At 67.7% G+C, this 57005-nt stretch carries 52 protein-coding genes (1 of these 52 only partly in view); 31 read left to right on the top strand and 21 right to left on the bottom strand.

What is annotated here, in order from left to right; translation table 11 throughout:
* The 6 genes from ASE28_RS04860 to ugpB form a co-directional block, all read right to left on the bottom strand.
* Positions 1-1019: the start of a DUF3772 domain-containing protein gene (locus ASE28_RS04860; RefSeq protein ID WP_057265291.1), read on the bottom strand. 1516 nt of this gene lie to the left of the window's left edge; only the first 1019 of its 2535 coding nucleotides appear in the window; the start codon lies at positions 1017-1019; its stop codon lies off the left edge, out of view.
* Between the two features lie 75 nt (positions 1020-1094).
* On the bottom strand, positions 1095-1862 hold the full coding sequence (ugpQ, locus tag ASE28_RS04855; protein WP_057265123.1) for a glycerophosphodiester phosphodiesterase: 768 nt from the start codon (positions 1860-1862) through the stop codon (positions 1095-1097).
* Between the two features lie 5 nt (positions 1863-1867).
* A complete protein-coding gene (gene ugpC / locus ASE28_RS04850; RefSeq protein WP_057265121.1) occupies positions 1868-2878 on the bottom strand; it encodes a sn-glycerol-3-phosphate ABC transporter ATP-binding protein UgpC in 1011 nt (336 codons plus the stop codon).
* Positions 2879-2955: 77 nt separating this feature from the next.
* Complete coding sequence (ugpE, locus tag ASE28_RS04845; RefSeq protein WP_057265119.1) at positions 2956-3807, bottom strand: sn-glycerol-3-phosphate ABC transporter permease UgpE; 852 nt, start codon at positions 3805-3807, stop codon at positions 2956-2958.
* Position 3808: 1 nt separating this feature from the next.
* Complete coding sequence (gene ugpA, locus ASE28_RS04840; RefSeq protein ID WP_057265118.1) at positions 3809-4690, bottom strand: sn-glycerol-3-phosphate ABC transporter permease UgpA; 882 nt, start codon at positions 4688-4690, stop codon at positions 3809-3811.
* A 123-nt stretch (positions 4691-4813) separates the two neighbouring features.
* On the bottom strand, positions 4814-6124 hold the full coding sequence (ugpB, locus tag ASE28_RS04835; RefSeq protein WP_057265116.1) for a sn-glycerol-3-phosphate ABC transporter substrate-binding protein UgpB: 1311 nt from the start codon (positions 6122-6124) through the stop codon (positions 4814-4816).
* 301 nt (positions 6125-6425) lie between these two features.
* Here ugpB and serA point away from each other — a divergent pair, with 301 nt between their 5' ends.
* The 15 genes from serA (at position 6426) to nudB (ending at position 25733) form a co-directional block, all read left to right on the top strand.
* Positions 6426-7655 carry a phosphoglycerate dehydrogenase gene (gene serA, locus ASE28_RS04830; RefSeq protein ID WP_057204923.1) on the top strand — a complete coding sequence of 410 codons (1230 nt, stop codon included), beginning with the start codon at positions 6426-6428 and terminating at the stop codon, positions 7653-7655.
* 121 nt (positions 7656-7776) lie between these two features.
* Positions 7777-11691, top strand: a complete 3915-nt coding sequence (locus ASE28_RS04825; RefSeq protein WP_057265114.1) for an FAD/FMN-binding oxidoreductase — start codon at positions 7777-7779, stop codon at positions 11689-11691.
* Positions 11688-12122, top strand: coding sequence for an HIT family protein (locus ASE28_RS04820; RefSeq protein WP_057265112.1), 435 nt, complete (start codon positions 11688-11690; stop codon positions 12120-12122). The genes ASE28_RS04825 and ASE28_RS04820 overlap by 4 nt, the downstream gene beginning before the upstream one ends.
* A 101-nt stretch (positions 12123-12223) precedes the next feature.
* Positions 12224-12649 (top strand): gamma-butyrobetaine hydroxylase-like domain-containing protein, encoded by a 426-nt coding sequence (locus tag ASE28_RS04815; protein WP_057265289.1) that lies wholly within the window; start codon positions 12224-12226, stop codon positions 12647-12649.
* Positions 12650-12864: 215 nt separating this feature from the next.
* Positions 12865-13596 (top strand): bifunctional demethylmenaquinone methyltransferase/2-methoxy-6-polyprenyl-1,4-benzoquinol methylase UbiE, encoded by a 732-nt coding sequence (ubiE, locus tag ASE28_RS04810; RefSeq protein ID WP_057265110.1) that lies wholly within the window; start codon positions 12865-12867, stop codon positions 13594-13596.
* Positions 13597-13632: 36 nt separating this feature from the next.
* On the top strand, positions 13633-14679 hold the full coding sequence (locus tag ASE28_RS04805; protein WP_057265108.1) for a Tim44 domain-containing protein: 1047 nt from the start codon (positions 13633-13635) through the stop codon (positions 14677-14679).
* A gap of 75 nt (positions 14680-14754) precedes the next feature.
* Positions 14755-15384 carry an SCP2 domain-containing protein gene (locus ASE28_RS04800; RefSeq protein WP_057265106.1) on the top strand — a complete coding sequence of 210 codons (630 nt, stop codon included), beginning with the start codon at positions 14755-14757 and terminating at the stop codon, positions 15382-15384.
* Positions 15381-16964 carry a ubiquinone biosynthesis regulatory protein kinase UbiB gene (gene ubiB / locus ASE28_RS04795; RefSeq protein WP_057204907.1) on the top strand — a complete coding sequence of 528 codons (1584 nt, stop codon included), beginning with the start codon at positions 15381-15383 and terminating at the stop codon, positions 16962-16964. The genes ASE28_RS04800 and ubiB overlap by 4 nt, the downstream gene beginning before the upstream one ends.
* A gap of 42 nt (positions 16965-17006) precedes the next feature.
* On the top strand, positions 17007-18452 hold the full coding sequence (locus tag ASE28_RS04790) for a sodium:solute symporter family protein (protein WP_057265104.1): 1446 nt from the start codon (positions 17007-17009) through the stop codon (positions 18450-18452).
* Positions 18453-18571: 119 nt separating this feature from the next.
* Positions 18572-18919 carry an FmdB family zinc ribbon protein gene (locus ASE28_RS04785; RefSeq protein WP_057265287.1) on the top strand — a complete coding sequence of 116 codons (348 nt, stop codon included), beginning with the start codon at positions 18572-18574 and terminating at the stop codon, positions 18917-18919.
* Between the two features lie 10 nt (positions 18920-18929).
* Positions 18930-19553 carry a DUF502 domain-containing protein gene (locus tag ASE28_RS04780; RefSeq protein ID WP_057204902.1) on the top strand — a complete coding sequence of 208 codons (624 nt, stop codon included), beginning with the start codon at positions 18930-18932 and terminating at the stop codon, positions 19551-19553.
* Between the two features lie 44 nt (positions 19554-19597).
* On the top strand, positions 19598-21412 hold the full coding sequence (gene aspS, locus ASE28_RS04775) for an aspartate--tRNA ligase (protein ID WP_057265103.1): 1815 nt from the start codon (positions 19598-19600) through the stop codon (positions 21410-21412).
* A 134-nt stretch (positions 21413-21546) separates the two neighbouring features.
* Entirely contained in the window at positions 21547-22353 is an 807-nt protein-coding gene (locus ASE28_RS04770) for a CsgG/HfaB family protein (protein ID WP_057265101.1), read from the top strand.
* Positions 22354-22578: 225 nt separating this feature from the next.
* Positions 22579-25248 (top strand): chemotaxis protein CheW, encoded by a 2670-nt coding sequence (locus ASE28_RS04765; protein WP_235516043.1) that lies wholly within the window; start codon positions 22579-22581, stop codon positions 25246-25248.
* Positions 25245-25733: a dihydroneopterin triphosphate diphosphatase gene (gene nudB, locus ASE28_RS04760; protein WP_057265099.1), complete on the top strand. Its 489-nt coding sequence runs from the start codon at positions 25245-25247 to the stop codon at positions 25731-25733. Before ASE28_RS04765 ends, nudB begins: the two co-directional genes overlap by 4 nt.
* Here nudB and ASE28_RS04755 read toward each other — a convergent pair.
* On the bottom strand, positions 25708-26613 hold the full coding sequence (locus ASE28_RS04755; RefSeq protein ID WP_057265283.1) for a LysR family transcriptional regulator: 906 nt from the start codon (positions 26611-26613) through the stop codon (positions 25708-25710). The two genes, nudB and ASE28_RS04755, sit on opposite strands and share 26 nt — an antisense overlap.
* Before the next feature lie 126 nt (positions 26614-26739).
* Here ASE28_RS04755 and ASE28_RS04750 point away from each other — a divergent pair, with 126 nt between their 5' ends.
* From ASE28_RS04750 to ASE28_RS04720, 7 genes are read left to right on the top strand one after another with little or no spacing between them, the layout of a single operon-like run.
* Entirely contained in the window at positions 26740-28218 is a 1479-nt protein-coding gene (locus ASE28_RS04750; protein WP_057265097.1) for an FAD-binding oxidoreductase, read from the top strand.
* 31 nt (positions 28219-28249) lie between these two features.
* Positions 28250-29725 (top strand): aldehyde dehydrogenase family protein, encoded by a 1476-nt coding sequence (locus ASE28_RS04745; protein ID WP_057265095.1) that lies wholly within the window; start codon positions 28250-28252, stop codon positions 29723-29725.
* Between the two features lie 29 nt (positions 29726-29754).
* Entirely contained in the window at positions 29755-30648 is an 894-nt protein-coding gene (locus ASE28_RS04740; protein ID WP_057204886.1) for an extradiol ring-cleavage dioxygenase, read from the top strand.
* Positions 30645-31589: a fumarylacetoacetate hydrolase family protein gene (locus tag ASE28_RS04735; protein WP_057204883.1), complete on the top strand. Its 945-nt coding sequence runs from the start codon at positions 30645-30647 to the stop codon at positions 31587-31589. Before ASE28_RS04740 ends, ASE28_RS04735 begins: the two co-directional genes overlap by 4 nt.
* Positions 31590-31615: 26 nt before the next feature.
* Positions 31616-32614 carry a Bug family tripartite tricarboxylate transporter substrate binding protein gene (locus ASE28_RS04730; protein WP_057265093.1) on the top strand — a complete coding sequence of 333 codons (999 nt, stop codon included), beginning with the start codon at positions 31616-31618 and terminating at the stop codon, positions 32612-32614.
* 9 nt (positions 32615-32623) lie between these two features.
* Positions 32624-33439 (top strand): 2-oxo-hept-4-ene-1,7-dioate hydratase, encoded by an 816-nt coding sequence (gene hpaH, locus ASE28_RS04725; RefSeq protein WP_057265090.1) that lies wholly within the window; start codon positions 32624-32626, stop codon positions 33437-33439.
* A 10-nt stretch (positions 33440-33449) separates the two neighbouring features.
* Entirely contained in the window at positions 33450-34301 is an 852-nt protein-coding gene (locus ASE28_RS04720; RefSeq protein ID WP_057265089.1) for an aldolase/citrate lyase family protein, read from the top strand.
* 9 nt (positions 34302-34310) lie between these two features.
* Here the strand turns inward: ASE28_RS04720 and ASE28_RS04715 are convergent, their stop codons facing one another.
* Positions 34311-36122, bottom strand: coding sequence for a response regulator (locus ASE28_RS04715; protein WP_057265087.1), 1812 nt, complete (start codon positions 36120-36122; stop codon positions 34311-34313).
* 132 nt (positions 36123-36254) lie between these two features.
* Between ASE28_RS04715 and ASE28_RS04710 the strand changes: the two genes are divergently transcribed.
* From ASE28_RS04710 to ASE28_RS04680, 8 genes are all read left to right on the top strand, one after another.
* Complete coding sequence (locus tag ASE28_RS04710; protein ID WP_057204869.1) at positions 36255-36992, top strand: endonuclease/exonuclease/phosphatase family protein; 738 nt, start codon at positions 36255-36257, stop codon at positions 36990-36992.
* Positions 36993-36994: 2 nt separating this feature from the next.
* Entirely contained in the window at positions 36995-38212 is a 1218-nt protein-coding gene (gene clsB, locus ASE28_RS04705) for a cardiolipin synthase ClsB (protein WP_057265085.1), read from the top strand.
* Positions 38213-38330: 118 nt separating this feature from the next.
* Positions 38331-39059 carry a GTP cyclohydrolase I gene (gene folE, locus ASE28_RS04700; protein WP_057265281.1) on the top strand — a complete coding sequence of 243 codons (729 nt, stop codon included), beginning with the start codon at positions 38331-38333 and terminating at the stop codon, positions 39057-39059.
* 2 nt (positions 39060-39061) lie between these two features.
* Positions 39062-39484, top strand: a complete 423-nt coding sequence (locus tag ASE28_RS04695; protein ID WP_057265083.1) for a BLUF domain-containing protein — start codon at positions 39062-39064, stop codon at positions 39482-39484.
* Between the two features lie 104 nt (positions 39485-39588).
* A complete protein-coding gene (locus ASE28_RS04690; protein WP_057265279.1) occupies positions 39589-40470 on the top strand; it encodes a DMT family transporter in 882 nt (293 codons plus the stop codon).
* A gap of 3 nt (positions 40471-40473) precedes the next feature.
* Positions 40474-41328: a DUF429 domain-containing protein gene (locus tag ASE28_RS04685; protein WP_057265081.1), complete on the top strand. Its 855-nt coding sequence runs from the start codon at positions 40474-40476 to the stop codon at positions 41326-41328.
* A gap of 7 nt (positions 41329-41335) precedes the next feature.
* Positions 41336-41575, top strand: coding sequence for a hypothetical protein (locus ASE28_RS31145; RefSeq protein WP_164470693.1), 240 nt, complete (start codon positions 41336-41338; stop codon positions 41573-41575).
* A gap of 120 nt (positions 41576-41695) precedes the next feature.
* Positions 41696-42385, top strand: coding sequence for a histidine phosphatase family protein (locus ASE28_RS04680; protein WP_157421874.1), 690 nt, complete (start codon positions 41696-41698; stop codon positions 42383-42385).
* 47 nt (positions 42386-42432) lie between these two features.
* On the opposite strand, the gene ASE28_RS04675 is transcribed toward ASE28_RS04680, so the two are convergent.
* The 12 genes from ASE28_RS04675 to ASE28_RS04620 form a co-directional block, all read right to left on the bottom strand.
* Entirely contained in the window at positions 42433-43128 is a 696-nt protein-coding gene (locus tag ASE28_RS04675; protein WP_057265077.1) for a hypothetical protein, read from the bottom strand.
* A gap of 30 nt (positions 43129-43158) precedes the next feature.
* Positions 43159-43560, bottom strand: coding sequence for a response regulator (locus tag ASE28_RS04670; protein WP_057265076.1), 402 nt, complete (start codon positions 43558-43560; stop codon positions 43159-43161).
* A 24-nt stretch (positions 43561-43584) separates the two neighbouring features.
* On the bottom strand, positions 43585-45816 hold the full coding sequence (locus tag ASE28_RS04665; protein ID WP_057265074.1) for an ATP-binding protein: 2232 nt from the start codon (positions 45814-45816) through the stop codon (positions 43585-43587).
* Positions 45813-46430, bottom strand: coding sequence for a biliverdin-producing heme oxygenase (locus tag ASE28_RS04660; protein WP_057265072.1), 618 nt, complete (start codon positions 46428-46430; stop codon positions 45813-45815). Before ASE28_RS04660 ends, ASE28_RS04665 begins: the two co-directional genes overlap by 4 nt.
* 209 nt (positions 46431-46639) lie before the next feature.
* On the bottom strand, positions 46640-47983 hold the full coding sequence (locus tag ASE28_RS04655; RefSeq protein WP_057204832.1) for a tetratricopeptide repeat protein: 1344 nt from the start codon (positions 47981-47983) through the stop codon (positions 46640-46642).
* A gap of 44 nt (positions 47984-48027) precedes the next feature.
* Positions 48028-48636, bottom strand: coding sequence for a hypothetical protein (locus ASE28_RS04650; RefSeq protein ID WP_057204830.1), 609 nt, complete (start codon positions 48634-48636; stop codon positions 48028-48030).
* Between the two features lie 6 nt (positions 48637-48642).
* A complete protein-coding gene (locus ASE28_RS04645; RefSeq protein WP_057265071.1) occupies positions 48643-50046 on the bottom strand; it encodes an amidase in 1404 nt (467 codons plus the stop codon).
* A 189-nt stretch (positions 50047-50235) separates the two neighbouring features.
* Positions 50236-51726, bottom strand: a complete 1491-nt coding sequence (locus tag ASE28_RS04640; RefSeq protein WP_057265070.1) for an ABC transporter substrate-binding protein — start codon at positions 51724-51726, stop codon at positions 50236-50238.
* Between the two features lie 95 nt (positions 51727-51821).
* Positions 51822-52700, bottom strand: coding sequence for an ATP-binding cassette domain-containing protein (locus tag ASE28_RS04635; protein ID WP_057265069.1), 879 nt, complete (start codon positions 52698-52700; stop codon positions 51822-51824).
* Positions 52697-53737 carry an ABC transporter ATP-binding protein gene (locus ASE28_RS04630; RefSeq protein WP_057265067.1) on the bottom strand — a complete coding sequence of 347 codons (1041 nt, stop codon included), beginning with the start codon at positions 53735-53737 and terminating at the stop codon, positions 52697-52699. Before ASE28_RS04630 ends, ASE28_RS04635 begins: the two co-directional genes overlap by 4 nt.
* Before the next feature lie 15 nt (positions 53738-53752).
* On the bottom strand, positions 53753-54637 hold the full coding sequence (locus tag ASE28_RS04625) for an ABC transporter permease (protein ID WP_057204821.1): 885 nt from the start codon (positions 54635-54637) through the stop codon (positions 53753-53755).
* 17 nt (positions 54638-54654) lie between these two features.
* The gene (locus ASE28_RS04620) at positions 54655-55617 is read right to left on the bottom strand and encodes an ABC transporter permease (RefSeq protein ID WP_057265065.1); all 963 of its coding nucleotides are present in this window, start codon (positions 55615-55617) and stop codon (positions 54655-54657) included.
* A gap of 230 nt (positions 55618-55847) precedes the next feature.
* Between ASE28_RS04620 and ASE28_RS04615 the strand changes: the two genes are divergently transcribed.
* Positions 55848-56105 (top strand): YfhL family 4Fe-4S dicluster ferredoxin, encoded by a 258-nt coding sequence (locus tag ASE28_RS04615; RefSeq protein ID WP_057204818.1) that lies wholly within the window; start codon positions 55848-55850, stop codon positions 56103-56105.
* A gap of 6 nt (positions 56106-56111) precedes the next feature.
* On the opposite strand, the gene pth is transcribed toward ASE28_RS04615, so the two are convergent.
* A complete protein-coding gene (gene pth, locus ASE28_RS04610) occupies positions 56112-56774 on the bottom strand; it encodes an aminoacyl-tRNA hydrolase (protein WP_057265063.1) in 663 nt (220 codons plus the stop codon).
* Positions 56775-57005 lie beyond the last annotated feature (231 nt).

Genomic DNA, 57005 nt, shown 5'->3' with positions numbered 1-57005 from the left:
GAGATCAGTGCATGGCCCAGCGCGATCATGAAGGCGGCAAACACCACCAGTTGCATGGTGGCCCGCTCAAGCGCCTGCAGGCGCGGGCCCAGGTCGCCGTCTACCGTGAGGCTGCTCCACGCCAGTTGTGCCGCCAGCCCGAGCAGCAGGGTGTGCACCACCACCGAGGCAAAGGCCAGCAGCGAGCGGCGCAGCCGGCCCTGCGGCAGGCGCGCCGGGGCCAGGCGCAGCAGCAGGCGTTCTGCCAGCCAGGTGCCGGCTATGGCCACGAAGAGCGCCATGGCCAGGCTCACAGCAAAACCTGTGCGGTGCCGGGGCTCCCAGGCTTTTTCCACCGCCTCCTGCATTTCGTAGCCCAGGGACTGCAGGCGCATCCAGTCGCTGGGGAACGAGCTGCGCACATTGCGCCAGAAGGTGCCGGTCAGCGGCGAGTCGATGCGTGTCGTCAGCGCCGTCTGGAACAGCTCGCGCCGCTGGCGGATGATGTCGGCGCTGCGCTGCTCGGCATCCACCGCGATCAGGCGCGCCAGCTTGAGCTCGGAGTCGATGCCGCTGCGCTCCTTGGTCAGCGCGCTGCGCTGCTGCGCCACGTCCGGCGCCTCGGCCGATGCGCCCTTGTCCGGCGCGGGGCCCAGGCCCGCGAGCCGGGAGTCCACATCCGCCAGCGCCTCGGCGCGCCGCGCGGCCACCTGGTTCGCGGCCGTACCGATGGCCGAGACATCGCTGAGCCATTGGCGGTAGTCGTCGTCCTCGCCGATCTTGGCGGGGATGGCATCGAAGCGCTCGCGCAGCGCGTCCACGCTGGGCAGTTCGGGTTTTTCGCCGGCGGCGCTGCTGGCCGCGGCGGCGGGCGCGGTGGCTCCGCGGCCCTGGGCCAACGCGGACGGCAGGGCGAATGGACCGATCAGAAGTGCCAGGAGGGCGGCCTGTAGCAGGTCGGTCAGTTGGCGGGAATACCTGGGCGCAGGAAGGAGGGCCGTGCTGGCCGCAAGGCGGTCACGGAAGCGGTGCAATGTCATGCGTGCATTGTGGCGCGCCCACTGCACCGCTTGTGAGAGAGTGTGTTCCAGCCCCAGCAAGGCCGGAACACCTGTTCAGCCCGCGGGGCTGAACAGATCGACCCGGTCGGTGATGATGCCGTCCGTGCCCAGAGCGATCAGGCGCTGCGCAGCCCAGGGGTCGTTCACGGTGTAGCTCAGCGTGCGCATACCCTGGCCATGCACGGTGGCCACCAGCGCGGCATCCCACAGCGCGTGGTTGCAGACGATGGCCACGCAGCCCAGGCCGTGGGCTTCGTCTACGAAGCCCTGGCGGTGCACGTCGACCAGCAGTGCGCGCGGCAGATGCGGTGCCGTGGCACGTGCGCCCGCCAGCGCGGCCGGCTGAAAGGACGATAGCAGCGGCGGCACGGCCTGGCCCTGCCACAGGCGGGCGGCGGTCTCGGCCACCACGCGGCCGGTGGTCTCTTCCAGTCCGGGCGTGGGCTTGATCTCGATGTTCAGCAAGTAGGCATTCGCGATGCAGTAGCGCGCCAGGGCCTCCAGGGTAGGCAGGGGCTCACCCGCATGGGCGCGCGAATGCCAGCCACCGGCGTCGAGCTGGGACAGGGCGCTCCAGTCCAGGTCGCCGCCGGTGCCCTGGCCATTGGTCGTGCGCTGCAGCGTGGCGTCGTGCATCAGAAAGGGCACGCCGTCGCGGCTGAGCTTGGCGTCGCATTCGAACATGCGGTAGCCATGCTGGGCCCCGAGGCGAAACGCTGCCAGGGTGTTCTCGGGCGCGAGCTTGCCCGCGCCGCGGTGCGCGATCCAGCGCGGGTAGGGCCAGGCAGTGGCCAGGCTGGCCTCGGTTTGCGCGTCACTCATGCAGTTCAGTCCGGAATGCGCTTGCCCGTGGTGGCGTCGAAGGCGTGCAGGCGGTCAGCGCGCGGCACGACGTGGATGACCGCGTTGGGGGCTGGCGAATGCGTGCCTTCTTCCACGCGCACGATGAGCTGCTCGCCGTGTACGCGGCCGTAGATCAGGCGCTCGGCGCCCAGCAGTTCCACCGTTTCCACCGTGACTTCCCAGCCCTCGCTGCGCACGTCCAGGTGTTCGGGGCGGATGCCCAGAATGGTGCCGGGCTTGCCGCTCGGCGCAATCTTGAGCAGGTTCATCGGCGGCGAGCCGATGAAGCTGGCAACGAAGGTCGAGGCGGGCGTGTGGTAGACCTCTTCGGGGGTGCCGAACTGCTCCATGTTGCCGGCGTTCATCACGATCATGCGCTCGGCCAGGGTCATGGCCTCGACCTGGTCGTGAGTCACGAACAGGCTGGTGATGCCCAGCTCGCGGTGCAGCTTCTGGATCTCCAGGCGGGTCTGGGCGCGCAGCTTGGCGTCCAGGTTGGACAGCGGCTCGTCGAACAGGAACACCTGGGGCTGGCGCACGATGGCACGGCCCATGGCCACGCGCTGGCGCTGGCCGCCCGAGAGCTCGCGCGGCTTGCGCTCGAGCAGGTGACCGAGTTCCAGGATCTTGGCGGCCTTGTCCACGCGCGCCTTGATCTCATCCTTGGGCACCTTGGCGATCTTCAGGCCATAGGCCATGTTCTCGAAGTTCGTCATGTGCGGGTAGAGCGCATAGTTCTGGAACACCATGGCGATGTCGCGCTGGGCGGGTTCCAGGTCGTTCACGACGCGGTCGCCGATGCGCAGCTCGCCGCCGGAGATTTCTTCGAGGCCCGCCACCATGCGCAGCAGGGTGGATTTGCCGCAGCCCGAAGGGCCGACGATGACGACGAACTCGCCGTCCTTGACCTCGGCGTTCACGCCATGGATGACCTGGTTGGCCTTGGGGCCGGTGCCGTAGCGCTTGACGATATTGCGAAGGGAGATGGATGCCATAACAACTTTGGGATCTGGGTTGTGTCTGGGCGGCACGGATGGGTGGCCGCCACGGTCATTGGGTTGCGGGGTGTCGCTTACTTTTCGGTATCGACCAGGCCCTTGACGAACCAGCGCTGCATGAACACCACCACCAGCGCGGGCGGCAGCATGGCCAGCAGGGCCGTGGCCATCACGATGTTCCACTCATTGCCGGTGTCGCCGCCGGCGATCATGCGCTTGATGCCGATCACCACGGGGTACATGTCTTCCGAGGTGGTCACCAGCAGCGGCCACAGGTACTGGTTCCAGCCGTAGATGAACTGGATCACGAACAGCGCGGCGATCGAGGTGCGCGACAGCGGCACCAGGATGTCCTTGAAGAAGCGCATGGGGCCGGCGCCGTCCACGCGCGCGGCCTCCACCAGCTCGTCGGGCACCGTGAGGAAGAACTGGCGGAACAGGAAGGTGGCCGTGGCCGAGGCGATCAGCGGCACCGTCAGGCCCGCGTAGCTGTTGAGCATGCCCAGGTTGGACACCACCTGGTAGGTGGGCCCGATGCGCACTTCCACCGGCAGCATCAGCGTGATGAAGATCAGCCAAAAGCAGATGCCCTTGAAGGGAAAGCGGAAGTACACGATGGCGAAGGCCGAGAGCAGCGAGATCGCGATCTTGCCCACGGTGATCACGATGGCGGTGACGAAGCTCACCCACATCATGCGCGCCACGGGTGCGGTGGAGCCCGCGCCCGCGCCGCCGCCGAACAGCGTGTCGTGGTAGGTCTGCCAGAAGTTGCTGCCGGGCAGCAGGGGCATGGGCGCCTGCACGATGTCCTGGGCCGTGTGCGTGGAGGCCACGAACGCCAGGTACAGCGGGAAGCCGACGATGATCACCCCCAGCACCATGATCAGGTGCGAGAAGAGTTTCAGGTAAGGACTGCGTTCAACCATCTCAATACTGCACTTTCTTTTCCACGTAGCGGAACTGGATCACGGTGAGCGTGACGACGATGAACATCAGCACCACCGACTGCGCTGCCGAGCCGCCCATGTCCATGGCCTTGAAGCCGTCGTAATACACCTTGTAGACCAGGATCGAGGTATCGCGCCCCGGGCCGCCCTGCGTGGTCGAGTCCACGATGGCGAAGGTATCGAAGAAGGCGTAGACCACGTTGATCACCAGCAGGAAGAACGTGGTGGGCGAGAGCAGCGGGAACTGGATGCTCCAGAACCGGCGCCAGGGGCCGGCCCCATCGATGGCAGCGGCTTCGATCAGCGACTTGGGGATGGACTGCAGGCCCGCCAGGAAGAACAGGAAGTTGTAGGAGATCTGCTTCCACACGGCTGCGACCACGATCAGCGCCATGGCGTGGTCGGAGTTGAGCATGTGGTTCCAGTTGAAGCCCGACTGGCGCAGCATGTACGACACCACGCCGAGCGAGGGCGAGAACATGAACATCCACAGCACGCCGGCCACGGCCGGGGCCACGGCATAGGGCAGCAGCAGCGCGGTCTTGTAGGCCAGGGCGCCCTTGACAATGCGGTCCGCAAAGATGGCCAGGATCAGGGACAGGCTGATGCCGCTGACCGCCACCAGAATGGAGAAAAACGCCGTGGTCTTGAACGAGGCCAGGTAACCCTCGTCCTGGAACAGGGCCTTGAAGTTGTCGAAGCCCACCCACTCGTTGGAGAAACCGAAGGTGTCCTGCACCTGGAACGACTGCACCAGGGCCTGGCCGGCCGGCCAGAAGAAGAAGACGCTGATGATGACCAACTGGGGTGCCAGAAGCACCCACGGCAGCCACGCTGAGCGGAAGAGAACGCGTTTTTCCATGTCCAGACTCTCAAAAAGACAACCCGCCACCCAGCAAACCGGGTCGGTTTGCGCGGGAGGCGGGCTTTCGGCAGCGCTCCGGCCGGTGTGCCGGGGCTGCTGCCATGAGCGCTCGGAGAGCGCTTACTTGTTGGCGCGTGCGAAGCGCACCAGTTGCTCGTTACCGCGGGTGGTTGCGGCGTCCAGGGCTTCCTTGGGGGACTTCTTGCCGGACCAGATCTGTTCGGTTTCCTCGTCGATGATGGTGCGGATCTGCACGAAATTGCCCAAACGGATGCCGCGCGACTTGTCGGTGGCCTTGCGGATCATCTGCGTCACGGCCACGTCGGTGCCGGGGTTCTTTTCATAGAAACCGGAGGCTTCGGTCAGCTTGTAGGCTGCCGTGGTCACGGGCAGGTAGCCGGTGCGCTGGTGGCTGGCGGCCTGCACCTTGGTGTCGTTCAGGAAGTTCAGGAAGTCGGCCACGCCCTTGTACTCCTCGGCCTTCTTGCCAGACATCACCCACAGGCTGGCACCGCCGATGGCGGTGTTCTGGGGCGCGCCCTTCACGTCGTCGTAGTAAGGCAGGGGAGCGATGCCATAGGCAAACTTGGCTTCTTTGGCCACGCGGGCGTACAGACCCGACGAACCGGTGATCATGGCGCACTCACCCGATGGGAAGGATGCGTCTGGCGCGTTGGCACGGCCCTTGTAGACGAAGCTGCCGTCCTTGGATGCCTTGGCCAGGTTCTCGAAGTGGCGCACATGCAGCGGCGTGTTGATCTGCAGCTGGGCGTCGTTGCCGTCGAAACCGTTGTTCTTGGACGCGAACAGCGTGTTGTGCCACAGCGAGAAGCTCTCGAGCTGGGTCCAGCTGATCCAGCTGGTAGTGAACGGGCAGCTGTGGCCGCTGGCCTTGAGCTTGGAGGCGGCGGCGAACACTTCGGGCCAGGTCTTGGGCGGCTTGTCGGCGTCCAGGCCGGCCTTCTTGAAGGCGTCCTTGTTGTAGTAGAAGATGGTGGTGGAGCTGTTGAGCGGGTAGCTCAGCATCTGGCCATTGGGCGCCGTGTAGTAGCCGGCCACGGCCGACACGTACTGGGTGGGGTCGAACTTGAAGCCGCCGTCGTTGAGCACCTTGGCCGCAGGCACGATGGCGCCCTTGCTGGCCATCATGGTGGCGGTGCCCACTTCGAACACCTGGATGATGTGGGGGGCATTGCCCGCACGGAAGGCCGCGACCGCACCGGTCATCGATTCGTCATACGTGCCCTTGTACGTGGGGACGACCTTGTACTTGGTCTGGCTGGCGTTGTACTGCTTGGCCAGGTCGTTCACCCAGTCACCCAGGGCGGCGCTCATCGAGTGCCACCACTGGATTTCTACTTGTTGGGCCTGCGCAGGGGCGCAGACGGACAGGGCGATGGCAGCAGACAGTGCTAGGTGCTTGAGTTGCATGGATGGTTTCCTTCCGGGGATGGCGAAATGCACAAAGGGCGGATGCTAGGCAGCCCTTGTGACAGTGATGTGTCGTTGTCGCACAGCACTGTAGTGGTCACAACTGGGGAAATCCCCTTGCACCAGGTGCAATGTGTCCAATTGTGACGCTTTTGTGACAGCATTTTGCCATTCACGGAGCCCTGCAAGGTTTTGTGCATTGCACCATCCTTGGTGCATAGTGGGTGCATGCGCTGCACACATCCGGTGCGCGGCCGCATGCCCTGACCTGTTCCGATTTCATACGCAACCACCAACTGCCATGGCCAACAACTCTCTGGACAAGAACAAGATCAAATTCCTGCTGCTCGAAGGCATCCACCCGTCCGCGGTGGACGTGCTGCGCTCCGCAGGCTATACCCAGATTGAAACCATCTCCGGGGCCCTGTCCGACGAGGAGTTGAAGGCCAAGATCGCCGACGTGCACTTTCTGGGCATCCGCTCGCGCACGCAACTGACCGAGGAAGTCTTTGCCAAGGCCAGCAAGCTCGTGGCCGTGGGGTGCTTTTGCATAGGCACCAACCAAGTGGACCTCGATGCAGCGCGCGAGCGCGGCATCGCCGTATTCAACGCCCCGTATTCCAACACCCGCTCCGTGGCCGAGCTGGTGCTGGCCGAAGCCATCCTGCTGCTGCGCGGCGTGCCCGAGAAGAACGCCGTGGCGCACCGTGGCGGCTGGCTCAAGTCGGCCGACAACGCCTACGAGATCCGCGGCAAGACCCTGGGCATCGTCGGCTACGGCTCCATCGGCACGCAGCTGTCGGTACTGGCCGAGGCCCTGGGCATGCACGTGGCCTTCTTCGACGTGGTCAACAAGCTGCCCCTGGGCAATGCGCGCCAGGTGCACAAGCTGCATGACCTGCTGGCGCAAAGCGACATCGTGACCCTGCACGTGCCCGAGCTGCCTTCCACGCAATGGATGATCGGCGCCGCCGAGATCGCCGCCATGAAGCAGGGCGGCATCCTGATCAATGCTGCGCGCGGCACGGTGGTCGAGATCGAGCCGCTGGCCGAGGCGCTCAAGTCGCGCAAGCTGCTGGGCGCCGCCATCGACGTCTTCCCCGTGGAGCCGCGCACCAACAAGGACGAGTTCCTGTCGCCCCTGCGCGGGCTGGACAACGTGATCCTGACCCCGCACGTGGGCGGCTCCACCATGGAGGCGCAGGCCAACATCGGCCTCGAAGTGGCCGAAAAACTCGTGAAATACAGCGACAACGGCACCAGCACCTCGTCGGTCAACTTCCCCGAGGTGGCGCTGCCCGCCCACCCCGGCAAGCACCGCCTGCTGCACATCCACCGCAATGTGCCGGGCGTGCTGTCCGAAATCAACCGCATCTTCTCGGACAACCAGATCAACATCTCGGCCCAGTACCTGCAGACCAACGAGAAGGTCGGCTACGTGGTGATCGACATCGATGCCGCCTCGTCCGACCTGGCGCTGGACAAGCTGGCTGGCGTCACCGGCACGCTGCGCAGCCGGGTGCTGTTCTGAACGGCGCCTGAGGGGGTGCGCGGGGTGGGGCAGGGGCCCGCCCTGCGCCCGCCGGGCCTCTGGCGTAAAATCACGCCCCCGAGGCTCATGGGCGCGCAGCGCCCACCCCAGGTAGACCCCCATGAATGTTCCGATAGCGTTGGCTGCCTTGCAGACGCAGGCCGCCGAGCCTGTGCGTCTGCGCGAGATCCCCTATAACTACACCTCGTTCTCCGACCGGGAGATCGTGATTCGCCTGCTGGGGTCCCCGGCCTGGGAGGTTCTCGATCAACTGCGCAAGGAACGGCGCACCGGGCGATCCGCCCGCATGCTCTACGAGGTGCTGGGCGACATCTGGGTGGTGCAGCGCAACCCCTACCTGCAGGACGACCTGCTGGACAACCCCGGCCGGCGCAAGCAGCTGGTGGAGGCCCTGCAGCACCGCCTGGCCGAGATCGACAAGCGCCGCACCCCGGGCGACGACGCCGGGCGTGACCGCCTGGTGGGCGAGCTGGTGCAGGCCGCAGGCAAGGCCGTGGCCGCGTTCAACGCCACCTTCGTGCAGGCCACCGAGCTGCGCCGGCGCATCCAGCGCACGCTGGGGCGCCTGACGGCCAAGGACAACATCAAGTTCGACGGGCTCTCGCGCGTGAGCCACGTGACCGACGCCACCGACTGGCGCGTCGAATACCCGTTCGTGGTGCTGGTACCCGACACCGAGGTCGAGATGGCCCTGCTGGTCAAGGGCTGCATCGAGCTCGGCCTGACCATCATCCCGCGCGGGGGCGGCACCGGCTACACCGGCGGCGCCATCCCGCTGACCTGGAAGAGCGTGGTCATCAACACCGAGAAGCTCGAAGCCATGACCGAGGTGGAAATGCGCCGCCTGCCGGGCATGGACAGCGAGGTGGGCACCGTCTGGACCGAGGCCGGCGTGGTCACCCAGCGCGTGGCCGATGCGGCCGAGCGCGCGGGCTTTGTCTTCGCAGTGGACCCGACCAGCGCCGAGGCTTCGTGCATCGGCGGCAACATCGCCATGAACGCCGGCGGCAAGAAGGCCGTGCTCTGGGGTACTGCCCTGGACAACCTGGCCAGCTGGCGCATGGTGACGCCCGAGGCCCAGTGGCTCGAAGTGACCCGCATGGACCACAACATGGGCAAGATCCATGACGTGGAGACCGCCACCTTCGAGCTGCAGTATTTCGAGGCCGACGGCAAGACGCCGGTGCGCACCGAGCGCCTGGCCATTCCGGGCAAGACCTTCCGCAAGGAAGGCCTGGGCAAGGACGTGACGGACAAGTTCCTCTCGGGCCTGCCCGGTATCCAGAAAGAGGGTTGCGACGGCCTGATCACCAGCGCGCGCTGGGTGGTGCACCGCATGCCCGAGCACACGCGCACCGTGTGCATGGAGTTCTTCGGCAACGCCAAGGATGCGGTGCCCAGCATCGTTGAGATCAAGGACTACATGTTCGCCGAGCAAAAGCGCTCCGGCGTGCTGCTGGCAGGCCTGGAACACCTGGACGACCGCTACCTCAAGGCCGTGGGCTACGCCACCAAGAGCAAGAAGGGCAACGGTGGTTTGCCCAAGATGGTGCTGATCGGCGACATCGCGGGCGACAACGCCGACGAGGTGGCGCGCGTGACCAGCGAGGTGGTGCGCATCGCCAACTCGCGCAACGGCGAGGGCTTCATCGCCATCAGCCCCGAGGCGCGCAAGAAATTCTGGCTCGACCGCAAGCGCACGGCGGCCATCAGCCGCCACACCAACGCCTTCAAGATCAACGAAGACGTGGTGATCCCGCTGCCGCGCATGGCCGAGTACACCGACGGCATCGAGCGCATCAACATCGAGCTGTCGCTGCGCAACAAGATCAAGCTGTGCGATGCGTTCACCGACTTCTTCGAGCGCGGCAACCTGCCCCTCGGCAAGCAGGACGACGCCAACGAGATCCCCTCGGCCGAACTGCTCGAGGACCGCGTGGCCCAGGCCATCGCCCTGGTGGCCGAGGTGCGCACGCTGTGGGCCACCTGGCTGCAGAACGTGGACAGCCTGTTTCCCCAATTGCAGGACCACACCCTGCGCGCGAGCTGGAAGACCCAGTTGCGCGCCCCTCTCTCGGGCATCTTCGCGGGCGCGGCTTTCAAGCCCATCCTCGACGAGGCCACGGCCATCCACAAGCGCGTGCTCAAGGGCCGCGTCTGGGTGGCCCTGCACATGCATGCCGGTGACGGCAATGTGCACACCAACCTGCCGGTCAACAGCGACGACTACGAGATGCTGCAGACTGCGCACCGCGCGGTGGAGCGCATCATGGTGCTGGCGCGCAGCCTGGACGGCGTGATCTCGGGCGAGCATGGCATCGGCATCACCAAGCTCGAATTTCTGACCGACGAGGAGCTGCGCCCCTTCGCCGAATACAAGCAGCGCGTGGACCCCGAGGGCCGCTTCAACAAGGGCAAGCTGCTGCGCGATGCCGCGCCGGTACTGGCCATGGACGCCACCCCCGGCGGCCAGGCACGCGACCCGGCGCTGCTGCACGCCGACCTGACCAACGCCTACACGCCGAGCTTCGGCCTCATGGGACACGAGTCGCTGATCATGCAGCAGAGCGACATCGGCGCCATCGCTGATTCCGTCAAGGACTGCCTGCGCTGCGGCAAGTGCAAGCCCGTGTGCGCCACGCACGTGCCGCGCGCCAACCTGCTGTACAGCCCGCGCAACAAGATCCTGGCCACCTCGCTGCTGGTCGAGGCCTTCCTGTACGAGGAGCAGACCCGCCGCGGCGTGAGCATCAAGCACTGGCAGGAGTTCGAGGACGTGGCCGACCACTGCACGGTCTGCCACAAGTGCGAGAGCCCCTGCCCGGTGAAGATCGACTTCGGCGACGTCACCATGAACATGCGCAACCTGCTGCGCAAGATGGGCAAGAAGACCTTCCGCCCCGGCAACGCGCTGGCGATGACCATGCTCAACGCCACCAACCCCGAGACCATCAAGTTCATGCGTTCGGCCATGGTCGGCGTGGGCTTCAAGGCGCAGCGCATGGCCGTCGAGCTGCTGCGCAAGGTGGGCCGCAAGCAGACCGCCAAGCCACCGGCCACCGTGGGCACCGCGCCGGTCAAGGAGCAGGTGGTCCACTTCATCAACAAGAAGCTGCCCGGCGGCCTGCCCAAGCGCACCGCGCGTGCGCTGCTGGACATCGAGGACAAGGACTACGTTCCCATCATCCGCAACCCGAAGGCCACCACGGCCGAGGCCGAGGCCGTGTTCTACTTCCCCGGTTGCGGGTCGGAGCGCCTGTTCAGCCAGGTCGGCCTGGCCACGCAGGCCATGCTCTGGCATGCGGGCGTGCAGACCGTGCTGCCCCCGGGCTACCTGTGCTGCGGCTACCCGCAGCGCGGCAGCGGCCAGTTCGACAAGGCCGAGAAGATGATCACCGACAACCGGGTGCTCTTCCACCGCGTGGCCAACACGCTCAACTACCTCGATATCAAGACCGTGGTGGTCAGCTGCGGCACCTGCTACGACCAGCTGCAGGGCTACGAGTTCGACAAGATCTTCCCGGGCAGCCGCATCATCGACATCCACGAGTACCTGCTGGAAAAGGGCATCACCCTGCAGGGCAAGGGCGCCTACCTCTACCACGAGCCCTGCCACAACCCCATGAAGCAGCAGGACGCCCTGAAGACCGTGAAGGCGTTGGTGGGCGAGCAGGTGCTCAAGAGCGAGCGCTGCTGCGGTGAATCGGGCACGCTGGGCGTGACGCGCCCCGACATCTCCACCCAGGTGCGCTTTCGCAAGGAAGAAGAGATCAAGAAGGGCGAGGCCACCCTGCGTGCCAGCGGCGCCGTGGGCGAGAAGGACAACGTGAAGATACTCACCAGCTGCCCGAGCTGCCTGCAGGGCCTGAACCGCTACCAGGACGACCTGAACAACGGCCTGCTCGAAGCCGACTACATCGTGGTCGAGATGGCACGCGAGATCCTGGGCGAGAACTGGATGCCCGAGTACGTCGAACGCGCCAACCAGGGCGGCATCGAGCGGGTTCTGGTATGAGCCAGGGGATTTGCCCCCTGTGCGCCGCCGATGGCGGCACACTGGTCTGGCGCGGCACGCGCGTGCGCGTGATCCGCGCGGACGAAGTCGGCTTTCCGGCCTTCTACCGCGTGGTGTGGAATGCCCATGCGGCCGAGTTCTCCGATCTGCCGGCCGCCTACCGCGTGCACTGCATGGAGGCCGTCACGGCCGTGGAGCAGGCATTGCGCCAGCACCTGGCGCCCACCAAGGTCAATCTGGCGGCCCTGGGCAACATGGTGCCGCACCTGCACTGGCACGTGATCGCCCGCTTTGCCTGGGACAGCCATTTCCCGGCACCGGTGTGGGCTGCGGCCCAGCGGCCCGGCCCAGCGGACGAGGAAGCCGCGCTGCGTGCGCGCCTGCCGGCGGCCGAGGCCGCCATGGTGACGGCGCTGCAGGCGCTGCAGTAACCGCGCAGCCCAGCGGGTTGCACGCTGTGCAGCCTGCGGGTGGGACAATGCAGGCCGGCCTGGCGGTCGTCGCCAAGGCCGTTTTTCACAGGTGGATATCCATGGCAGGTTTGAAAGCGGGTTCGCCCACGCCCCAGGCGCTCACGGTGCATGGCAAGTCGCGGGTGCTCGAAGTGGTGTTCTCGGACGGCGCGGCATTCCGCATCCCCTTCGAGCTGATGCGCGTGTACTCGCCTTCGGCCGAGGTGAAGGGCCACGGGCCCGGCCAGGAGGTGCTGCAGACCGGCAAGCGCGACGTGGCCCTCGAAGGCCTGGAGCCCATCGGCAACTACGCCGTCAAACCCACTTTCTCGGACGGGCATGACACGGGCATCTTCACCTGGGAATACCTGTACGAGCTGGGCCAGCAGGAGGCCGCGCTGTGGGCACAGTACGAAAGCCGGCTGGCCGATGCCGGGGTGGACCGCGATGCGCCCATGGCCCCCAAGGGCCACGAGCACGGCGGCAGCGCCTGCAGCAGCCACTGACCTTGTCAGGGCGTGGCCAGTGTGGCCCGCGCGCACCACTGTCGCGCCAGAAACCCTGGCTTGCCTGCTCTGCTTAAGATAGCGAACCCGGTACGCATGGACAGGCTTCGCCTGCCTTTTGATGTTGCCGTCTTCAAAACCCTTGCGGCAGATGCCCCGTTTCAGTGCGGGGTTGTCGCTGTACCTTGGGCGCCCACGCGCCTAGCATGAATCCCATGAGCACCACCCATTTCGGTTTCCAGTCCGTCGACGAGCAGGAAAAAGCGCGCCACGTGCGCGGTGTGTTCGACTCCGTCGCGTCCAAGTACGACGTCATGAACGACCTCATGTCGGCGGGCCTGCACCGCGCCTGGAAAGCCTACACCGTGATGGTGGCCAACCTGCGCGAGGGCAGCCAGGTGCTGGACATTGCGGGCGGCACGGGCGACCTGGCCCTGGCGTTTTCGAAGAAGGTCGGCAGCACCGGCCGCGTGGTGCACACCGACATCAACGAGGCCATGCTGCGCACCGGGCGCGACCGCCTGATCGACGCGGGTGTGGTGCTGCCCACCCTGGTCTGCGATGCCGAGAAGCTGCCGTTTCCCGATGCCCAGTTCGACGTGGTGAGCGTGGCGTTTGGTTTGCGCAACATGACGCACAAGGATGTTGCGCTCAAGGAAATGTGCCGCGTGCTCAAGCCCGGCGGCAAGCTCCTGGTGCTCGAATTCTCCAAGGTGGCCAAGCCGCTCACCAAGGCCTACGACTGGTACTCCTTCAAGGTGCTGCCGCAACTGGGCAAGCTGGTGGCTGGCGATGACTCGAGCTACCGCTACCTGGCCGAGTCCATTCGCATGCACCCGGGCCAGGAAGAGCTCAAAAGCCTCATGCAGCAAACTGGCTTTGGGCATGTGGACTATCACAACATGACTGGCGGCATAGTGGCCTTGCATGTTGGAATCAAGTGCTGAGCAGCAAAGTTCAGCCGTATACAAGATGGAGATGACATGATGAAACTGTGGTCTGTGGTTCTGGTGGCAATGCTGGCGTTCGCGCATGCGGATGCCGACGCCCGCCGCCTGGGTGGCGGCAACTCCGTGGGCAAGCAGTCCAGCAACGTGACGCAGCGCGAATCTGCGGCACCCGGCGGCCCCGCGCAAAACGCCAACAATGCGGCCAAGCCAGCCGCGCCCGCTGCCGCGCCTGCCGCTGCAGCCCCCAAGAAGCCCTGGGGTGCCATGCTCGGCGGCCTGGCTGCGGGCCTGGGCCTGGCCTGGCTGGCCAGCTCGCTGGGCCTGGGCGCAGGCTTCGGCAACATCCTGATGATCCTGCTGCTGGCCGTCGCGGCCTTCGCCATCTTCAAGATGGTCATGCGCTCGCGCAACGGCGCTGGCAACCAGGGTGGTGCAGCGGCTGGTGGTTCGCCCTTCGCCTTCCAGGGTGCCGGTGCAGCCACGCCGGCTGCGGCCCAGGTGCCTGCGCAGTACAGCCCCAACAATGTCGGCAACGATGCATCGGCCCGTCCCTGGGAGCGCAACAGCATGGCCTTTGATGCAGCACGCGCCCAAGCCGGCGCCACCGGCGCGGGCACGGTGATCGGCTCCGGACTGACCGGCGCTGCAGCAGGTGCGGCCGGCTCGGCTTTGTCGGGTTCGCAGAACTGGGGTGTGCCCGAGGGCTTCGATACGCCCGGTTTCCTGGCTGCAGCCAAGCGCAACTTCGTGACCTTGCAGGCCGCGTGGGACCGCTCGGACATCACCACCCTGCGCTCCATGATGACCGATAGCATGCTCGAGGAGATCCGCTCGCAGCTGGCCGAGCGCGAGACGCACCGCGGTGCCGAGCCCAACCACACCGACGTGGTGATGATCGACGCGCAACTGCTGGGCATCGAGGAGCTGGACGATGGCTACATGGCCAGCGTGGAGTTCTCGGGCATGATCCGCGAAGAGCCCTCGGCAGGCCCAAGCCCCTTCCGCGAAGTGTGGAACATGACCAAGTCCCGCAGTGGCGCCAGCGGCTGGCTCGTGGCCGGCGTGCAGGCCCTGCAGTGAGCACGGCTTTGTAAATCACCCCGGATCGGTCCAAAACCCATGTTTTGGGCCGAGTTCAGGGAATAATCGGGGACTATGGCAACACAGTCCCCTTTTTCGTTCCTGGATGGCCTCTTTGAACGGCTGGCCGCCGGCCCGCAACCGCCGCAATGGCTCGTGCACGAGGTGCAGCAGCGGCTGGTGCTGTTCCTGAACCATGTGCTCATGCAGGAGAAGGAAGCCATGGACCGCCTGGTGCGCCAGCGCGGGCGCGTGGCACGCGTGCAGTGGCGTGCGTTCTCCATGGCGCTGGTGATCACGCCGGCAGGCCTGCTGAACCTGGCCGCCGAAGGCGCCACGCCCGACCTGCAGCTCGAAGTGACCGAGACCTCGCCCCTGGCGCTGGCCCAGGTGGCGCTGCGTGGCGACAAACCCGCCATCCGCATCGAGGGCGACGTGCAGCTGGCCGCCGAGATCAACTGGCTGGTGGACAACGTGCGCTGGGACCTGGAAGAGGACCTCTCGCGCGTGGTGGGTGATGCGCCTGCGCACACCATCAGCGAAGTGGCCCGCAAGGCCGCGCAGGCGTTGCGCCAGTTCGTGGGCTCGCGCGTGCCGCCAGCCGATGGCAGCTCCACCGCCGCGTACCCGGCGCCTGCGGCCCCCGTGACCCCAGCCCCAGCAGGCAGCAGCAACAGCCCTGGCGCTGACCGGACCGGTCCATGAAGCGTTTTCTCCGGGGTGTGGCCATCCTCTGGGTGGTGTTCCGCTATGGGCTGGACGGGCTGGTGCTCGACAGCTTCCAGAAGCCGTGGCTGCGCCTGGTGTCCCGCGTCGTCTCCATCGGGCGCAACCTGGATGCCCCGCGTGGCCAGCGCCTGCGCGAGGCGCTGGAGCGCCTGGGCCCCATCTTCGTCAAGTTCGGCCAGGTACTGTCCACCCGCCGCGACCTGCTGCCGGCGGACATCGCCGACGAGCTGGCGCTGCTGCAAGACCGCGTGCCGCCGTTCCATTCCGACATCGCCATTGCCACCATCGAGCGCGCCTTCCGCCGCCCGGTGGACGAGGTCTTCACCTTTTTCGACCGCACACCGGTGGCCAGTGCCTCCATCGCCCAGGTGCACTTTGCCACGCTGCGCGACCGCCACGGCATCGAACGCGAAGTGGCCGTGAAGGTGCTGCGCCCGGGCATGCTGCCGGTGATCGAAAAAGACCTGGCGCTGATGCGCATGATGGCCGGCTGGGTGGAGAGCCTCTCTGCCGACGGCAAGCGCCTGAAGCCCCGCGAGGTGGTCGCCGAGTTCGACAATTACCTGCACGACGAGTTGGACCTGGTGCGCGAAGCGGCCAATGCGGCGCAGCTGCGGCGCAACATGTCGGGCCTGGACCTGGTGCTGATCCCCGAGATCTTCTGGGACTTCTGCCATGCCGAGGTGATGGTGATGCAGCGCATGAACGGCGTGCCCATCAACCAGATCGAGCGGCTGCGTGATGCGGGGGTGGACATCCCCAAGCTGGCGCGTGACGGCGTCACCATCTTCTTCACCCAGGTGTTCCGCGACGGCTTCTTCCATGCCGACATGCACCCGGGCAACATCCAGGTGAGCCTGGATGCAGCCACCTTCGGGCGCTACATCTCGCTGGACTTCGGCATCGTGGGCACGCTCACCGAGTTCGACAAGGAGTACCTGGCGCAGAACTTCACGGCCTTCTTCCGGCGCGACTACAAGCGCGTGGCCGAGCTGCACATCGAGAGCGGCTGGGTGCCGCCGGACACGCGGGTGAACGACCTCGAATCGGCGATCCGCACCGTCTGCGAGCCCTACTTCGACCGGCCGCTCAAGGAGATTTCACTGGGCATGGTGCTGATGCGCCTGTTCCAGACCTCGCGCCGCTTTCACGTCGAGATCCAGCCGCAACTGGTGCTGCTGCAAAAGACGCTGCTCAACATCGAGGGCCTGGGCCGCCAGCTCGACCCGGAACTGGACCTGTGGAGCACCGCCAAGCCCTTTCTTGAAAAATGGATGCTCGACCAGATGGGGCCGCAGCGCCTGTGGCGCGAAATCCAGGCCGAGGGGCCGCACTTTGCCAAAATGCTGCCCGAGCTGCCGCGCCTGCTGCACGACTACCTGCGCCACAAGCCCCAGGACCATCGGCGTGAACTGCTGGAGCTGATGGCGGAGCAAAAGCGCACCAACCGCCTGCTGCACGCCATCATCTACACGGGCGCAGGCTTCGTGCTGGGCTTGCTGGCCCTGGTGCTGGTACAGCAGTTGCAAGTGCTTTTCCGCTTCCGGATTTTTTAGGTTCCACTTCCCCCACCCCTTCGCGACATCGAGGAGCATGCCGTGCTGTTGACCCTGGTCATTGTCTATCTGTTGATCACCATTGCCATCGGCCTCGTGGCGGCCCGGCGCGTGAAGAACGCGGCGGATTTCGCCATTGCCGGGCGGCACCTGCCGCTGTACATGATCATCACTACCACGTTCGCCACGTGGTTCGGCTCGGAAACGGTGCTGGGCATCCCGGCCAAGTTCATCGAGGGGGGGCTCGGGAACGTGGTCGAAGACCCCTTCGGCGCGGGCTTCTGCCTGATCCTGGTGGGCCTGTTCTTCGCGGGCAAGCTCTACCGCATGACGCTGCTCACCATCAGCGATTACTACCGCGAGCGCTATGGCCGCCTGGTGGAAGTCGTCTGCTCGCTGATCATCATGCTCAGTTACCTGGGCTGGGTCTCGGCGCAGGTCACGGCGCTGGGGCTGGTGTTCAACCTGCTGTCGGGTGACGCCATCAGCATCCCCATGGGCATGACCATCGGCGTGGTGTCCATCCTGGCCTACACGCTGTTCGGCGGCATGTGGTCGGTGGCGGTCACGGACTTCATCCAGATGATCATCCTGGTCGTGGGCCTGGCCATCATCGCGGTGTTCGCGGGCAACATGGCCGGCGGGGCCGACAAGGTGATCGAGTTCGCCTCGAACCGCGAACTGTTTCGCTTCCTGCCCGAGCCCAAGTTCCACGACGTGGTGTTCTTCATCGCGGCGGGCCTCACCATGATGTTCGGCTCCATTCCGCAGCAGGACGTGTTCCAGCGCGTGATGTCGGCCAACAACGTCAAAGCCGCCACGCGCGGCCCGGTCATCGGCGGCATCTGCTACATCCTGTTCGCCTTCGTGCCCATGTTTCTGGTGGCCAGCGCGCTGATCATCATGCCCGGCGAGACGGCGGCGCTGCTCAAGGAAGACCCGCAGAAGGTGCTGCCCACGCTGGTGATGGCCAAGATGCCCTTCATCATGCAGGTGCTGTTCTTCGGCGCGCTGCTCTCGGCGCTCAAGTCCACCGCCTCGGCCACCCTGCTGGCGCCCAGCGTCACCTTCACCGAGAACATCTGGCGCCAGTTCCGCCCCACGATGACGGACAAGGAGCACCTGCGCACCATGCGCATCACCACCCTGGTGTTCAGCGGCTGCGTGCTGGCCTATGCGATCCGCATGCAGGGCACGTCCATCTACGAGCTGGTCTCGGGTGCCTACCAGGTGCCGCTGGTGGGGGCTTTCGTGCCGCTGGTGGCGGGTCTGTACTGGAAGCGCGCCACCACGCAGGGCGCCGTCTTCGCCATCGTGCTGGGCATGGGCATCTGGCTGCTGCTGCTCAACACCCCTTGGGGTGAAGTGTTCCCGGCCCAGCTCGCCGGCCTGCTGGCCGCCGTCGTGGGCATGGTGCTGGGCTCGCTGCTGCCGCAGCTGCTGGCCAACCGCCACGCCGGGCACCACCGCCTGGTGGGCGTGGAATAAGCCGGCGCAGGCGGGCCAAAGCCCCCGCAGACCCCGCATGCACGGGGAGAAGTGGGGTGCGCCTGCCTGCACGCCTATAATTGAAGGTTTTGCACTTTGCCTTCAACGACACGCCCGACATGCCTATCTACGCCTACAAATGCAGTTCCTGTGGCCATGCCAAGGACGTGCTGCAAAAACTCTCCGACGCACCACTCTCGGTGTGCCCGGCGTGCGGCGCCGAGGCGTTCTCCAAGCAGGTCACCGCTGCGGGCTTCCAGCTCAAGGGTTCAGGCTGGTACGTGACGGATTTTCGCGGTGGAAACACAGCCGGCGCGCCTGCGGCGGCACCCGCTGCCGATGCCAAGGGCGGCGATGCCCCCGCAGCGGCGCCAGCGGCCGCCAGCACGGACGCCGCCTCCAAGAAGGAATCCACCCCTCCTGCCAGCGCTCCTAGCGCCAGCACGGGCTCTACCTCCAAAACCTGAGTCTCAGCGGATGCCTTCCTTGCGCAAATGGTTGTTCACCGGTCTGCTGGTCATCGTGCCCGGTGTCATCACCGCGTGGGTGCTGCACTGGATCGTCAGCACGCTGGACCAGACCCTGCAGATCCTGCCGGAGAACTGGCACCCGGACAAGGTGCTGGGCGTGCACGTGCCGGGCTTCGGCGTGGTGCTGACCCTGGTGATCCTGCTGGTGGTGGGCGCGGTGGCCAGCAATTTTGCCGGCCGCAAGCTGGTGCAGTGGGGCGATGCCCTGGTGCACCGCATCCCGGTGGTGCGCTCGATCTACTCCAGCGTCAAGCAGGTCTCCGACACCCTGTTCGCCGAAAACGGCAACGCGTTCCGCAAGGCGGTGCTGGTGCAGTGGCCGCGCGAAGGCGTCTGGACGGTTGCCTTCGTCACCGGTGCGCCCAATGGCGAGATTGCGGCCTACCTGCGCGATGAATTCGTGAGCGTGTACGTGCCCACCACCCCGAACCCCACGGGCGGCTATTTCGTGATGCTGCGCAAGAGCGACTGCGTCGAGCTCGACATGAGCGTGGACTCGGCGCTCAAGTACATTGTTTCGATGGGCGTGGTGGCCCCGGTCGACCCGACCATCCAGCTGCCTCCCAAGTAACCCTTTCTCTCTCAATGCGCCCGAGGGGCGCCGGAAGTTCTGCCATGGCCATGCGTTCCCACTATTGCGGTCTTGTGACCGAAGCCCTGTTGGGCCAAACCGTCACCCTGTCTGGCTGGGTGAACCGCCGCCGCGACCACGGTGGCGTGATCTTCATCGACCTGCGCGACCGCGAAGGCTATGTGCAGGTGGTGTGCGACCCGGACCGCGCGGAGATGTTCAAGATCGCCGAAGACGTGCGCAACGAGTTCTGTGTGCAGGTCAAGGGCGTCGTGCGGGCCCGTCCTGGCGGCACCACCAACGACAAGCTCAAGACCGGCCAGATCGAAGTGCTGTGCCATGAGCTCAACGTGCTCAACCCCTCGGTCACGCCTCCGTTCCAGATCGACGAAGAAAACCTGAGCGAAACCACGCGCCTCACGCACCGCGTGCTGGACCTGCGCCGCCCGTACATGCAGAACAACCTGATGCTGCGCTACCGGGTGACCATGGAAGTGCGCAAGTTCCTCGACGCCAACGGCTTCGTGGACATCGAGACCCCCATGCTCACCAAGAGCACGCCCGAAGGCGCGCGCGACTACCTGGTGCCAAGCCGCGTGCACGACGGCCACTTCTTTGCACTGCCCCAGTCGCCCCAGCTGTTCAAGCAGCTGTTGATGGTGGCCGGCTTCGACCGCTACTACCAGATCACCAAGTGCTTTCGCGACGAAGACCTGCGTGCCGACCGCCAGCCCGAGTTCACCCAGATCGATATCGAAACCTCGTTCATGGAAGAGCAGGACATCCGCGACATGTTCCAGGGCATGATCAAGACGGTGTTCCAGAACACGCTGGGCGTGGACCTGGGCGAGTTCCCGGTCATGACCTACCAGGACGCGGCCTATCGCTTCGGCTCGGACAAGCCTGACCTGCGCGTGAAGCTCGAATTCACCGACCTGACCGACGCCATGAAGGACGTGGACTTCAAGGTCTTCTCCGGCGCGGCGAACATGAAGGGCGGCCGTGTGGTCGCCCTGCGCGTGCCCGGTGGTGCCAAGGAAGGCACGGGCCTGTCGCGCGGCGAGATCGACGCCTACACCGAGTTCGTCAAGATCTACGGCGCCAAGGGCTTGGCCTGGGTCAAGGTCAACGACCTGTCCAAGGGCCGTGATGGCCTGCAAAGCCCCATCGTCAAGAACATCCACGATGCTGCGATCGCAGAAGTCCTCAAGCGCACGGGCGCGCAGGACGGCGACCTGGTCTTCTTCGGTGCCGACAAGGAAAAGATCGTCAACGACGCCATCGGCGCCCTGCGCATCAAGGTCGGCCACAGCGAGTTCGGCAAGAAGAACGGCCTGTTCGAAGACCGCTGGGCACCGCTGTGGGTGGTGGACTTCCCGATGTTCGAGTTCGACGAGGACAACCAGCGCTGGAATTCGGTGCACCACCCCTTCACCAGCCCCAAGGATGGCCATGAAGACTGGATGGTCACGGCGCCCGAGAAGTGCATTTCCAAGGGCTACGACATGGTGCTCAACGGCTGGGAAATGGGTGGCGGCTCGGTCCGTATCCACCGCGCCGACGTGCAGCAGAAGGTGTTCGACGCCCTGAAGATCTCGCCCGAGGAAGCCCAGGAGAAGTTCGGCTTCCTGCTGGACGCGCTGCAGTACGGCGCGCCCCCGCACGGTGGCCTGGCCTTCGGCCTGGACCGCATCGTGACGCTGATGACCGGCGCCGAGTCGATCCGCGACGTGATCGCCTTCCCCAAGACCCAGCGCGCCCAGTGCCTGCTCACGCAGGCCCCATCGCCCGTGGACGAAAAGCAGCTGCGCGAGCTGCACATCCGCCTGCGCAACGTGGACGCCGTCAAGGCGGCCTGAGCCGGGTTCAACCCGTCACTCCCATGACTGGGTATCTCTGATAAGAAGCGGTAGCGGCCATTGGCCGGTGCCGCTTTTTTCATGGCCCATGCCTACGGTGCCCTTCCCCCTTTCGAATCGAGTCGAGGTTCCCCATGCGCTCTTCCGTGAAAGCCCCCCTGGCCCTGCTGCTCGTGGCCCTGCTGCTGGCCGGCTGTGGTGAAAAGAAGACCGAACTGGGCCAGGGCGGCTCGGTCGTGTCCGGCTCCGCCGGGCCTGCGGGCGCCAAGGATGCCGCCAAGGAGCTCACGCAGTGCACCCAGCCCGTGGCCACGCTGGCCCTGGCCGAGAACCCCAACGGCTACACCGTCTCCAGCAGCTACCAGCTGCCGGCATCGCCCGTGCCGCTGATCCGCCTGATCGCCCAGCAGAGCGGCTGCTTTCGCATCGTCGACCGCGCGGCCGGACTGCGCGGCACGGTGCAGGAGCAGGAGCTCAAGGACGCAGGCATCCTGCGCAAGAACTCCACCGTGGCCAAGGGCAAGGGCTACGAGGCGCAGTACACGCTGACGCCGAGCCTGACCTTCAGCGAGCAGGACGCGGGCCGCAGCATCGCCGGCGTGATCGCCATGATCCCCGTGCTGCGCGACATCGCGGGTCTGGTGGGCCTGGCCGAGCAGGTCAAGTTCAAGGAGGCGCAGACCGCGCTCCTGCTCACCGACAACGAGACCACCGAGCAGGTGGCCGCTGCCACCGGCGCCGCGCGCACCACCGACCTGGGCGCGGCGGGCCTGCTCTGGGGGCGCATGGGCGGGGCCGGCGGCGCCGGCTGGAGCAACACCAATGAAGGCAAGGTCATCGCCGCTGCCTTCCTTGATGCGCACAACAAGCTTGTGACCCAGGTACAGCAGTTGCAGGCCAAGGAACTGCCGCCACCCGTGGCGACCAAGTCAAAGCCCTGACCTCGGGCCCATGGGCCTGTTGACGATCTATCCGGGCCCTGGACAGATCGTCTTGGCGTGCCCCGAAGCAAGAGGTCTCGCCGCATGCTGCGGAGTCCCTGCCGTCAGCCTTGCGCCAAGCTGGGCAATATATTTGCAAAAGGCATGCAATATGCTAGTTGGAGGGCCGCAGGCCCCGCCGCACAATGCAGTGTCACCGGGCCCATCGCGCAAAGGACTTTTCCCGTGCAATCCTCCCCGAATTCCTCCGAACAGTGGCTGCGCTACATGCCGTCCGCCCAGCACCAGCGCCAGGAGCTGCGCCTGGTCGAAACTGCCTGGGACCAGCTCTCGTTGCTGTCCTCTCTGTCGCTGCTGTCGTCCAAGGCCTCATCGGGCGGTGACCTGGCCCAGGCGCGCAGGGACTTCGCGGCCCTCTCCAGCGATCTGATGCAGGGCCTGGTCAGCGAGGCCCTGAAAAACCGCACCGAAGACCTGGCCGCCCGCGCCCAGGTGTGCATCGACGTGCTGGTGCGCAACCTGTTCGAGCGCACGGCCGACATCGGTTTCTTTGCCACCGACGTGGGTGTGGCCGAGTACCTCGCCGACCCGGACCCGTCCCTGCGCCCACTGATCGAGGCGCGCCTGGCCGAGTACGCCAGCAAGTACACGGTCTACGGCAATATCTTCCTTTTCGATACCGACCTGCAGCCCTGTGCCAGCCTGCGTGCCGTGAGCCCGGTGGGCGGGCTCGACCAGGTGGATGCCGACGCCGCCTTCCTGCGTTCGGTGCTGCAAAGCGATGCGGGCTATGTCGAGCACCATGCCATGCATGGCTTTTGCGGCACCGGGGCCGAAACCCTGGTCTATGCCCGGCGTGTGCACTCGGGCGGGCGCATCGTGGGCGTGCTGTGCCTGGAGTTCAAGCTGGCTGATGAGATGCCGGCCATCTTCGACTCGGTGCAGCAAGAGGACGCACAGGGCACCCTGCAAGGCAGTGATGTGGTGCTGGCCCTGGTCGATGCCTCGGGGCGCGTGCTCATGTCGGGCGACCCGCTGCAGCTGCCGGCCGGCTGGCTGTTGCCCCAGGCGTGCAGCGCTGGGGTGCATGCGGTGCGCCATGCCAGCCGGCGCTACCTGATGGCCGTGCGCGATACCCAGGGCTTTCAGGGCTACCAGGGTCCGGGCTGGCGCGGCGTGGCGCTGCTGCCGCTGGACATTGCTTTCGACGAGGCCTCGCACGACGAGCGCAGTGCGCTGGCCAACGAGCTGTCGGGCCAGGCACAGCTGCTGTCGCAGGAACTGCGCGAGATTCCGCGGCGCTCGGCCGCCATCCAGTCGGCGCTGGAGCGCTCGGTCTGGAATGGGCTGCTGGAGCTCAACCAGATCGGCGATGCGGGCGATGGCGGTGGTGGTGGCCGGGATGCAGCGGCCCCGCGTGAGCTGTTGTTTGCCAAGACGCTGCTGTCCGAGATCGGTGCCACCGCGCGCAAGACCGCGCAGGCCTTTGCCAGTGCCCTGCAAGACCTCTACAGCGTGGTGCTGCGCTCCCTGCTGCGCGACGCCCAGGGCCGCGCCGCACTGGCCATGCAGATCCTGGACCGCAACCTCTACGAGCGGGCCAACGACTGCCGCTGGTGGGCGCTTACCCCGCAGTTCGCCCGCACCCTCGCCGCAGGCACCCAGGGCTGCAGCCAGGCCACGGCGGTGCTGGCGGAGATCAACAGCCTGTACACGGTGTATGCCTGCCTGGTGCTGTTCGGCACCGATGGCCGGGTCGTCGCCGTCTCGCAACCGGGGCAGGCCCACCAGGTGGGCACCCGGCTGGACGAGGACTGGGCGCAGCGCTGCCTGCGCCTGCAGGGTAGCCAGGCCTACACCGTGAGCCGCTACGAGGCCAGCCGCTTCTACGCCGAGGGTCCCACCTTCGTGTATGCCGCAGCTGTGCGGGCCGACGTCGGCGACGGGATGGGCCGCAGTGCGGGTGGACCGGTGCTTGGCGGCATCGCCATCGTCTGGGATGCGGCCAACCAGCTCCAGTCCATCCTGGATGACTGCGCCGTGGGCACGGGCGCGCGCGACACGCTGGCCTTCGTCGATGCGCAGGACCGCATGGTGCGCGCCAGCGGTGACGCGGCGGTTCTGCAGGCACCCGAGGCCATCGCCACCAGCCGCCAGGGCGGACGCACGGCTGCGCTCGGCGGCCATCTGTACGGCATGGGCCAGGCGCGCGGCCAGGGCTACCGTGAGTTCCGCACCAGCGATGGCTACGACCATGGCCTCGGCTGCCTGGTGCTGCGCCACTTGTGCGAGCGCCGCCTGGCAACCCCTCCCGCGCCCATGGTCAATGCGCATGCGGGCGCCGCACGGGCGGAGTCCGGTCATCGGGTGCAGATGGCGACCTTCCTGATCGGCTCCCACTGGCTGGGGGTCGAGGCGGCCCAGGTCGTCACGGCTGCCCCTGACGTGGCGGTGCTCCATGGCGGGGGATCGCGCGTTCCTTTCCTGGGGCTCGCGCAGATCGGCGAGCGCGTCTACTCTGTGGTGGACCTGCGCAGCGTGGTGGCAGCGGGGCCGGGCGATGCGCCCGTGCTGCGTGCGGCCGACCCCAACCGCCAGATGGTGCTGGTGCGTGTGCCGCTGGAAGGTGGCGGCACGCGTGAGTTCGTCCTGCGCGTCGATGCACTGGGTGCCATGCTCGACCTGGACCGGCGGGAGCTGCGCCCTGTGGGCATGGCCGCCGGGCCTGCGGGCACTGCGTTGATCGATGCCGTGATCCCGGTCCCCACCGCTGGCGGCAAACAGGCCCCCGGCTTGCTGTGCCGCATCTCCCCGCAATGGCTGCTGCAGTGCGCCATGGGCGCGCTGGCCGACGGCCCTGCGCACGACGTCGACGCTCTCGTGGCTGCTGCATGAGTGGCCAGGAGGCTGGGGCGCGGCCTTTCAAGCTGCCGCAGTCCGTGCTGGTCGTGGTGCATACGCCAGCCCTCGACGTCCTGCTCATTCGCCGTGCCGACGGGGGTGAGCACTGGCAGTCCGTCACCGGCAGCAAGGACCGCGAGGACGAACCCTGGGAAGCCACCGCGGCGCGCGAGGTGCAGGAAGAAACCGGCATCGACGTGCAGGCCAGCGGCTGCGTGCTGAGCGACTGGTACCTGGAGAACGTCTACGACATCTGGCCTCAGTGGCGCCACCGATATGCGCCGGGCGTGGTGCTCAACCGCGAGCGCGTCTTCGGCCTGTGCGTGCCTGCAGGCACGCCCGTGGTGCTGAGCCCACGCGAACACGTGGCCTGGCAGTGGCTGCCCTGGCGGGATGCGGCGGAGCGCTGCTTTTCTGCCAGCAACGCCGAGGCCTGCCTGCTGCTCCCGCGCTTCAGCGGCGCTGGGGCAGCACCTTGACCAGGTGCTCCGCAAAGCCCTCGGCCGCTGGCGAAGTGGCGCGCTGCGTGGGGCTGTACAGGCACACGTAGCGCATGGCCTCGGGCGCCAGGATGCGCCGGCGCACCAGCCCGAGGGGCTTGGCCAGCGCACCCACGTAGTCGGGCGCCAGCGTGGCGGCCACGTCGGCGGCGGCCAGGCCCAGCGCGGTGGAGATGTTGTCCACGATCTCCACCGGCGTCACGCGCTGTTCGCTGGGCAGGCCGGTGTGCATCTGCGCCACGCTGCGCTCGTGGTCGCGGCCGGCAGCCACCAGCGGGTGGGCATGCAACTGGTGCCAGGTCACGCTGCGCTGGCGCGCCAGCGGGTGCACAGGGGCGCACCACAGCACCCAGGGGCTCTGAAACAGCTGCGTGCGCGCCACGTCGTCGCCGCAGGCCCGGTCCGGGCCCAGGGCCAGGTCGGCATCGCCACTGGCCACGGCGTCGACCAGCTTTTCCACCGGCACGTCGCGGATGTGGATGCGCACCTTGGGGCGCTCCTGCAGGTAGGCCTTGATGGCCTGGGGCAGGATCACGCTGGCCACGACCAGGGGCGCCGCAATGCGCACGATGCCCGCCGCGCGGTTGCGCACGTCGCTGGCGGCCGATTGCGCCATGCGCAGGTGCTTGAGCACCGACTCGGCCGAGCCCAGGAACTCGCGCCCGGCGCTGGTGATGGCCACGCGGCGCGTGCTGCGCTCGAAGAGCTTGAAGCCGAGCGCATCCTCCAGCTCGCCCACGAGCTGGCTCACGGCCGAGGGCGTGAGCGCCAGCCGGTCCGCCGTGGCCGTGAAGCTGCGCATCTCGGCCACGGTGACAAAGGCTTCGAGCTGGCGCGGCGTGAAGTGGGGCAGGGAGATGGCCATGGCCATTCATTAGACCACCTTCACAATCCGTAAGAAAGCATTGATTGTGGTCCGCAAGGTCGCTGCAGATACTTCGCGGCAAGGCGCAGAACGCGCCAGCAACGAGACAAGCAGCACCCGATGATCGCCGTCCCCACCGCAAGCACCCTGGCCTCCCTGCGCGCAGCCTATGCCGGCCGGCTGTGGACCGAGCCTGCGGACACTGCACCGTTCCTGACCGACTGGCGCGGCAAGTGGACCGGCCCCGCACTCGCTGTTGCACAGCCGGCGGACACGGCCGAGGTGGCGCAACTGCTCGCCTGGTGCCATGCGCACGGCGTGCCCGTGGTACCGCAGGGCGGCAACACGGGGCTGTCGGGTGGGTCGGTCCCCGAGGCAGCAGGCCAGCCACTGCCACTGCTGCTGTCCCTGACCCGCCTGAACCGCGTGCGCCATGTCGATGCGCTGAACAACACCCTGGTGGTGGAGGCCGGCGCCACGCTGCAGCAGGTGCAGGACGCTGCGCGCGCGGCCGGGCGCCTGTTTCCGCTGAGCCTGGCAGCCGAGGGCTCGTGCACCATCGGCGGCAACCTGGCCACCAACGCCGGCGGCGTGCAGGTGCTGCGCTACGGCAATGCGCGCGAGCTGTGCCTGGGGCTCGAAGTCGTGACGCCCGAGGGCGAGGTCTGGAACGGCCTGCGCACCCTGCGCAAGGACAACACCGGCTACGACCTGCGCGACCTGTACATCGGCTCCGAGGGCACGCTGGGCGTCATCACCGCTGCCGTGCTCAAGCTTTTCCCACTTCCTGCGGCCCAGATGGTGGCGCTGGTGGCCGTTCCCTCGCCGGGCGATGCCCTGCAACTGCTGGCGCTGGCCCAGCAGCGCCTGGGCGCATCGCTCACCGCGTTCGAACTGCTGTCGGACACCTGCATGGCGCTGGTGCTGCACCATGTGCCGGGCAGCCGGCGCCCGCTGGCCGAGGCATCGCCCTGGTACGTGCTGCTGGAGATCTCGGTGACCGGCGCCCAGGCAGATGCCCAGGCCGGTGCGGCGCAGGCCATGGAAGACCTGCTCGGTGCGGCGATGGAAGCCGGTTGGGTGGCGGACGCGGCCCTGTCCACCACGCTTGCGCAGTTCGAGGCCCTGTGGGCGCTGCGCGAGAACATCTCCGAGGCGCAGGGCGCCGAGGGCCCGACCATCAAGCACGACATCGCGCTGCCCATCTCGCGCGTGCCCGAGTTCATCGCCGGCACCGATGCCCTGGTGGGCGCTGCCTTCCCACAGGTGCGCCAGGTCACCTTCGGCCACCTGGGCGATGGCAACCTGCATTACAACGCGTCGCCCGCCGCCGCCGGCCCGCTGGATTCCGCCGCCAAGGCCGCCTTCCTGGCGCTCGAAGGCCCGCTGAACCGGTTGGTGCACGACGCCGTCCACGCCCTGGGTGGCTCCATCAGCGCCGAGCACGGCCTGGGCGTGCTGCGGCGCGATGAATCGGAGCGCTACAAGGCGCCGCTGGAGCTGCGCCTGATGCAGCGCATCAAGTCCGCGCTGGACCCCGCCGGCCTGATGAACCCGGCCAAGCTGCTGCCCGAAACCCCTGTGGCCCATCGCCCCTGATGGCCTTGTCATCCCTCTGGAGAAACGCCCTGTGAGCACCGACACGCTGAACGTCGCCGGCATCGCCGTATCGCCCCACCACTACATCGACGGCCAGCGCGTGGCCTCGGACCTGCGCTTCGACCTGCACTCGCCCATCGACCAGGCGCTGCTGGGCCGCATCAGCGAGGGCTCGCCCGCGCATGTGGATGCCGCCGTCACTGCCGCAGCGCGCGCCTTCCCGGCGTGGAGTGCGCTCACGGCCGCCGAGCGCAAGCCCTACCTCGACCGCTTCGCGGCCGAGATCGGCCAGCGCGCCGAGGCCTTCTGCACGCTCGAATCCAGCGACGCGGGCGTGCTGCTTTCGCGCATGAAGCACGGCGTGGTGCCGCGCGCCATGCTCAACATCACCTGGTTCGCCGAGCATGCACTGAACCTGCAGGACCGGCCCATCGAGACCGAGCAGGCCACCCACCTCGTGCGCCACGACCCGGCCGGCGTGGTGGCCATCATCACGCCGTGGAACGCGCCGCTGATGCTGGCCACCTGGAAGCTCGGCCCGGCGCTGGCAGCAGGCAACTGCGTCATCATCAAGCCGCCGGAATGGGCGCCGCTGACCAGCAGCCTGCTGGCCGACTGCGCGCACGCTGCCGGCCTGCCGCCCGGGGTGTTCAACATCGTGCAGGGCGCGGGTGCCAGCACCGGTGCGCGCCTGGTCAGCGACCCGCGCCTGGCACGCATCTCGTTCACCGGCTCGGTGCCCACGGCCAAGTGGATCGCGCAGTCCGCTGGCGCCAACCTCGTGCCCTGCAGCCTGGAGCTGGGGGGCAAGTCGGCCTTCATCGTGCTGGAAGATGCCGACATCGACAACGCCGCCGCCACCGGCGCGCTGATGTACCGCAACGCCGGCCAGGTGTGCCTGGCGGGCACACGCTTCCTGGTGCACCGCAAGGTGCACGATGCCTTCGTGGCCGCGCTGCGCGGCTATGTCGAAAAGCTCACCGTGGGCGACCCGCGCGAGGCGGCCACCGAGGTCGGCCCCATCATCCACCCGCGCCAGGTCGAGCGTGTGCACGGCTTCGTGCAGCGTGCCGTGGCCGACGGCGCTACGCTGCTCTGGGGCGGTGCGCACCATGCCTTCGGCGCGCAGTACTACCAGCCCACGCTGCTTGCCGGTGTGCGCCAGGACAGCGAGATCGTGCAGAACGAGGTCTTCGGCCCGGTGCTCACCTTGCAGGCCTTCGACAGTGACGAGGAAGCCATCGCCCTGGCCAACGGCACCGACTACGGGCTGGGCGGCGTCTGCTACGGCGAAACGCAGCACGCCAGTGCCGTGGCGCAGCAGGTGCGCACCGGCTTCATCTGGGTCAACAGCTTCGGCATCCGCGACCTGGCCGCGCCCTTCGGCGGCATCAAGCGCAGCGGCGTGGGCCGCGAGGGCGGGGACTGGAGCTTCGAGTTCTTCTGCGACGTCAAGGATGTCGTCATCCCCAAAAAGCCTTTCCGCGCCAGCTTCAGCCACCGCTGAGCATTACCTACACACAGGAGACACACACCATGGGAAGCATCGTTGGCGCCGCCATCGTCTCGCACCACCCCGGCCTGATGCAGTGCGAAGAGTTTCGCGTGCTGCAGGGCGCGGGGGCCGACTCGGACCTGATACCCGGCTATGCACGCCTGCGCGAACGCATCGCTGCGGCCCGGCCCGACGTGGTCATCATCTTCGACTCGCACTGGTTCACCACCGGCTACCACCTGGTGGACGGCGCGCCGCGCTACCAGGGCATGTTCATCTCCGACGAGATGCCCTGGTACCTGCACGGCGTGCCCTACGACTACCGGGGCCACCCCGACCTGGCGCTCGAGATCGAGGCCGTGTCGCGCGAGCACCAGGGCTACAACCGCGTCATCAACCACCCCGACCTGGGCAAGCAGTACGCCACCATCAACCTGGTCAAGCACCTGCGCCTGGAGCGCAGCGACACGCCGGTGGTCACCGTGAGCTCGTGCCAGAACTGCGACTGGCGCCATTTCCTGAAATCGGGCGAGGCGATTGCCGAGGCCGTTCGCCGCAGCGACCTGCGCGTGCTGCTGCTGGCATCGGGCGCGCTGAGCCACAAGTTCAACCCCATCGACTGGAAGCCGAACCACCCCCGTATCTTCCACGAGAGCAATGTCTCGCGCCCCGAGAACATCGTGAGCGACAAGGGCGCCATCGCTCTCATGGAGCAGGGCCGCCACGACATGGTGCTCGACCGTTGGCAGGACGAGTACCGCAAGATGCCCTGGGAGGCCTTCGGCGCGCACTACCTGCAGATGCTGGGCGCCATGGGCGGGGCCGACTGCCGCGCGCGCGGCGTGGCCCTGTCGGCCTACGAGAACGCACGCGGCACGGGCAACGTGCACATGTGGTTCGATGGCGAAACGCAAGCGGTGGAGGTGGCGGCATGAACTTCGAATTCCCGGTTACCGAACTGCCCGCCGTGATGCGCGGCCCGCGCGTGGAGCGCCGCCGCGTGCTGGTGGGCGGCAGCGCCTGCTGGGGCACCATCGTGGAAGAGGGCGCGAGGCAGGGGCAACTGCGCCTGGACGATGGCCGCGTGGTGGACCCGGCCAGCCTGCAGCACCTGCCGCCGGTCGCGCCCAGCAAGGTCATCGCCGTGCACATCTCGTACAGCTCGCGCAGCTTCGAGACGCGCAACCAGCCCAAGCCGACCGAGACGCCCACCTACTTCACCAAGCCACCGACCTCCGTCAACGGGCATGGATGCGAAATCCACAAGCCCGCCGACAGCCTGTACCTCAACTACGAGGGCGAGTACGCCGTGGTCATCGGCAAGACCTGCCGCAACGTGCTGCCCGACGAGGCCTGGGACTACATCGAAGGCTTTTGCCCGGCGCTCGACATGGGCCTGCAGAACTACCGCGACACCGACCAGGGCAGCATGCTGCGCGTGAAGGGGGCGGACACGCTGCTGCCCATCGGCCCCGGTATCGTGCGCGGCGTGAACCTGTTCGCACAGACGCTGCGCACCTACCGCAACGGCCTGGTGGTGCAGGAGGCACACATCGGCGACGAGACCATCTGGGGCCCGCACTACGTGGTGGCTGACATTGCGCGCCACATCACCCTGGTGCCGGGCGACGTGATCCTGATGGGCACGCCCTGCCATTCGCGCTCAGTCGACCCGGGCGACTTGGTGGAGTGCGAGATCACGGGCCTGGGTCGCCTGGCGGGCACCGTGGTCGCCATCGATGCGCCGCGCGCCTCGGCACTGGGCGTGGGCCACCAGCCCACCGACAGCCCCGAGGTGCGGCGCGTGGCCTGCGGCTTCGACGAGCGCGTGCCCGAGCATCTGAAGGCCAATTACCGCCAGGCTGCGAAGAAGTAATCCATAAGAACCATCGGAGACAGAGCATGAAGAACCTTTCCCCCACAACATCCCGCCGCAACGTACTGCACCTGGCTCTGGCCAGTGCAGCGGGCGCCGTGCCCTTCCTGGCCCAGGCCCAGGCGCTCGACACCGTGAAGATCCTGGCCGGCTTTGCTGCCGGCGGCACGGTGGACACCCTGGCGCGGCGCGTGGCCACCCAGATCACGGGCGGTTACGCCAAGTCGGCCGTGGTGGAGAACAAGACCGGCGCGTGCGGGCAGATCGCCATCACCACACTCAAGGCCGCTCCGGCGGACGGCGCCACACTGCTGGCCACGCCCATGTCCATGCTGGGCATCTACCCCCACACCTACAAGAAGCTGCCCTACGACCCCGTGGCCGACGTGACGCCCGTCTCGCTGGGCGTGGTGTTCGACATGGGTTTTGCCGTGGGGCCACAGGTACCCGCCTCGGTGAAGACCGTGCCCGAGTTTCTGGAGTGGTGCAAGGCCAACCCCACGGGCGCCAATTTCGGCTCGCCCGCACCGGGCTCGGTGCCGCACTTCGTGGGCGAGCTGATCAGCCGCGCCGGCAAGGTCGACATGCGCCATGTGGGCTTTCGCGGCTCGCAGCCGGCCATTCTGGACCTGCTGGGCGGGCAGATCGCCGCCGTCTCGGCCCCGGTGGGTGAGTTCTTGCCGCACCTCTCAGGCGGCAAGATCCGCGTCCTGGCCACCTCGGGCGCCACGCGCAACAAATTCATGCCCAATGTCAGCACGCTGATCGAGCAGGGCTACAAGGACATGGCCTACAACGAATGGTTCGGCTTCTTCCTGCCCGGCAAGGCGCCGGCCGACGTGGTGGCCAAGGCCAATGCCGCTATCCGCACCGCGCTGGCCGACAAGGACGTGGTCGCCGGGTTGGCGGCCATGGGGCTGGAGGCGCGTTCGTCCACTCCCGCTGAGCTGGCGGCGTTGCTGAAGGCCGATGGCGACAAATGGGGTCCCATCGTGAAAGCCATTGGCTTCACTGCAGAATCCTGAGGACTCCCCATGCTTGACGATGCATTGATCCAGCAGCTCGCTCTTGAGCTGCACCAGGCCGAGAAGACCCGCGTGCAGGTGGAGCATTTCTCCAAACGCCACCCCGGTATGACGGTGCAGGACGGCTATGCCATCTCGCGCGCCTGGGTGGCGATGAAGATCGCCGAGGGCCGCACGGTGCGCGGCCACAAGATCGGCCTGACCTCGCGCGCCATGCAGGTCGCCAGCCAGATCACCGAGCCCGACTTCGGCACCCTGCTGGACGACATGTTCTTCGCCGAGGGCGGCGACATCCCCATGCAGCGTTTCATCCTGCCGCGCGTGGAGGTGGAGCTGGCATTCGTGCTCAACAGACCACTGCGGGGTGAGCCGGGGCGTCCGCCGGTGAACATCTTCGACGTGCTGGCCGCCACCGAGTACGTGGTGCCCGCCATCGAGATCATCGATGCGCGCATCGAGCAGCACGATCGCCACACCGGCGCGATGCGCAAGGTGTTCGACACCATCTCGGACAACGCGGCCAATGCCGGCATCGTCACCGGCGGGCGCCCCGTGCGGCCCGACGCGGTGGACCTGCGCTGGTGCGGCGCGCTGCTCTACAAGAACGGGGTGATCGAGGAATCGGGCCTGGCCGCTGCGGTGCTCAACCACCCGGCCACCGGCGTGGCCTGGCTGGCCAACAAGCTTGCGCCCTATGGCGAGGGGTTGGAGGCGGGCGAGGTGGTGCTGGGCGGCTCGTTCACGCGGCCCGTGGCGGCTGCCGCGGGCGACACCTTCCATGCGGACTATGGGCCGCTGGGCAATATCGCCTTCCGCTTCGTTTGAGGGGACTGCCTTGCATACACCCGTGAACACCTTCAAGCAGGCCCTGGTCGCGCGCACGCCGCAGATCGGCCTGTGGTTCGGCCTGGCCAGCGGCTATGCGGCCGAGCTCGTCGCAGGGGCTGGTTTCGACTGGCTGCTGCTTGACGGCGAGCACGCGCCCAACGACGTGCCGCGCATGCTGGAGCAGCTGCAGGGCATCGCCAGCGCGCGCGCCATGCTGGGCTCTGGCCCGGACCCGGTGGCCCGCGTGCCGGTGGGCGACACGGCGCTGATCAAGCAGTACCTGGACATCGGCGCGCTGACCCTGTTGGTGCCCATGGTGGACACGCCCGAGCAGGCCGCGCAGCTGGTGCGTGCCATGCGCTACCCGCAGGACGACGGGCAGGGCGGCATCCGCGGCATGGGCGCGGGCCTGGCGCGCGCCTCGCAGTGGATGCGCTATCCCGGGTATCTCAAAGAGGCCAATGCCCAGGCGTGCCTGCTGGTGCAGGCCGAGAGCACGCTGGCCATCGAGAACCTGGACGCCATTGCGCACACGCCGGGCGTGGATGGCGTGTTCTTCGGCCCGGCCGACCTCTCGGCCAGCATGGGCCATGTGGGCAACCCCGGGCACCCTGAGGTACAGGAGGCCATCGAGAGCGGGATACGCCGCGTGCTGGCCGCCGGCAAGGCCCCCGGCATCCTGATGGCCGATGAAAAGCTGGCGCGCCGCTACCTGGAGCTGGGCGCCGTCTTCGTGGCCGTGGGGGTGGACACCAGCGTGCTGGTGGCCGCCACGCGGGATCTGGCGGCGCGGTATGGGCGGGCGCTGCATCCCGCGCAGCCACAGTCTCCAGTGGCAGGCGCCTCGGTCTACGGCTGACAGCCCCCACTACATCGGCCGCAGCCTGAGCTTTTCCGCCGGATCGTGGGGCTCTGGCGTGGGCACGCCCAGGATTTCGTCGATCGAGGGCTCGTCGGGCATGTCCAGGATCTGGTCGGCCGACAGCTCTACCCGGGCGGCGATGGCGGCCAGCGCGGCAGACGCTGCCGCTTCGGGCGGTGGCGGCGTGCGTGTGCGTATCACCACGCCGCCAGGGCGCCGCTCGCCGTCCTGCCCCAGCACCGCACGGGTCGGGGCGTTGCCGCAGCGGGTGCGCACCGCCTGCACACTGTCCTGCAGGGCCTGTGCATCGGCAATGCGCTCCCGGTGGCGCAGCAGCACCTGCTGGGCCATGTCCGCCAGCTTGGAGTTCAGGGAGCTTTCGGCCAGCTGCAGCAGCTTGCGCACGGCCCCTTCGGCATCGCCCGCCAGGCTCTGGGCCATGGCTTTCTCGGCCGACTGGTTGATCTGGGGCAGGCATTCGCGCACCATGTCGCTGTACGCGGGGTAGACGTTGCAGGCATTGGCCATCAGTTCCGTGAGGCCGCGCGTGTTGGCATAGCGCATCCCGAGGGAGCGCACCCACTTTTCGCCGTCCGACAGGTCGATGGAGGTCGCGGCCAGCACGGCCAGCAGGCTGGCCAGGTTGCAGGCGGCCTCGAAATCGAAGCTGGCCTCGTCGATCTCGCGCGCCATGTCGCGCACCGCCGCCACGGCGGCCGAGAACTGCCGCTGCTGGATCAGCAGCAGGGTCTGGGCGATGCTGGCAAAGCGCTGGATGCGCGGGCTGTCCTGGTGGCGCTCCAGGATGCGGCCAAAGTCCGCCACGCAGCGTTCGATTCCCTTGCGGTCCTTGTCGGAAAAGTAGGAAAAGGCCAGCAGCACCAGGGCCTGGAAGTCGAACAGCTTGGAGTCGATACCCAGGATGGCCGCACGCGAGAGCACGCTGGCGGCCGTCTTGCGGTCGCCCATGTAGTACGACATCATGCCCAGCTTCTGCAGGCGCACCACCGAGTCGGGCGTGAGCGCGCTGGCCGTGCGGTAGGTCTCGATGGCCTCGGTGAAGTTGCCCAGTTCCACCTGAGCGCGGCCCAGCACGTCGTAGGCGTCGGCAAACGAGGCATCCTCGCCGATCAGGCCCTGCAAGGTGGTGATGGCGCGGGTGGCCTGGCCCGACTCGATCTGCGCGCGCGCCACACCGAGCTTGGCCCAGGGCAGGGCGCGCGCTGCGATGACGGCTTCGAACAGCGTGCGGGATTCGTCGTGGCGGCCCAGGCGCAGCAGCAGCTCGGTGCCAATGCGCGCGGCATACAGCCAGTAGGGCTTGCGCGCCTCGAAACGCTCCACGCAGAGGCTGGACGCCAGCTCGAAGTCTTCCTGCTCGATGGCGTCGAAAATCGGCTTCAAGTGGATCTTGCGCAGCCGCGCCAGGCTCAGCCGCTCGAACAGTGCACTCGGGGTGAAGGGCTTGAGCAGGTAGCCATCGAGCGCCGACTCGGCGGCCTCGGCCACTGCCGCATACGAGGCTTCGGCCGTGACCATGAAGAACACGGTGGAGAACGGCAGCAGTTGCGCACGGCGCAGGTCGTCCAGCAAGGTCTGCCCGGAGTCGCCAGATTCGCTGAAGAACTGGTCGCACAGCACATAGTCGAACACCGTGTGTTCCAGCCTGGCGCGGGCGTCACGCACACGGCTGCACTGCACGATCTTGGTGACACCGTACTCGCGCAGCTGCCCCACCAGAATGCTGCGCGAGGTGGCATTGCTGTCGATGATCAGCGCCTGGATGTCTGGCGTATCCGGGGCTTTGCCTGTGGCCATCTTCAGCTCGGGGTGGTGTAATTAAAAGTAACTGCTCACTGCAAGCACAGTGTATGCCCGGTCAGCGGAGTCTGCGATGCGGGTAAGCCCCCGGCCTGCCATGTGTCGGTTGCTTGCGACACAATCGGTGCCATGGACAACACAGACATCCTGCGGGTGGCGACCTACAACATCCACAAAGGGGTGCAGGGCATCGGCCCGGCCCGGCGCCTGGAGATCCACAACCTGGGGCATGCGGTCGAGCAACTCGATGCCGACATCGTTTGCCTGCAGGAGGTGAGGAAGCTGCACCGCGGGGAGGCGAAATACTTCCAGCGCTGGCCCGAGCTGCCACAGGCCGAGTACCTGGCCCCGGAGGGCTACGAGGCGGTGTACCGCACCAACGCCTTCACGCGCCACGGAGAGCATGGCAACGCGCTGCTCTCGCGCTGGCCCGTGATCGGCCACCAGCACGAGGACATTTCCGACCACCGCTTCGAGCAGCGCGGGCTGTTGCACGTCGAGGTGGACGCCCATGGTCGCAAGATCCACGTGATCGTCGTTCATCTGGGGTTGATTCCGGGCAGCCGCATCCGCCAGATCGAGCGGCTGCAGCGCTTCATCGAGCGCGAGGTGCCCGGCGGCACACCGCTGGTGGTCGCGGGCGATTTCAACGACTGGGGCCTTCAGGTCAAGCGCATGCTGGCCGGCTTCGGCCTGCATGAATTCGAGGACCCCCGGGCCTTCACCTACCCCGCGCGCCTGCCCCTGGTGCAGCTCGACCATGTCTACGTGCGCGGCCTCACGCCCCTGTCGCTGCATGTGCCGCGCGGCCGCATCTGGTGGCGCATGTCCGATCACCTGCCGCTGATCGCCGAGTTTCGTCTCTAGCCGTGGCCCTGAACCCGGCCCTTGCCGCCGACCACCGGGTGCGCCTGCTGCAGGGCGCGCAGGAGCTGTTTCCCGCGCTGGTCGAGGCCATGGACGCGGCGCTGTCGGACATCCAGTTCGAGACCTACATCTTCGATTTCACCGGCAGCGGTGCCAGCGTGGCCGAGGCGCTGATGCGTGCTGCGGGGCGCGGCGTGCGCACCCAGCTCGTTGTGGACGGGGTGGGCACTGGCGCCTTTCCTGTCGAATGGACGCAGCGCCTCTTGGCCGCTGGCGTGCAGTTTCGCGTCTATTCGCCGCTCGGGCCGCTGGGCCTGCTGCTGCCGCACCGCTGGCGCCGCCTGCACCGCAAGCTGTGTGTGGTGGACGGCTGCATGCTGTTCTGCGGCGGCATCAACGTGCTCGACGATCTGCACGACCCCAATCACGGGGCACTGGCAGCGCCGCGCTTCGACTTTGCCGTGCAGGCCACGGGCAGCCTGGTGGCCGTGGCCAGCGACACCATGGACCAGCTGTGGTGGCGCATGCAGGCCCTGCGCGACATGCGCGAGCGCCGCCTCCCCGAGGCCCTGCAAGCACTGCGCGCGGCCAGCGCCGCCCAGCACGCTGCCCAGGTGGCCGAAGACGGCCCTCGCATGCGCGCCGCACTGCTGCTGCGCGACAACGTGCGCAACCGCAGCCGCATCGAGAAGGCCTACCGCCGCGCGATTGGCGCGGCGCGCCACGAGGTGATCATTGCCAACGCCTACTTCCTGCCCGGTGGCAAGCTGCGCCGCGCATTGCTGATGGCGGCGCGCCGCGGTGTGCGTGTGCGCCTGCTGCTGCAGGGGCGCTACGAATACTTCATGCAGTACCACGCGGCGCGGCCGGTGTATGGCGCACTGCTCGCGGCGGGGGTGGAGATCCACGAGTACGCGCCGAGCTTCCTGCACGCCAAGGTGGCCGTGGTCGATGCGCTGGGCGAGCGGCCCTGGGCCACGGTGGGCTCGTCCAATCTCGACCCGTTGAGCCTGCTGCTGGCGCGCGAGGCCAACGTGGTAGTGGAGGACGCGGCCTTTGCCGCCGACCTGCGCCAGCGCCTGGTGCAGGCCATGGAGCAATCCGGCCGGCGCATGGAGCCGGCGCGCTATGCGGGCCGCCCGCTGCGCCAGCGCGTGCTCGACCAGGTGGCCCATGCGCTGATGCGCCTGGCCCTGTGGATCACGGGCCGCCGGTACTGACACAGATGGCCGGCTTTGCTGCTATATAAATAGTAGCTGTATCGCGATGCGGGCCGGGCGGTAGCCAGGTAAAACCTTTGCCAGGCGTACCGCCCCGTTCACTGTTACGATGCCGGACATGTCCAGTCCCACTGCCGCTGATATGACGACCATCCCGCCCGACGAAGAAGGCACGCCCGTCTCCGTCAAGATCCGAGAGCGCCTTGCCGCCGCGCGCAAGCGCTTCCACGCCAACGACAACATTGCCGAGTTCATCGAGCCGGGCGAGCTGGAGAAGCTGCTGGACGAGGTCGAGGTCAAGATGCAGGGCGTGCTCGACAGCCTGGTCATCAACACGCAAGGCGACCACAACACGCACAACACCGCGCGCCGCGTGGCCAAGATGTACCTCAACGAGGTGTTCAAGGGCCGCTACGTGGCGCAGCCGCCGATCACCGAGTTCCCCAACGCCGAGCACTTGAACGAGCTCATGATCGTCGGGCCCATCACGGTGCGCAGCGCCTGCAGCCACCATTTCTGCCCGGTGATCGGCAAGATCTGGATCGGCGTGATGCCCAACGAGCACACCAACGTGATCGGCCTGTCCAAGTACGCGCGCCTGGTCGACTGGGTCATGGGCCGCCCCCAGATCCAGGAAGAGGCCGTGGTGCAGCTGGCCGACCTGATCATGGAAAAGACCCAGCCCGACGGCCTGGCCATCGTGATGGAGGCCAGCCACTTCTGCATGTCCTGGCGCGGCGTGCGCGAGATGGACAGCAAGATGATCAACTCCGTGATGCGCGGCGTGTTCCTCAAGGACCCCTCGCTGCGCCGCGAATTCCTGTCTCTCATCCCCGGAAAGAACTGACCATGCTCGTACGCCTGCTCTATGCCAGCCGCGCGGTGGATACCTCGCCCTCCGCCATCGAAGCCATCCTCATGCAGTCGCGCCAGCACAACCCGGGCAGTGGCATTACCGGGGTGCTGTGCTATGGCGGCGGCATCTTTTTGCAGGCCATCGAGGGCGGCCGTGCCGCGGTGAGCGACCTCTACGGCCACATCCAGCGCGACCCGCGGCACCAGAACGTGGAGCTGCTGCACTACGAGGAGATCACCGAGCGCCGTTTCGGCGGCTGGACCATGGGCCAGGTGAACCTGTCCAAGATCAACCACTCGATTCTGCTCAAGTACTCCGAGAAGCCCGAGCTCGACCCGTATGCGGTGTCGGGCAAGGTGTCGTTCGCGCTGCTGGAAGAGCTCATGGCCACGGCGTCCATCATCGGGCGCGCTTAAAAAGGACTGGCCTCCAAGCCTGCCCTCTTTTCCAGACATCCGAACCCGGGCCGCAGCCGCCGACGCGCTGCGGCCTTTTGCATTCCTTTTTCTGCTTTCCCACCGTGACCCTGAATGCCTTCGGCCTCATCATCCTGGCGGGCCTGATCCATGCCTGCTGGAACATCGTGGCCAAGAAGGCGGGTGGGGATTCGCGCTTCGCGTTCTTCACCTCGGTGCTGATGATGCTGGTCTGGGCGCCGCTGGGCTGGTACCTGGGGCGCGATGCGGTGCCGCTGTGGGGAGCTGTGGAGTGGGGCTTCGTCGCGGCCAGCGGGTTGCTGCACGTGGCCTACTTCGTCATCCTGCTGCGCGGCTACCGCAAGGCCGACCTCACCGTGGTCTACCCGCTGGCGCGCGGCTCGGGGCCGCTGATGTCGTCGCTGGTGGCGGTCACGCTGCTGGGCGAGCGCATTTCGGCGCTGGGCGTGGCCGGCATCGCGGGCGTGGTGGGCGGGGTGTTCCTGATCGCGGGCGGCCCGGGCCTGCTGCGCGCCGCGCACGATCCGGCCGCGCGAGCGCGCGTGCACAAGGGCATGTTCTACGGCCTGCTCACGGGGGCCTTCATCGCCAGCTACACGGTGGTCGACGGCTATGCCGTCAAGATCCTGCTGATGTCGCCCATCCTCGTGGACTACATGGGCAACTTCGTGCGCGTGGCGCTGCTGGCGCCCGTGGTGCTGCGCGACCTGCCCACCGCCGGCCAACTGTGGCGCGCGCAGTGGCGCTTCGCGCTGCTGGTGGCCATGGTCAGCCCCGTGGCCTATGTGCTGGTGCTGTATGCGATGAAGGAGGCGCCCCTGTCGCATGTCGCGCCCGCACGCGAGGTGTCCATGCTGTTCGCCGCGCTGATCGGCGGGCACCTGCTGGGCGAAGGCGACCGCGTGGCCCGCATCTGCGGGGCCGTGCTCATCGCGGCCGGCGTCACCGCGCTCGCCCTGGGGTAGGCCATGCTGCTCGGATGTGACTTCTCAAGCAGCCCCACGCGCCGCAAGCCCGTGGTGCTGGCCCTGGGCCGGCGCGACGGCGCGCGCGTGCAGCTGACGGAACTGGTGCGGCTGGAAACCCTGGCCGCGGTGGGCGCCTGGCTGGCCGAGCCGCGCCACTGGGTGGGTGGGTTCGACCTGCCCTTCGGCCTGCCGCGCGAGCTGCTGCAGACCCTGGGCTGGCCGCTGCAGTGGCATGCAAGCATGCAGCACTACCAGTCGCTCACCCGCCCACAGATCCGCGAAGCCTTTGCCGCCTTCTGCGATGCGCGCCCCGTGGGCGGCAAGTTCGCGCACCGCGCAACCGACGGGCCCGCCGGCTCCAGCCCGTCGATGAAATGGGTGAACCCGCCCGTGGCCTACATGCTGCATGCGGGCGTGCCGCTGCTGCTCGGGGCCGGCGTGCACCTGCCCGGCCTGCATGCAGGCGACCCCACACGCGTGGCGCTGGAGGCCTACCCCGGCCTGCTCGCGCGCGAGGTGCTGCAGCGGCGCAGCTACAAGAGCGACGATGTTGCCAAGCAGACGCCGGACCGCCTGATCGCGCGCAAGTACCTGCTGACCGCGCTGGAGCTGGGGCAGACGCGCCTGGCGCTGCGACTGAAGCTGAGCCACGCCCAGCGCGATGCCCTGGTGGCCGACGCCAGCGGCGACAGCCTGGACGCCGTGCTGTGCATGCTGCAGGCCGGCTGGGCCGAGCAGCGCCATGCCGAGGGCGATGCCCTCTACGGCTTGCCGCCCGGCTTGGACCCGCTGGAAGGCTGGATCGTCACCGCGCCCATGCCGGGTGGCAGGGTGGACGAGGGCGCGCCACAATGAAGGCATGATGCGAATTGCTGCTTGCGCACGAAATCACCGGCTGTGGGTCGGGGCGCTGGTTTGCGCGTTCGCATGCACCGCCGCACTGGCTGCGCCCGCACCCTGGTTCTACTGGCGCAGCAAGGTCGATGCTCAGCGCGTCTGCGCCCAGACCTCGCCCGGCAGCGGCTGGGAGAAAGACAGCCCGCCCTACGACGGCCCCGGCTGCGCCCCGCGCCGCAAGGTGCTCATCGTCCCGATGCGTTGAGGAGCGAAACAGGTGCAATCGCCCCTTGGTTGTCAAAAAGCATAGCGCCTGGGGACGGTCTGCATGCCGTTGGCAGGAGTATTGCTTGCAATACTGTGCATGCATTCGATAATGGACGGGATGACCGAACTGATCTTGATACGCCACGGCGAGACCGACTGGAACCGGGAACTGCGCTTCCAGGGCCAAGTGGACGTGCCCCTGAACGCCACCGGCCATGAGCAGGCGCGCCGCCTGGCCGAACGCCTGGGGGCCGAACGCCTGGCGGTGGACCACCTAGTCTGCAGCGACCTCATCCGCACGCGCCAGACGGCGCAGCCCGTGCTGGGCGCATTGCTGCCGCAGCTGCACATCGACAACGTGGTGGACGCCAGCCTGCGCGAGCAGAGCTTTGGCCTGGTCGACGGCATGCGCGTGGACGACATCAAGCTGCAGCATGCCGAGGCCTGGGAGAACTGGCTGCGCTTCGACGCCGACGGCGGCATGCCCGGCGGCGAGACCACGCGCCAGTTCCACACCCGGGTGATGGGCGCCGTGCGCCGCCTGGCGCAGGAGCATGCGGGCAAGACCCTGATGGTGGTGACCCACGGCGGCGTGCTCGACATGGTCTGGCGCACGGCGCAGGGCGTGGGCCTGCACGGGCCGCGCCAGAGCGATATCCCGAATGCGGGCTTCAACCGCGTGCGCCTGGATGGCGACGCCATCGAACTGCTGCACTGGGGCGACGTGCGCCACCTGGCCGACCTGGCGCCGCAGCCGGTCTACGACCAGGCCAAACTGCTGGTGGCGGCGGTGGACGGCGCTGACTGAGCCCAGGGCGCCGGCCCTCGTGGCCGGCTCTGATGGAAGACCCTGGTTCAGGCGCCGGGCAGGGTGATCTCCACCTGGTCCTGCGCCACCTGCACGGTGACGTCCAGGGGCCGGGCCAACTGGTGCAGCGCTGCCAAGTCGAGGGCCGGTGGTTGCGCCAGGCTGCTGCCCTGCAGGGGCGGCAGGTCCTGCGATGCCGATACCCCCTGCGCGCGCACGCGCACCCCCCTTGCGCCCGAGGGCTCCACTGTGATGCGGGCGGGCACGGGGCCGGGCCGCTCCGCCAGGTGGTAGAGGGCGGCCAGCACCACGTACAGCAGCGTGTGCCGTGCCGTGACCTGCTCGTCCCAGCCGGTTGCATCCTCGACCAGGGGCTCCAGTTCGGTGCCGCGCACCATCAGCATGGGCCGCGCCAGCTCGACGGCTTCGGCCACCAGTGCGCGCAGGGCCTGGCGTTCGTTGATCTGCAGGTCCCACTGGCGCAGGCGGCGGATGTGGTGGGCAATGTCGCCCAGTTGCTCCTCGATCTGCTCCACCCGCTCCACAGCCTGTTCGGGGGTCAGGTCGCCCTTGGCAAGGCGGCGCTTGAGCAGCATGGTCCCCATGCGCATCACGGACAGGGGGCTGGCCAGGTCATGGCGCAGCACCGGCATGGCACGCATCAGCACGGCATGCTGCAGGCCGGCGTCCATCAGCTCCCGGGCATGATCGGGAAGGGGCGGCTCGGAGTTCTTGGCGGGCATGGGTGGTGGATGGGGCTGGAGTGGCGGAGCTCAGGGAGCGGGAGGGGCCTGCAGCGCAGCGGCGCAGCGCGCCATCAGCGCGTCGAAGGCGTCGAAGTCGAGCGGCTTGCCCAGGATGTAGTCGAAAGCCCCCATCTGGCTGCCCGCCGTCCTGGCGTTGCCCGAGGCCATGCCGGTGATCGCAATGGCAAAGCAGGGGCCTGCGCCGTGCTCGGCCACGCTCGCGCGCAGCAGTGGCACCAGGTCCGAACCGTTCATGTCCGGCAGGTTCTGGTCCACCAGAAAGATCTGCGCAGGCCTTTCCCTGGCGAGGGCCAGGGCGCGGGCTGCGGTGGCGGCCGTGCGCACGGAATGGCCCTCCATGGACAGCAGTTCTTCCAGGAGCTCGGTGGCGTCCCGGTTGTCATCGATGACGAGGATGTCTAGCGGCATGGTGGTATCAGGGGCCAGCGGGTGTCAGGTGGAGGGGTCTGCAGGAGGGCGTGCCGGGCGCTGCGGCAGGTGCACGGTGAACACCACATGCGGCGCCTCGTGCGCATAGCCGATGCTGCCGCCGTGGCCCTGCACGATCTGGTGCGCGATGTACAGGCCCAGGCCCAGGCCGGAGCGGTTGCGCGCCTTGCCCACCGACGATGCCTTGAAGGGGGTGAACAGGTCGCCGGCCACCTCGGGTGCAATGGGCGGGGCCACGTTGCGCACCTGGATGAGCGGGCCTTCTGGCGTGGCCTGCATGTGCACCTCGACCGGGTGGCCTGCGTCGCCGTGGTGGCGCGCGTTGCTGACCAGGTTGGAGAACACCTGCGCCATGCGGTCGGGGTCCACCTCGGCCTGCAGGCTGGCGGGCAGGTGCCCCACCAGCTGCATGCCCGGGTGGGCCGTGCGCGCCTCGTCCATCAGGTCGGCCAGCAACTGCACCAGGTCGATGCTGGCGGGCTGCAGGTCCAGCCCCAGCCGGCTTTGCAGGCGCGACATGTCCATCACCTGGCTCACCAGGCGCTGCATGCGGCTGCTCGACGACTGGATGCGCTGCCCCAGCTTGCCGGTGTTGCCATCGGCGCCATTGTTCTTTTCGAGCACCCGCGCCGCCATGCTGATGGAGTGCAGCGGATCGCGCAGGTCGTGGCCGAGCACCGCCATCAGGTGGTTGCGGGCGTTGTTCAGTTCGGCGTGGCGAGCGTTCTGGGCGCGCACCAGCTCTGCGAGCAGTTGCCGTGCGATGTCCAGGTCATCGGCGGCCCAGTGTTCGGAGGTGGAGCGCACGATCTCCTTCCACAGATCGAACGAGCCGCGCGGTGTGAGGCGGGGGCCCAGGGGGCCTGGGCGAATTTCCTTGTCGGGCTTGCCGCCCCAGTGGATGGTCTCGATCTGCTCCTTGCGCAAGAAGACCAGCCAGCTGCCCCGCTGCAGATCCAGCGGCAGGGCCAGCACACCGCACCAGGGGGCCAGCTGCACGGCAATGGCCGGTGCCTCCAGCGGCAGGGCATGGGTGGCGTACAGGGTGCTGCCGGCGTGCGTGGCATCGAGCCATTGCAGCAGGGCCCGGGCGGCGTCGTCGCTGATGCCGCCTTCGGTGCACAGCTTGCTGTGCTCGGACACGATGATGGTGTCGGCATGCATCGATGCGGCCAGGGCGCCCGCATGGGTGCACAGCCCGGTGAATTCATCGTCGGAATGAAGCACGCTCTCCATGACCCGGGTGCGCAGCTCGGCCACCTGCAGCTGGCGCTCGGCCTGCTTGCGCGCCAGGGCCGCCTGGATGGTGGCGCCCAGCATCTGCGCCATCACGTCGCAGGCCATGCGCACGCTGTAGGGCACCTGGCGCGGCCCCATGTGGTGGCATGCCAGCAGGCCCCACAGCCGGTTGTTGATGACGATGGAAATGCTCATGGACGCGCCCACGCCCATGTTGCTCAGGTATTCGATGTGGATGGGCGAGACGCTGCGCAGAATGGCGGCGCTCAGGTCCAGCGGCTTGCTGCTTGCGGCCTGTGCCAGGGGCACCGGCGTGGCCTGCACGTCGGCGATCAGGCGCAGGGTGTTGGCCACGTACAGTGCGCGTGCCTGCGCCGGAATGTCGCTGGCGGGGTAGCGCCGGCCCAGGTAGGGGTCCAGGAAGTCGGCACGCGATTCGGCCACCACGTCGCCGCTGCTGTCGGGGCGAAAGCGGTAGGCCATCACCCGGTCGAAGCCGGTGAGCGCCCTGAGTTCCTGGGTGGCCAGTTGCAGAAGGTCGTTGATGGCGGCACGCGGGCGGCGCAGCTTTTCCATGGCGCGGTGGGCCTGCATGGCAAAGCCCGTGAGCGCGTCGGACGATGCCTGGCGGGCCTCGAACTCGATCACCAGCAGCTCGTGTGACTGGTGCAGCACCACGTCGAAGCTGCGGCCTTCGATTTCCAGCTCGGTCGGCATGGGCAGATCGGCGGCGGCGCCCAATGCAGCCAGCCCCTCGTCGAGCAGCGCGCCGATCTGGGGATGCTGCGCCACCAGCGCGCTGCTGCGCAGCACATCGCCCGGCAGCAGCGCGTGTCCCAGCTGTGCCTGGGCGTTGCTGCTGGCATGGCGTACCACGCCGCTTGCATCCACGGCCACGAGCACCCCGTGGGACTGGATCGAGCCCGGGATGTGGATGGGCTCGCGGTCGCAGTTTTCCAGCGTGGTGGGCTGCACAGGGGCCGCAGCGGAGGTCATGCTGGCGTTCCTTGTGTGGCGTCCATGGTGTCGAAGTGCGCCTGCAGGCCCTGGAAGGCGGCCAGCGCACCGTCGCACGCGGCCGCAATGGCCGGCGGCGAAGCCACGTGCGTGCGCAGCAGCGCCATGAATGCCTTCCAGCGCGCACCGGTGCCCGCGCCATCGCCTTGCAGATAGCGCAGCGGGTGCGGCGCCAGCCGGGGCGCGAGGCCGCGATGGAGCACCTGCCCGCCGAGCTGCGAACCTTCGACCACATAGGCCATGCCCCAGCGCACGGCATCGGCTTGGCCGGGGTGGCGCGCCAGGGCCTGCTCCAGGCACAGCGCGGTGGTCGCACTGGGTCGTGGCCATGGCAGGGTGGCTTGTTCAGCCGTATGCGCCAGGTCCTCGCGCAGCGCGGACAGCCGCGCTGCAGGCGCGAAGCCAAAACCGGGTGCGTGCGCCTGCAGCGTTTGCAGCGCAGGCCACAGCGCCTGCAGCCAGGCAGCCAGCGCTTGGACGTGTTCCAGGTAGTCGGTCAGGCTGGCGTCGGCACGGGCGATGGGCAGGCCGGAGTCGAGCTGGGCATGCCGCTCGGCGGTGGCGTGCCGCAGCGCCTGCAGCGCATCGGTCATGGCAGGCTGGGGCGGCGTAGGGGCAAGGGCGTTGTGGGGCAAGGTACGACAAATCGGTGGAGGGGCGCACTGCACCCCACGGGTGCCGTGCGCTCTCATTCTAGGACCGGATTGGCCTGCAGCGGGCCCGTGCAGTCAGGGGTTTGCCCCGTGAACGGCGTGGCGCCGTGGGGGTGGCATGGGCAGCTACAAGGGCAGGCGGTTTTGTCCTACATGCCGCCCAGTGCGCCGTCCAGGGCGAGTGCGCCGTACACCCCGCGCAGCTGCCGCGCCAGGCGCAGGGATTCAGGCTGCGCGTTGGCCTGGGGCTGCAGCAGGTTCTGCAGCGTGGCCCACTGGCCGCTTCGGGCCAGGGCGTCGAGGTAGATCTGGTGGAACAGGTCGCGCTGTGCATGGCTGCCGCCCACGGCCACCAGTTGCGGCAGAGCCAGGACCAGTTGCCATGCCGCTGTGGCCCAGTCCCCGGACGCGTGCGCCAGCAGCCCGTGGGCGGCGGGAACGCAGACCTGCTGCCAGACCCTGCGCTCGTGGGCCTCGGTGCGGCTGGCGGCGTGGGCCTCGATGTGCTGCAGCAGCGTGCGCGCTTCGTCCACACGCCCGGCGCGCGCCAGCCCGTAGAGGTACTGCAGGTCCAGAAAGGGCATGACCTGGTCCGACAGGCGCAGCGCGAGGTGGTCGGCCACGTCGGCCCAGCGCGCGCCCACGTCGACGCCGGCCAGCTCCAGCCGGGCCAGCAGGGAGACAGCGTTGATCTGGTCCTGCGTGTACTCCTTGACCACGCCCCACACCTGCTGGTCGTACAGCGCCAGCACCTCGGCATGGCGCTCCTGCTCCAACAGGAACAGCGCCTGATGCCACCAGTTGTGGGTGACCATGAAGGAGTTCAGGCCCGTCCAGGTGTCGCTCACGCTGGCCATGAAATCGGTGCCCTCGGCGATGCGGCCTTGGGTCAGCATCACATGCGCCAGGGCGTGGTGGGCCCAGGGCTCCTTGCGGCACAGGGCCACCGCATGGCGTGCCGAGGCTTCGGCGCGGTCGAGCAGGTGGCACTGCTCCCAGCCAAAGGCCAGCATGCCGTGCAGGTAGGGCACCTCGGCCGCAGCGGGCAGGGCCGCCAGCGCAATGCGCAGCATGCCCGGCGAGTCGCCGCGGTTGAACAGGTGGTATTGCCCCAGCTTGAGCGAGGCCAGGTCGCGCGGGTGCAGCCGGGCCTGTTCCTCGTGCAGGGCAATGGCGCGCGGCAGGTCGCCATCGACCCAGGCGGCCACGGCCGCCACGAAGCGCTGCTCGCGCTCGCTTGCCTGGCCGGCTGCCGCCTGCGCGCGTGCCAGGTAGGGGCGTGCGTTGCGCGGCGCATCGGCCGATTCGGCGAACATGTGCAGCGCCGCGCAGCAGGCCTGTACGATGGCGCTTTCGTCGTGCTCGGCTGCGAGCACGTTCACGGCACGCGCTTCGCAGCGGATGAAGCCTTCGACGAAATCGTTCAGGGCGGCAAGGCTGCTCGGGTCGTGCAGGGTGACGGGGTTGCCCAGGCTGTCGGTGGCGGTGTGCATCGGTGCATTGTGCGGGGCAAGGAGCTACCCCGTCTTGCGGTCACTCATTTCCCGTGGATGAGCGCGAGGTACGCGGTGCGCGTGGGGGCGGACACCGAGGCCACAAGCTGCTCGTGCGGCGTCTTGTGGCGCGCCAGCATGCGCGCCGTGGCGATCGTCTTCGATTTGCAGAACCAGTGGCAGGTGTGCTGCATGAGCAGCAGCTCGGCTGTCATGGCGAAGGCCTTGTCCTTGGGCGCCAGGTGCTCGCTGTTCTGCGCCACGCTGGCGATGCCGCGCGCGTGGATGGCCAGGGCGCGGCGCATGTCGAAGGTGGCGGCGGGCAGAATGGCCTGCGCAAACGGAATCGCCAGCGCCAGGCGGCTCACGCGGGCCTGGGCTTCATCCACCTTGGAGAAATCGGCGGCGAAGCGCGCGAACTGCTCGGCCAGCTGCGATTCGGTGGTCTCCAGCAGCGACCAGATCTGGCTGCGCCGCTCGTCGGTGCTTTCACCCAGGGCGCGCAGGTAGCCCTCGGTCAGCGCCTCCATGAGCTTCTCGATCTGGTAGTTGCCCAGGTGGCTGCCCAGCAGTGCAATGCGCTTGCGCTGCTCCTTGGCATTGAGCATGTAGACACCGCTGGCGATGAGGATCGACAGGATCAGGACATCCATGGCGACTCAACCCTTGGGCGGCTGGGGCCAGGGGCGCTGGGGCGCGCGGATCAGCTCGAAGGCGTGCGCAACCTGCAGCACCCCGAGGTCGTCGAAGCGCACGCCCGCAATCTGCAGGCCGATGGGCAGGCCGGCTTCGGTGTAGCCGCAGTTGACCGATGCGGCCGGCTGCTCGGACATGTTGAACGGCACGGTAAAGCCGATGTGCTCCAGCGGGCGCAGCGGGTCGTTGGTGGGCGAGGGCAGCTCGGCCTGGAAGGCGACGTTGGGCGCCACCGGCGAGATCACGTAGTCGAACGCGTTGCAGGCCTTGACGGCGGCCACGCGGGTGAGGTGGAACTGCTGGCTGGCGTTGAACACCGCTGTGCCCGACATGCCTTCGGCGCTGTCGGCCCAGGCGCGGATGTAGGGCAGCACCTTCTCGCGCCTCACGGCAGGCAGGGCCTGCAGGTCGGTGAAGGAGCGCATGCGCCAGAAGTGGTCCATGCCGTCGAGCATGGCCTGCGTCATGAAGGGCTGCATGGGCACGATAGTGGCACCGGCGGCCTCCATCAGGCGCGCGGCGTTTTCCACGGCGGCGCGCACCTCGGGCTCCACGGGCAGGCCGCAGCCAGCGTCCAGCAGCAGGCCGATGCGCAGGCCGCGCAAGCGCTCGCTGCCCTGGTCGAACTGGTTCCAGGCGATGTCCTGTGCGGGCAGGCCCATGCTGTCGCGGGCATCGGGCTGGCTGAGCACCTGCATCATCAGCGCGGCATCGGCCACGGTGCGCGTCATGGGGCCGGCGGCGCGGCCGGTATAGGGCGGGTCGATGGGGATGCGGCCCAGGCTGGGCTTGAGGCTGAAGATGCCGCACCAGCTGGCCGGCAGGCGCAGCGAGCCGCCGATGTCGGTGCCGATGTGCAGCGGGCCATAGCCGGCTGCAGCGGCGGCGCCACCGCCGGCGCTGGAGCCACCCGGGCCCTTGCTCAAATCCCAGGGGTTGCGCGCCAGCGGGTGAAAGCTCGACAGCCCCGAGGAGAGCATGCCGTAGTCGGGCATGGTGGTCTTGGACACGATGACGGCACCGGCCTCGCGCATGCGCGCGGCGGGGGGCGCATCGGCTGCGGCGGGCACCAGGTCCACCGCGGCCGTGCCGGCCGGCAACGGGTCACCCCGGGTGGCGATGTTTTCCTTGATGGTGGCGGGCACGCCGTCGAGCAGGCCTATGGGCTCGCCGCGCTTCCAGCGGGCCTCGGACGCACGGGCCTGCTCCAGCGCCGCCTCGGGGCGCAGCAGATAGGTGGCCTTGATGTGGGGCTCCCACGCATCGATGTGTTTGAGCACGGCCTCGGTGACCTCGACGGGGGACAGCGTGCGCTGGCGGTAGGCAGCGAGCAGGGCGTGGGCGGGCAGGTCGTGGAGGTCACTCATGGCAGGTGGCTGGGCAGGAGGGGAGGGCACGGGGCGGCTGGGAAGGCACGCCAGGAGCGGTCAGCAAAAAATGAAGCAGGCGAGGTGCACGGCACCAGGCCCCGGAGCGCAGCAGGGGCTCTTGCGAGCCCCTGCCAAGCCTGGGTTGCCCGGGCAGTGCGTGCCACCGGGCAACCATCTTACGGTCTCTCAGGACCAGGACAGCGACGAGATGTCGTTCACGAACACCGGCATGTCTTTCCAAAGGCCCTTGAGGTTCTTGTTGGCCACCGTGATCCACTGGTTCGAGTACAGGAAGGCGTGCACGGAGTCCTGCGCCAGCAGGCGCTGCGCGTCGCCGAGCAGGCGCGAGCGGTCGGCCGGGCGGGCAGCGTTCTTGATCTGGTTGAAGATCTCGTTGAACTTGGGCGAGTTGTAGGCCCAGTAGTAGTCGGGCTTGGCGAAATTGCCCAGATCGAACGGCTCCACGTGCGAGATGATGGTCAGGTCGTAGTTCTTGCTGCCGTAGGTGCCGCTGAGCCACTGCGCCCATTCCACGTTCTGCAGCTTGGCGATGATGCCGATCTTGGCCAACTGGGCTGCAATCACCTCGCCGCCCTGGCGCGCGTAGGGGGTGGGGGGCAGCGTCATGGTCAGCTCCAGCGGCGTCTTCACGCCGGCCTCGGCCAGCAGCTTCTTGGCCTTTTCCACGTCGTAGGGGTTCACGCCCGTGGTGTCCACGTAGCCGAAGGCGCCGGGCACGTAGTGGCTGCCGATGGGCGCGCCATAGCCGTCGGCCGCGCCTTCGATCACGGCCTTGCGGTCCACAGCGGCAGCGATGGCGCGGCGCACGCGCACATCATCCAGCGGCTTCTTGCCGTTGTTGATGGCCAGGATGGTCTTGGCGCGCGAGCCGCTGACCACCACCTGGAAGCGCGGGTTGGCCTTGAACTGGCTCACGCTGCGGGGTGTGACGCGCGGGAAGGCATCCACATCGCCTGCCAGCAGTGCGGCGACCTGGGCGGCCGGATCGGAGATGAAGCGGAAGGTTGCGCGCTTGATCTTGATGCTGGCCGGGGCGCGGAAACCGGCCCAGGCGGCCAGCACCACGGAGGAACCCTTGTTCCATGCGTTCAGCTGGTAGGGGCCGGTGCCCACGGGCTTGGTGGCATTGCCTTCGGCGCTCTTGGGCTCGACGATGATGGACGTGGCCTGGCCCAGGATGAACAGCAGGTCGGGGTCGATGTCCTTGTTGAGCAACACCACGGTGTAGTCGTCCACCACCTGTGTGGTGAGGTTGGCGAAGGTGCGCTTGTCCTTGTTGGTGCTTTTCTCGCCGCCAGCGCGGTCGTAGGAGAACTTCACGGCGGCGGCGTTGAAGGGCTCGCCGTTCTGGAAGGTGACGCCGCGGCGCAGCTTGAAGGTGTAGGTCTTGAGGTCGGGCGAGACTTCCCAGCTTTCGGCCAGCATCGGCGAGACACTGCCATCGGCATTGATCTTGGTGAGCGTCTCGAAGATGTTGTACTGCACGATCTCGGCGATGGCCGAGGCGGCGCCGGCCGTCGGGTCCAGCCCTGGCGGCTCCAGCGTCATGGCCAGCACCACGGCGTCCTTGCGGCCCTGGGCGAGGGCGCCGAACGGGGTGGCGAGGGGCACGGTGGCGATGGCGCCAGTGGCAAGAACGGTACGGCGGTTCAGCATGTTCGGACTCTCCAGACAAAAAACTGACGAAGACCCCGGTGCAATTTGTTACCGGGGAGCACGGAAGCTTTGTACACCATTGGTGGCGCTTGTGGTTATGCGGTTTTCGCGGCTGCGGCCGCAGCGGCGCGTCGGGCACGCGCGCGGCCGGGCTGCACCTGGGGCACGGCGCCCACCAGCGAGCGGGTATAGGGGTGCTGCGCATTGCGAAACAGCTCGGCCGGCGAGCCGCGCTCGACGATGCGCCCCTGGTAGAGCACCACCACTTCGTCACACAGGTGATTGACCACTGCCAGGTCGTGGCTGATGAGCATGTAGGTGATGCCGAACTGCTGCTGCAGGTCCTGCATCAGGTTGAGCACCTGGGCCTGCACCGAGACGTCGAGCGCGCTCACCGGCTCGTCGGCCACGATGAGGCGCGGGCGCGTGATCAGGGCGCGCGCGATGGCAATGCGCTGGCGCTGGCCGCCAGAGAATTCGTGCGGGTACTTGCCCAGGTCGTTGGTGCGCAGACCCACCTGTGCGAGCACCTGGCCAGCCTGCTCACGTTGTTCAGCGCGGCTGGTCTCGCCCTGGGCCTGCAGCGGCTCGGTGACGATGCGCTCCACCGTCTGGCGCGGGTCAAGCGAGCCATAGGGGTCCTGGAACACCATCTGAAAGTCGCGCCGCGCCTGGCGCAGCTCGGCCGGCGCCAGCGCGTGCAGGTTGCGCCCGAGCAGGTGCACCGTGCCGGCGGTGGGCGCATCGAGCGCCATCACCGTGCGCGCCAGAGTGGACTTGCCCGAGCCTGACTCGCCGACGATGCCCAGGCTGCGGCCCGAGGCGATGGAAAAACTCACGCCGTTGACGGCATGCACCTTGCCCGGTGGCTTGAAGAGGTGCTCGCGTGGCAGGGTGTATTCGCGCACCAGGTCCGTGACCTGGAGCAGGGCGGTATCGGCGTTGGCCGGAGCCTGGGGCTGCTTGCTGCTCATGCGGCCACCTCCACGACTTCGACCGCCTGCTGCGCGCTCAGCGCCTGGTCTATGGCGTCGCGGCGCAGGCAGCGCACCTCGTGGTCACCATCGGCATCGGTGGCCACCAGGGTGGCCGCAGGGCGTTCGTGGTGGCAGGCGTCCGCCGTGTAGCTGCAGCGGCCGGCAAACGGGCAGCCGGCGGGCAGGTCCACCAGCTCGGGCACCGTGCCGGCAATGGTGGACAGGCGCGGGCGCTGGCCCGGCGCATGCACCGCGCCCAGGTGCGGGCGGGCGGCGAACAGGCCGCGCGTGTAGGGGTGTGCCATGGCCGAGAACACCGAAGCGGTGGAGCCGCTCTCGACCACGCTGCCGCCGTACATGACCATCATGCGGTCCACGTTCTGCGAGATCACGCCGAGGTCGTGCGAGATCAGGATCAGGGCCATGTTGCGCTCGGCCACCAGGTCGCTGATGAGGTCCAGGATCTGCTGCTGGATGGTCACGTCCAGTGCGGTGGTGGGCTCGTCGGCAATCAGCAGGTCGGGCCCGCAGGCCAGGGCCATGGCGATGGTGATGCGCTGGCGCTGCCCGCCCGAGAACTGGTGCGGATAGGCATCGAAGCGCTGGGCCGCATTGGGGATGCCCACGCGGTCGAGCAGGGATATCGCCTCCTTGCGGGCGTCCGCAGCACCCATGCCGCGGTGCAGGCGCAGCGGCTCGGCCACCTGGCGGCCGATGCTGTGCACGGGGTTCAGGGCCGTCATGGGCTCCTGGAACACCATGCCGATGCGGTTGCCGCGCATGCGGCACATCTGTGCATCCGTGCGGCCCACGAGCTCCTCGCCGTCGAAACGGATGCTGCCGCTGACCTGGGCGCTGTCGGGCAGCAGGCCCATGAGCGACATGGCGGTGATGGACTTGCCGCAGCCCGATTCACCGATCAGGCCCAGGGTTTCGCCGCGCTCCAGGGCAAAACTCACGCCGCGCACGGCGTCGGCAGGGCCCCGGTGGGTCTGCAGGCGGATCTGCAGGTTGGAGACTTCAAGCAAGGGCATGGCAGAAGGTCGTCTTCATCGTTTGCGAGAGAGGCGCGGGTCCAGCAGATCGCGCAGGCCGTCGCCCAGCAGGTTCAGGCCCAGCACGGCGAAGGCGATGGCCAGGCCCGGCCACACGGCCAGCAGCGGCGCCTGGAACATCAGCGTCTGCGCCTCGCTGAGCATGCGGCCCCAAGAAGGCTGGGGCGGCTGCGTGCCCAGGCCCAGGTAGGACAGGGCGGCCTCGGCCAGGATGGCGATGGCGAACTGGATGGTGGCCTGCACGATCAGCACCGACAGGATGTTGGGCAGCACGTGTTCGAGGGTGATGCGCCAGCTGCCCTTGCCGCAGGCGCGCGCGGCCAGGATGTACTCGCGCGACCACACGGCGTTGGCCGAGGCGCGCGTGACGCGCGCAAAGGTCGGTATGTTGAAGATGCCGATGGCGATGATGGAGTTGACGATGCCCGCACCGAACACCGCCGTCATCATGATCGCCGAGAGGATGGCCGGGAAGGCGAAGGTGAAGTCCGCCAGCCGCATGATGAGCTCCTCCACCCAGCCGCGCTTGGCTGCGGCCAGCAGACCGAGCGCCGTGCCGATGGACAGGCCGATGCCGACCGCGATCACACCCACCAGGATGGAGTTGCGCGCGCCCACCAGCAGCAGCGAGGCCACGTCGCGCCCGAAGGCATCGGTGCCCAGCCAGTGGGCCAGGGTGGGGGATTGCAGCTTGCCGGGCAGGTCCATCTCGTAAGGGGACCAGGGGGTCCAGACCAGGGAGAGCCCGGCGGCGACGAGCAGCAGCAGCGACAGCACGGCGCCGATGACGAAGCTGCGGTGGCGCAGTGCGCGGTGCCACCAGCCGGGCGGCGGCGTGCCGGCGGGCCGGATGGAAGGAGTGGAAGGAACGGCGCTCATGGGGTTCGGGGTGTCGTTCAGATATCGCTGGCTTTGACGCGGGGATCGATCACTGCGTAGAGGATGTCCACCACGAAGTTCACGATGACCACCATGGCCGCCAGCAGCATCACGCAGTTGCGCACCACGATCAGATCGCGGTTGGAGATGGACTGGAAGATCAGCCGCCCCAGGCCTGGCAGGTAGAACACGTTTTCCACCACGATGGTGCCGGCCAGCAGGTTGGCGAACTGCAGCCCCATCACGGTGATCACCGGGATCATGGCATTGCGCAGCACATGGCCCCAGAGCGCGGCGCGCTGCGAAAGGCCCTTGGCGCGCGCCGTGCGCACGAAGTCCTCGCGCAGCACCTCGAGCACGGCCGAGCGCGTGATGCGCGCCAGAATGGCCGCCTGCACCACGGCCAGCGCGATGGCGGGTAGCAGCAGGGCCTTGAGGGCTTCGATCGGGCTGCCGCCGGCATCTTCCGTCCACCCCGGGAAGCCCCCGGCCGAGAACCACTGCAGTTTGACCGAGAACAGCAGGATCAAGAGGATGGCGAACCAGAAATTGGGGATGGCGATGCCGATCTGCGCCAGGCCCATCACGCCCACGTCGCCCACCTTGTTGTGGCGCGAGGCCGCGTACACGCCCGCGATGAGCGCCAGCACCGTGGTGATCACCATGGCCATCAGCGCCAGCGGCACGGTGAGGGCCAGGCGTTCGAGCACCAGTTCCAGCACCGGCGTGCTGTAGGCGTAGCTGTTGCCCATGTCGCCCACCACCAGGCCGCTGACCCACTCCCAGTAGCGCTGCATGGCCGGCTGGTCCAGCCCCAGCTTGGTGGCCAGCGCCGCCACGGCCTCGGGCGAGGCGTCTGGCCCCATGAGCATCTGCGCTGCATTGCCGGGCAGGATCTCCAGCACCAGGAAGACGACGATGGAGGCGCCAATCAGCGTGGCCAGGAGCGTGATGAACCGCTTGAGGAAGAACAGTCCCATGGTGGGGTGTCGTGTGGGTAGTGGTGGTTGTGCGTGGCGCCCTGGGCGGTGAATTCCCTGGCGTCACAATTAATGTGTATACACAGCATAACGGCAAAAACACCCCGCCGGCGGTGTTGTGTTGTGGTGTGGCTCGCAAGGTACATGCCCGGACCCACGATAATGTGCACCATGAAGCGCGCACTGTCTCCTCTTGTCGTGACCGCACCCCGCGTGCAGGGAGGCGTGCCATGGCGCTGATGATCACCGACGAGTGCATCAACTGCGACGTCTGCGAGCCGGAATGCCCGAACGACGCGATCTACCTGGGCCAGGAGATCTATGAGATTGATCCGCGCAAGTGCACCGAGTGCGTAGGGCATTTCGACGAGCCCCAGTGCGTGCAGGTCTGCCCCGTGGCCTGCATCCCCGTGAATCCGCAGCACGTGGAGACCCGCGAGACGCTGTGGCAGAAGTTCCAGCGGTTGCAGGCCCCTGCCCAGAACTGATATCTGTCAGCTGGCTGCGTCGGGCTGCTTGGCGGCAGCCGGTGGGGTGATGGTGGCAGCGCCCAGCTCGGGCGGGCGGGGCGGCTTGGGGCGCGGCGGCTTGACGGTGTGGATCAGCAGCGTGGCCTTGTCCATCTCGCCGGCCAGCATCGCCGGGTAGGCCTTGAGCGAGTGGGTGATGCTGTCCTCGATCAGCGTGCGCTGGTCGGGTGCTGGTTTCTTGAGCACCCAGTTGGCCACTTCCGACTTCACGCCCGGGTGGCCGATGCCGACGCGCAGGCGCCAATAGTCGGGCGAGCCTAGTTGCGCATGGATATCGCGCAGCCCGTTGTGCCCCGCATGGCTGCCGCCGCGCTTGAGCTTGACCTGGCCCGGGGGGATGTCGAGTTCGTCATGCACCACCAGAACTTCCTCGGGCGCGATCTTGAAGAAGCGCGCGAGCGATGCCACGGACTTGCCCGACAGGTTCATGAAGGTCTGGGGCTGCAGCAGCCACACGCCCTGACCGTGCACGGTGGCCCGGGCGGCCAAGCCGTGGTAGGAGCGTTCCGGGACCAGATTCACCTTCAATTCGCGCGCGAGGGCGTCAATCCACCAGAAGCCGGCGTTGTGGCGGGTGGCTTCGTAATCGGGGCCTGGGTTGCCCAGGCCTACAAACAGCTTGATCATGGGGGGATTATCGGTGGCTTGCCGCGTGGGTTTTGTTGACTGTGGTTGCTGCGTGCCGTGGTTNCTTTCTTTGAGTCGCCAAAGAAAGGTACCCCAAAGAAAGGCGACCCCGCTGCCCGTGTCCCCCATCGCCCTGTAGGGCGCTGGTNTCCCTGCGCTGCCTCTGCGAGGCAGCTCCGGTCAAACAGCTTCGGCGAGCCAGATGACGAGGCTCGTGTCCTTCGGCACGCA

Origin of the sequence: Acidovorax sp. Root219, assembly GCF_001428665.1 — a bacterium.
Classification (GTDB): Bacteria; Pseudomonadota; Gammaproteobacteria; order Burkholderiales; family Burkholderiaceae_C; genus Acidovorax.
The sequence above is the reverse complement of the archived record's forward strand: the minus strand, read 5'-3'. Positions and strand labels throughout refer to the sequence as shown.

What these genes read in the sequence shown, in the direction of transcription:
- ugpQ (WP_057265123.1), bottom strand. Translation starts at nt 1,862, where the DNA reads ATGAGTGACGCGCAAACCGAGGCCAGCCTGGCCACTGCCTGGCCCTAC.
- ugpC (WP_057265121.1), bottom strand. Translation starts at nt 2,878, where the DNA reads ATGGCATCCATCTCCCTTCGCAATATCGTCAAGCGCTACGGCACCGGC.
- ugpE (WP_057265119.1), bottom strand. Translation starts at nt 3,807, where the DNA reads ATGGTTGAACGCAGTCCTTACCTGAAACTCTTCTCGCACCTGATCATG.
- ugpA (WP_057265118.1), bottom strand. Translation starts at nt 4,690, where the DNA reads ATGGAAAAACGCGTTCTCTTCCGCTCAGCGTGGCTGCCGTGGGTGCTT.
- ugpB (WP_057265116.1), bottom strand. Translation starts at nt 6,124, where the DNA reads ATGCAACTCAAGCACCTAGCACTGTCTGCTGCCATCGCCCTGTCCGTC.
- serA (WP_057204923.1), top strand. Translation starts at nt 6,426, where the DNA reads ATGGCCAACAACTCTCTGGACAAGAACAAGATCAAATTCCTGCTGCTC.
- ASE28_RS04825 (WP_057265114.1), top strand. Translation starts at nt 7,777, where the DNA reads ATGAATGTTCCGATAGCGTTGGCTGCCTTGCAGACGCAGGCCGCCGAG.
- ASE28_RS04820 (WP_057265112.1), top strand. Translation starts at nt 11,688, where the DNA reads ATGAGCCAGGGGATTTGCCCCCTGTGCGCCGCCGATGGCGGCACACTG.
- ASE28_RS04815 (WP_057265289.1), top strand. Translation starts at nt 12,224, where the DNA reads ATGGCAGGTTTGAAAGCGGGTTCGCCCACGCCCCAGGCGCTCACGGTG.
- ubiE (WP_057265110.1), top strand. Translation starts at nt 12,865, where the DNA reads ATGAGCACCACCCATTTCGGTTTCCAGTCCGTCGACGAGCAGGAAAAA.
- ASE28_RS04805 (WP_057265108.1), top strand. Translation starts at nt 13,633, where the DNA reads ATGATGAAACTGTGGTCTGTGGTTCTGGTGGCAATGCTGGCGTTCGCG.
- ASE28_RS04800 (WP_057265106.1), top strand. Translation starts at nt 14,755, where the DNA reads ATGGCAACACAGTCCCCTTTTTCGTTCCTGGATGGCCTCTTTGAACGG.
- ubiB (WP_057204907.1), top strand. Translation starts at nt 15,381, where the DNA reads ATGAAGCGTTTTCTCCGGGGTGTGGCCATCCTCTGGGTGGTGTTCCGC.
- ASE28_RS04785 (WP_057265287.1), top strand. Translation starts at nt 18,572, where the DNA reads ATGCCTATCTACGCCTACAAATGCAGTTCCTGTGGCCATGCCAAGGAC.
- ASE28_RS04780 (WP_057204902.1), top strand. Translation starts at nt 18,930, where the DNA reads ATGCCTTCCTTGCGCAAATGGTTGTTCACCGGTCTGCTGGTCATCGTG.
- aspS (WP_057265103.1), top strand. Translation starts at nt 19,598, where the DNA reads ATGGCCATGCGTTCCCACTATTGCGGTCTTGTGACCGAAGCCCTGTTG.
- ASE28_RS04770 (WP_057265101.1), top strand. Translation starts at nt 21,547, where the DNA reads ATGCGCTCTTCCGTGAAAGCCCCCCTGGCCCTGCTGCTCGTGGCCCTG.
- nudB (WP_057265099.1), top strand. Translation starts at nt 25,245, where the DNA reads ATGAGTGGCCAGGAGGCTGGGGCGCGGCCTTTCAAGCTGCCGCAGTCC.
- ASE28_RS04750 (WP_057265097.1), top strand. Translation starts at nt 26,740, where the DNA reads ATGATCGCCGTCCCCACCGCAAGCACCCTGGCCTCCCTGCGCGCAGCC.
- ASE28_RS04740 (WP_057204886.1), top strand. Translation starts at nt 29,755, where the DNA reads ATGGGAAGCATCGTTGGCGCCGCCATCGTCTCGCACCACCCCGGCCTG.
- ASE28_RS04735 (WP_057204883.1), top strand. Translation starts at nt 30,645, where the DNA reads ATGAACTTCGAATTCCCGGTTACCGAACTGCCCGCCGTGATGCGCGGC.
- ASE28_RS04730 (WP_057265093.1), top strand. Translation starts at nt 31,616, where the DNA reads ATGAAGAACCTTTCCCCCACAACATCCCGCCGCAACGTACTGCACCTG.
- hpaH (WP_057265090.1), top strand. Translation starts at nt 32,624, where the DNA reads ATGCTTGACGATGCATTGATCCAGCAGCTCGCTCTTGAGCTGCACCAG.
- ASE28_RS04715 (WP_057265087.1), bottom strand. Translation starts at nt 36,122, where the DNA reads ATGGCCACAGGCAAAGCCCCGGATACGCCAGACATCCAGGCGCTGATC.
- ASE28_RS04710 (WP_057204869.1), top strand. Translation starts at nt 36,255, where the DNA reads ATGGACAACACAGACATCCTGCGGGTGGCGACCTACAACATCCACAAA.
- folE (WP_057265281.1), top strand. Translation starts at nt 38,331, where the DNA reads ATGTCCAGTCCCACTGCCGCTGATATGACGACCATCCCGCCCGACGAA.
- ASE28_RS04695 (WP_057265083.1), top strand. Translation starts at nt 39,062, where the DNA reads ATGCTCGTACGCCTGCTCTATGCCAGCCGCGCGGTGGATACCTCGCCC.
- ASE28_RS04685 (WP_057265081.1), top strand. Translation starts at nt 40,474, where the DNA reads ATGCTGCTCGGATGTGACTTCTCAAGCAGCCCCACGCGCCGCAAGCCC.
- ASE28_RS31145 (WP_164470693.1), top strand. Translation starts at nt 41,336, where the DNA reads ATGCGAATTGCTGCTTGCGCACGAAATCACCGGCTGTGGGTCGGGGCG.
- ASE28_RS04680 (WP_157421874.1), top strand. Translation starts at nt 41,696, where the DNA reads ATGACCGAACTGATCTTGATACGCCACGGCGAGACCGACTGGAACCGG.
- ASE28_RS04675 (WP_057265077.1), bottom strand. Translation starts at nt 43,128, where the DNA reads ATGCCCGCCAAGAACTCCGAGCCGCCCCTTCCCGATCATGCCCGGGAG.
- ASE28_RS04670 (WP_057265076.1), bottom strand. Translation starts at nt 43,560, where the DNA reads ATGCCGCTAGACATCCTCGTCATCGATGACAACCGGGACGCCACCGAG.
- ASE28_RS04665 (WP_057265074.1), bottom strand. Translation starts at nt 45,816, where the DNA reads ATGACCTCCGCTGCGGCCCCTGTGCAGCCCACCACGCTGGAAAACTGC.
- ASE28_RS04660 (WP_057265072.1), bottom strand. Translation starts at nt 46,430, where the DNA reads ATGACCGATGCGCTGCAGGCGCTGCGGCACGCCACCGCCGAGCGGCAT.
- ASE28_RS04655 (WP_057204832.1), bottom strand. Translation starts at nt 47,983, where the DNA reads ATGCACACCGCCACCGACAGCCTGGGCAACCCCGTCACCCTGCACGAC.
- ASE28_RS04650 (WP_057204830.1), bottom strand. Translation starts at nt 48,636, where the DNA reads ATGGATGTCCTGATCCTGTCGATCCTCATCGCCAGCGGTGTCTACATG.
- ASE28_RS04645 (WP_057265071.1), bottom strand. Translation starts at nt 50,046, where the DNA reads ATGAGTGACCTCCACGACCTGCCCGCCCACGCCCTGCTCGCTGCCTAC.
- ASE28_RS04640 (WP_057265070.1), bottom strand. Translation starts at nt 51,726, where the DNA reads ATGCTGAACCGCCGTACCGTTCTTGCCACTGGCGCCATCGCCACCGTG.
- ASE28_RS04635 (WP_057265069.1), bottom strand. Translation starts at nt 52,700, where the DNA reads ATGAGCAGCAAGCAGCCCCAGGCTCCGGCCAACGCCGATACCGCCCTG.
- ASE28_RS04630 (WP_057265067.1), bottom strand. Translation starts at nt 53,737, where the DNA reads ATGCCCTTGCTTGAAGTCTCCAACCTGCAGATCCGCCTGCAGACCCAC.
- ASE28_RS04625 (WP_057204821.1), bottom strand. Translation starts at nt 54,637, where the DNA reads ATGAGCGCCGTTCCTTCCACTCCTTCCATCCGGCCCGCCGGCACGCCG.
- ASE28_RS04620 (WP_057265065.1), bottom strand. Translation starts at nt 55,617, where the DNA reads ATGGGACTGTTCTTCCTCAAGCGGTTCATCACGCTCCTGGCCACGCTG.
- ASE28_RS04615 (WP_057204818.1), top strand. Translation starts at nt 55,848, where the DNA reads ATGGCGCTGATGATCACCGACGAGTGCATCAACTGCGACGTCTGCGAG.
- pth (WP_057265063.1), bottom strand. Translation starts at nt 56,774, where the DNA reads ATGATCAAGCTGTTTGTAGGCCTGGGCAACCCAGGCCCCGATTACGAA.